At 60.4% G+C, this 56,573-nt stretch carries 52 protein-coding genes (1 of these 52 running past the window's edge); 31 read left to right on the top strand and 21 right to left on the bottom strand.

The window, feature by feature from the left end:
• From V1T76_RS11825 to V1T76_RS11815, 3 genes are all read left to right on the top strand, one after another.
• Positions 1 to 292 carry the 3' end of a dihydrodipicolinate synthase family protein gene (locus V1T76_RS11825; protein WP_330560869.1) on the top strand. 872 nt of this gene lie to the left of the window's left edge, so the window shows 292 of its 1,164 coding nt (coding positions 873-1,164); its start codon lies beyond the left edge, outside the window; it ends in the stop codon at positions 290 to 292.
• A 7-nt stretch (positions 293 to 299) separates the two neighbouring features.
• Positions 300 to 1,313, top strand: a complete 1,014-nt coding sequence (locus V1T76_RS11820) for a LacI family DNA-binding transcriptional regulator (RefSeq protein ID WP_330560868.1) — start codon at positions 300 to 302, stop codon at positions 1,311 to 1,313.
• Between the two features lie 117 nt (positions 1,314 to 1,430).
• The gene (locus V1T76_RS11815; protein ID WP_330560867.1) at positions 1,431 to 2,021 is read left to right on the top strand and encodes an HAD family hydrolase; all 591 of its coding nucleotides are present in this window, start codon (positions 1,431 to 1,433) and stop codon (positions 2,019 to 2,021) included.
• A gap of 239 nt (positions 2,022 to 2,260) precedes the next feature.
• Here V1T76_RS11815 and infC read toward each other — a convergent pair whose 3' ends face one another.
• The gene (infC, locus tag V1T76_RS11810; protein WP_330561434.1) at positions 2,261 to 2,800 is read right to left on the bottom strand and encodes a translation initiation factor IF-3; all 540 of its coding nucleotides are present in this window, start codon (positions 2,798 to 2,800) and stop codon (positions 2,261 to 2,263) included.
• Between the two features lie 331 nt (positions 2,801 to 3,131).
• Between infC and V1T76_RS11805 the strand changes: the two genes are divergently transcribed.
• Positions 3,132 to 3,572, top strand: a complete 441-nt coding sequence (locus V1T76_RS11805; RefSeq protein WP_330560866.1) for a translation initiation factor IF-3 — start codon at positions 3,132 to 3,134, stop codon at positions 3,570 to 3,572.
• Positions 3,573 to 3,613: 41 nt separating this feature from the next.
• Here V1T76_RS11805 and V1T76_RS11800 read toward each other — a convergent pair whose 3' ends face one another.
• The 4 genes from V1T76_RS11800 to V1T76_RS11785 form a co-directional block, all read right to left on the bottom strand.
• Positions 3,614 to 3,988 (bottom strand): YkvA family protein, encoded by a 375-nt coding sequence (locus V1T76_RS11800; protein ID WP_006940364.1) that lies wholly within the window; start codon positions 3,986 to 3,988, stop codon positions 3,614 to 3,616.
• Between the two features lie 111 nt (positions 3,989 to 4,099).
• Positions 4,100 to 4,348: a hypothetical protein gene (locus V1T76_RS11795; RefSeq protein WP_006940362.1), complete on the bottom strand. Its 249-nt coding sequence runs from the start codon at positions 4,346 to 4,348 to the stop codon at positions 4,100 to 4,102.
• A gap of 133 nt (positions 4,349 to 4,481) precedes the next feature.
• On the bottom strand, positions 4,482 to 4,643 hold the full coding sequence (locus tag V1T76_RS11790; protein WP_330560865.1) for a hypothetical protein: 162 nt from the start codon (positions 4,641 to 4,643) through the stop codon (positions 4,482 to 4,484).
• A 256-nt stretch (positions 4,644 to 4,899) separates the two neighbouring features.
• A complete protein-coding gene (locus V1T76_RS11785) occupies positions 4,900 to 5,064 on the bottom strand; it encodes a hypothetical protein (RefSeq protein ID WP_330560864.1) in 165 nt (54 codons plus the stop codon).
• Between the two features lie 168 nt (positions 5,065 to 5,232).
• On the opposite strand from V1T76_RS11785, the gene V1T76_RS11780 reads away from it, so the two are divergent.
• Positions 5,233 to 6,264 (top strand): sodium:calcium antiporter, encoded by a 1,032-nt coding sequence (locus V1T76_RS11780; protein ID WP_330560863.1) that lies wholly within the window; start codon positions 5,233 to 5,235, stop codon positions 6,262 to 6,264.
• Positions 6,265 to 6,285: 21 nt separating this feature from the next.
• Here the strand turns inward: V1T76_RS11780 and V1T76_RS11775 are convergent, their stop codons facing one another.
• Entirely contained in the window at positions 6,286 to 6,876 is a 591-nt protein-coding gene (locus tag V1T76_RS11775) for an exopolysaccharide biosynthesis protein (protein ID WP_330560862.1), read from the bottom strand.
• 172 nt (positions 6,877 to 7,048) lie between these two features.
• Positions 7,049 to 7,501 (bottom strand): host attachment family protein, encoded by a 453-nt coding sequence (locus V1T76_RS11770; RefSeq protein WP_330560861.1) that lies wholly within the window; start codon positions 7,499 to 7,501, stop codon positions 7,049 to 7,051.
• Between the two features lie 207 nt (positions 7,502 to 7,708).
• On the opposite strand from V1T76_RS11770, the gene V1T76_RS11765 reads away from it, so the two are divergent.
• Entirely contained in the window at positions 7,709 to 8,137 is a 429-nt protein-coding gene (locus V1T76_RS11765; protein ID WP_330560860.1) for a DUF4399 domain-containing protein, read from the top strand.
• An 89-nt stretch (positions 8,138 to 8,226) separates the two neighbouring features.
• A complete protein-coding gene (locus tag V1T76_RS11760) occupies positions 8,227 to 8,805 on the top strand; it encodes an MgtC/SapB family protein (RefSeq protein WP_330560859.1) in 579 nt (192 codons plus the stop codon).
• Positions 8,806 to 8,808: 3 nt separating this feature from the next.
• Here V1T76_RS11760 and V1T76_RS11755 read toward each other — a convergent pair whose 3' ends face one another.
• A complete protein-coding gene (locus V1T76_RS11755; RefSeq protein ID WP_330560858.1) occupies positions 8,809 to 10,497 on the bottom strand; it encodes an acyl-CoA dehydrogenase family protein in 1,689 nt (562 codons plus the stop codon).
• 163 nt (positions 10,498 to 10,660) lie between these two features.
• On the opposite strand from V1T76_RS11755, the gene V1T76_RS11750 reads away from it, so the two are divergent.
• Entirely contained in the window at positions 10,661 to 11,554 is an 894-nt protein-coding gene (locus V1T76_RS11750; protein ID WP_330560857.1) for a YihY/virulence factor BrkB family protein, read from the top strand.
• A 37-nt stretch (positions 11,555 to 11,591) separates the two neighbouring features.
• On the opposite strand, the gene V1T76_RS11745 is transcribed toward V1T76_RS11750, so the two are convergent.
• On the bottom strand, positions 11,592 to 12,467 hold the full coding sequence (locus tag V1T76_RS11745; RefSeq protein WP_330560856.1) for a DMT family transporter: 876 nt from the start codon (positions 12,465 to 12,467) through the stop codon (positions 11,592 to 11,594).
• Between the two features lie 241 nt (positions 12,468 to 12,708).
• On the opposite strand from V1T76_RS11745, the gene V1T76_RS11740 reads away from it, so the two are divergent.
• Together V1T76_RS11740 and V1T76_RS11735 are read left to right on the top strand one after the other, a co-directional pair.
• Complete coding sequence (locus V1T76_RS11740; RefSeq protein ID WP_330560855.1) at positions 12,709 to 14,715, top strand: methyl-accepting chemotaxis protein; 2,007 nt, start codon at positions 12,709 to 12,711, stop codon at positions 14,713 to 14,715.
• A 170-nt stretch (positions 14,716 to 14,885) separates the two neighbouring features.
• Entirely contained in the window at positions 14,886 to 16,070 is a 1,185-nt protein-coding gene (locus V1T76_RS11735) for an NAD(P)/FAD-dependent oxidoreductase (RefSeq protein WP_330560854.1), read from the top strand.
• A 79-nt stretch (positions 16,071 to 16,149) separates the two neighbouring features.
• Here the strand turns inward: V1T76_RS11735 and V1T76_RS11730 are convergent, their stop codons facing one another.
• From V1T76_RS11730 to secA, 7 genes are all read right to left on the bottom strand, one after another.
• Entirely contained in the window at positions 16,150 to 17,112 is a 963-nt protein-coding gene (locus tag V1T76_RS11730; RefSeq protein WP_330560853.1) for a hypothetical protein, read from the bottom strand.
• A 129-nt stretch (positions 17,113 to 17,241) separates the two neighbouring features.
• A complete protein-coding gene (locus V1T76_RS11725; protein ID WP_330560852.1) occupies positions 17,242 to 18,036 on the bottom strand; it encodes an alpha/beta fold hydrolase in 795 nt (264 codons plus the stop codon).
• 52 nt (positions 18,037 to 18,088) lie between these two features.
• Entirely contained in the window at positions 18,089 to 19,279 is a 1,191-nt protein-coding gene (locus V1T76_RS11720; RefSeq protein ID WP_330560851.1) for an adenylate/guanylate cyclase domain-containing protein, read from the bottom strand.
• 69 nt (positions 19,280 to 19,348) lie between these two features.
• The gene (locus V1T76_RS11715; protein WP_330560850.1) at positions 19,349 to 20,866 is read right to left on the bottom strand and encodes a glycosyltransferase family 39 protein; all 1,518 of its coding nucleotides are present in this window, start codon (positions 20,864 to 20,866) and stop codon (positions 19,349 to 19,351) included.
• Positions 20,867 to 20,872: 6 nt separating this feature from the next.
• Complete coding sequence (locus V1T76_RS11710) at positions 20,873 to 21,304, bottom strand: GtrA family protein (protein WP_330560849.1); 432 nt, start codon at positions 21,302 to 21,304, stop codon at positions 20,873 to 20,875.
• Entirely contained in the window at positions 21,294 to 22,343 is a 1,050-nt protein-coding gene (locus V1T76_RS11705; RefSeq protein ID WP_330560848.1) for a glycosyltransferase family 2 protein, read from the bottom strand. The genes V1T76_RS11710 and V1T76_RS11705 overlap by 11 nt, the downstream gene beginning before the upstream one ends.
• A gap of 109 nt (positions 22,344 to 22,452) precedes the next feature.
• A complete protein-coding gene (secA, locus tag V1T76_RS11700; RefSeq protein ID WP_330560847.1) occupies positions 22,453 to 25,224 on the bottom strand; it encodes a preprotein translocase subunit SecA in 2,772 nt (923 codons plus the stop codon).
• A 269-nt stretch (positions 25,225 to 25,493) separates the two neighbouring features.
• Between secA and V1T76_RS11695 the strand changes: the two genes are divergently transcribed.
• The 4 genes from V1T76_RS11695 (at position 25,494) to V1T76_RS11680 (ending at position 28,642) form a co-directional block, all read left to right on the top strand.
• Positions 25,494 to 26,399 carry a peptidylprolyl isomerase gene (locus V1T76_RS11695; RefSeq protein ID WP_330560846.1) on the top strand — a complete coding sequence of 302 codons (906 nt, stop codon included), beginning with the start codon at positions 25,494 to 25,496 and terminating at the stop codon, positions 26,397 to 26,399.
• Positions 26,400 to 26,657: 258 nt separating this feature from the next.
• The gene (gene argJ, locus V1T76_RS11690; protein WP_330560845.1) at positions 26,658 to 27,899 is read left to right on the top strand and encodes a bifunctional glutamate N-acetyltransferase/amino-acid acetyltransferase ArgJ; all 1,242 of its coding nucleotides are present in this window, start codon (positions 26,658 to 26,660) and stop codon (positions 27,897 to 27,899) included.
• Positions 27,900 to 27,983: 84 nt separating this feature from the next.
• Positions 27,984 to 28,385 carry an 8-oxo-dGTP diphosphatase MutT gene (mutT, locus tag V1T76_RS11685; protein WP_006932418.1) on the top strand — a complete coding sequence of 134 codons (402 nt, stop codon included), beginning with the start codon at positions 27,984 to 27,986 and terminating at the stop codon, positions 28,383 to 28,385.
• Positions 28,386 to 28,414: 29 nt separating this feature from the next.
• Positions 28,415 to 28,642: a Flp family type IVb pilin gene (locus tag V1T76_RS11680; RefSeq protein WP_330560844.1), complete on the top strand. Its 228-nt coding sequence runs from the start codon at positions 28,415 to 28,417 to the stop codon at positions 28,640 to 28,642.
• Between the two features lie 23 nt (positions 28,643 to 28,665).
• On the opposite strand, the gene V1T76_RS11675 is transcribed toward V1T76_RS11680, so the two are convergent.
• A complete protein-coding gene (locus V1T76_RS11675; RefSeq protein WP_442970120.1) occupies positions 28,666 to 29,565 on the bottom strand; it encodes a methyltransferase domain-containing protein in 900 nt (299 codons plus the stop codon).
• Between the two features lie 224 nt (positions 29,566 to 29,789).
• On the opposite strand from V1T76_RS11675, the gene V1T76_RS11670 reads away from it, so the two are divergent.
• The 8 genes from V1T76_RS11670 to V1T76_RS11635 all read left to right on the top strand — a co-directional run bounded on the left by V1T76_RS11670 (position 29,790) and on the right by V1T76_RS11635 (position 36,978).
• Positions 29,790 to 30,551, top strand: coding sequence for a ComF family protein (locus V1T76_RS11670; protein WP_330560842.1), 762 nt, complete (start codon positions 29,790 to 29,792; stop codon positions 30,549 to 30,551).
• 111 nt (positions 30,552 to 30,662) lie between these two features.
• Entirely contained in the window at positions 30,663 to 30,920 is a 258-nt protein-coding gene (grxC, locus tag V1T76_RS11665; RefSeq protein WP_006932400.1) for a glutaredoxin 3, read from the top strand.
• A gap of 47 nt (positions 30,921 to 30,967) precedes the next feature.
• Positions 30,968 to 31,822, top strand: a complete 855-nt coding sequence (locus tag V1T76_RS11660) for a carbon-nitrogen hydrolase family protein (protein ID WP_330560841.1) — start codon at positions 30,968 to 30,970, stop codon at positions 31,820 to 31,822.
• Positions 31,819 to 32,340: a DUF1178 family protein gene (locus tag V1T76_RS11655; RefSeq protein ID WP_330560840.1), complete on the top strand. Its 522-nt coding sequence runs from the start codon at positions 31,819 to 31,821 to the stop codon at positions 32,338 to 32,340. The genes V1T76_RS11660 and V1T76_RS11655 overlap by 4 nt, the downstream gene beginning before the upstream one ends.
• Before the next feature lie 121 nt (positions 32,341 to 32,461).
• On the top strand, positions 32,462 to 33,217 hold the full coding sequence (locus V1T76_RS11650; RefSeq protein WP_330560839.1) for a Crp/Fnr family transcriptional regulator: 756 nt from the start codon (positions 32,462 to 32,464) through the stop codon (positions 33,215 to 33,217).
• Positions 33,218 to 33,461: 244 nt separating this feature from the next.
• Positions 33,462 to 33,851, top strand: coding sequence for a response regulator (locus tag V1T76_RS11645; RefSeq protein WP_330560838.1), 390 nt, complete (start codon positions 33,462 to 33,464; stop codon positions 33,849 to 33,851).
• A gap of 24 nt (positions 33,852 to 33,875) precedes the next feature.
• Positions 33,876 to 34,445, top strand: coding sequence for a biliverdin-producing heme oxygenase (locus tag V1T76_RS11640; protein ID WP_330560837.1), 570 nt, complete (start codon positions 33,876 to 33,878; stop codon positions 34,443 to 34,445).
• Positions 34,432 to 36,978 carry an HWE histidine kinase domain-containing protein gene (locus V1T76_RS11635; RefSeq protein ID WP_330560836.1) on the top strand — a complete coding sequence of 849 codons (2,547 nt, stop codon included), beginning with the start codon at positions 34,432 to 34,434 and terminating at the stop codon, positions 36,976 to 36,978. The genes V1T76_RS11640 and V1T76_RS11635 overlap by 14 nt, the downstream gene beginning before the upstream one ends.
• Before the next feature lie 161 nt (positions 36,979 to 37,139).
• On the opposite strand, the gene V1T76_RS11630 is transcribed toward V1T76_RS11635, so the two are convergent.
• From V1T76_RS11630 to ubiG, 3 genes are all read right to left on the bottom strand, one after another.
• Positions 37,140 to 37,688, bottom strand: coding sequence for a hypothetical protein (locus V1T76_RS11630; RefSeq protein WP_330560835.1), 549 nt, complete (start codon positions 37,686 to 37,688; stop codon positions 37,140 to 37,142).
• A gap of 230 nt (positions 37,689 to 37,918) precedes the next feature.
• The gene (locus tag V1T76_RS11625; protein WP_330560834.1) at positions 37,919 to 38,614 is read right to left on the bottom strand and encodes an alpha/beta fold hydrolase; all 696 of its coding nucleotides are present in this window, start codon (positions 38,612 to 38,614) and stop codon (positions 37,919 to 37,921) included.
• Positions 38,614 to 39,375, bottom strand: coding sequence for a bifunctional 2-polyprenyl-6-hydroxyphenol methylase/3-demethylubiquinol 3-O-methyltransferase UbiG (gene ubiG, locus V1T76_RS11620; protein WP_330560833.1), 762 nt, complete (start codon positions 39,373 to 39,375; stop codon positions 38,614 to 38,616). The genes V1T76_RS11625 and ubiG overlap by 1 nt, the downstream gene beginning before the upstream one ends.
• A gap of 194 nt (positions 39,376 to 39,569) precedes the next feature.
• On the opposite strand from ubiG, the gene V1T76_RS11615 reads away from it, so the two are divergent.
• From V1T76_RS11615 to V1T76_RS11575, 9 genes are all read left to right on the top strand, one after another.
• Complete coding sequence (locus V1T76_RS11615) at positions 39,570 to 40,820, top strand: aspartate kinase (protein ID WP_330560832.1); 1,251 nt, start codon at positions 39,570 to 39,572, stop codon at positions 40,818 to 40,820.
• Positions 40,821 to 40,884: 64 nt separating this feature from the next.
• The gene (gene ptsP, locus V1T76_RS11610; RefSeq protein ID WP_330560831.1) at positions 40,885 to 43,152 is read left to right on the top strand and encodes a phosphoenolpyruvate--protein phosphotransferase; all 2,268 of its coding nucleotides are present in this window, start codon (positions 40,885 to 40,887) and stop codon (positions 43,150 to 43,152) included.
• 54 nt (positions 43,153 to 43,206) lie between these two features.
• Positions 43,207 to 44,280 (top strand): peptide chain release factor 1, encoded by a 1,074-nt coding sequence (prfA, locus tag V1T76_RS11605; protein WP_006932382.1) that lies wholly within the window; start codon positions 43,207 to 43,209, stop codon positions 44,278 to 44,280.
• Between the two features lie 2 nt (positions 44,281 to 44,282).
• The gene (gene prmC / locus V1T76_RS11600) at positions 44,283 to 45,131 is read left to right on the top strand and encodes a peptide chain release factor N(5)-glutamine methyltransferase (RefSeq protein WP_330560830.1); all 849 of its coding nucleotides are present in this window, start codon (positions 44,283 to 44,285) and stop codon (positions 45,129 to 45,131) included.
• Between the two features lie 310 nt (positions 45,132 to 45,441).
• Positions 45,442 to 46,218, top strand: a complete 777-nt coding sequence (locus V1T76_RS11595) for a DUF4167 domain-containing protein (protein WP_330560829.1) — start codon at positions 45,442 to 45,444, stop codon at positions 46,216 to 46,218.
• Positions 46,219 to 46,471: 253 nt separating this feature from the next.
• Entirely contained in the window at positions 46,472 to 49,069 is a 2,598-nt protein-coding gene (clpB, locus tag V1T76_RS11590; RefSeq protein ID WP_330560828.1) for an ATP-dependent chaperone ClpB, read from the top strand.
• A gap of 206 nt (positions 49,070 to 49,275) precedes the next feature.
• Positions 49,276 to 49,479 carry a YgaP family membrane protein gene (locus V1T76_RS11585; protein WP_330560827.1) on the top strand — a complete coding sequence of 68 codons (204 nt, stop codon included), beginning with the start codon at positions 49,276 to 49,278 and terminating at the stop codon, positions 49,477 to 49,479.
• A gap of 13 nt (positions 49,480 to 49,492) precedes the next feature.
• A complete protein-coding gene (locus tag V1T76_RS11580; RefSeq protein WP_330560826.1) occupies positions 49,493 to 50,506 on the top strand; it encodes an efflux RND transporter periplasmic adaptor subunit in 1,014 nt (337 codons plus the stop codon).
• Positions 50,503 to 53,736 carry an efflux RND transporter permease subunit gene (locus tag V1T76_RS11575; RefSeq protein ID WP_330560825.1) on the top strand — a complete coding sequence of 1,078 codons (3,234 nt, stop codon included), beginning with the start codon at positions 50,503 to 50,505 and terminating at the stop codon, positions 53,734 to 53,736. Before V1T76_RS11580 ends, V1T76_RS11575 begins: the two co-directional genes overlap by 4 nt.
• A gap of 227 nt (positions 53,737 to 53,963) precedes the next feature.
• Here the strand turns inward: V1T76_RS11575 and V1T76_RS11570 are convergent, their stop codons facing one another.
• On the bottom strand, positions 53,964 to 55,937 hold the full coding sequence (locus tag V1T76_RS11570; protein ID WP_330560824.1) for a M23 family metallopeptidase: 1,974 nt from the start codon (positions 55,935 to 55,937) through the stop codon (positions 53,964 to 53,966).
• Between the last annotated feature and the right edge of the window lie 636 nt (positions 55,938 to 56,573).

Below are 56,573 nucleotides of genomic sequence, written 5' to 3'. Positions count from 1 at the left end.
CCTGGCGGAAGGCGATCTTGAAACCTATCACGCCCTTTTCGCGCCAACCGTCCCGCTGAGCCGGGAAATCTTCAAGGCGCCGACCCGCTTCTACAAGGCCGGAATCGCCTTCCTTGCCTGGCTGAACGATGCCCAGAGCCACTTCATCATGCCGGCCGGGTTCCAGTCTTCGCGAGAAATTGCGCATTATGCCGAAGTCTTCCGACTTGCAGATCAGGCTCGATTGTTGTCAAAGCCGGAGATCGCCGAGGAGCGCATGGGGCTGCTCCTGAAACTGCACGGGATCGGATAGACCTTTCATGAAGAAGCGGCCGACAATTCTGGATGTTGCGAGACAAGCGGGGGTTTCGAAATCCACTGTTTCGCTGGTGCTCCAGAATTCGTCGCTGGTGAAACAGTCGACACGGGACGAGGTGACCAAGGCCATCAATGAGCTTGGGTACGTCTATAACCGCTCGGCGGCTGGCCTTCGGGGGGCCGCATCCGGTCTCATCGGCCTGATCATCAACGATCTGCGCAACCCCTTCTTCACCGAATTTGCCGCCAGTGCGCAGATGACTTTCGCCAGTAAGGGCTACTCCACCGTCATCGCCAACACGGACGAGGATCCGGAAATCCAGGCGCAGGTGATCGACAGCATGATCGAGCATGGTGTGTCGGCCTTCGTCATCTCGCCGACCTATGGCGGCGACGAAAGCCCGTTCGACCGGATCGAGCGGGCCGGTATTCCGACGATGCAGGTGCTGCGCCAACTGGACAAGCGCACGGACCTGTTCCCCTTCGCCTCCCACGACTATGCCTTTGGCGGCGAAGCGGCCGCGCAGCACCTCATCGATACGGGATGTCACAGGATTGCGTTCGCCGGAGGTCTCGCCGACAGGCCGATCACGCTGGAACGCATGTCCGGCTATCGATACGTCATGCAGGCCAACGGACTTGCGCCGACCATCTTTCACGGGCGGCCCTCGAGACAGTTCGGCCGCGAGATCGCACTGAAGATCCTGCAAGAGCATGAAGACCTGGAAGCGGCAATCTGCTTCAGTGATCTGGTTGCGCTCGGCATGCTCAGCGGCTTCGCCGAGCTTGGCATCAAGGTCGGCCAGGAATTCAAGATCATCGGCTTCGACGATATCGAGGAATGTTCGCTGGCCTATCCCCGGCTGAGCTCGGTCCGGTGCGACACGGCGTTGTTCGGCCGCAACGCCGCCGAAGCGATGCTTTCCTGGATCGTCGACGGCGTCAGGCCGCCGGACACGAAACATTATCCGGTCGAGCTGATGAAACGGCAGTCGACACTGGGGTTCGGTGGATGACAGGATATTCCGAAGAGGTTCCGTCATGGCGCTTGGTCAAGGCGAGCGTGGCTTCAACTCGTCCGCCATGCTTGGCAAGAACCGCTTGCATGCAAACCCCACCGAAAGCCAACTGATATGAACGAGCTGGAGACGCTTCTTCAACGGGCTCAGGCCCTGATCTTCGATTGCGACGGAACGCTGGTGCAAACGCCGGCCCTTTACGCCGGTGCCTGGCAGGATGCGTTCAAGGCCGCCGGTCACCATATGGAGCCGGACTGGTATCACGCCCGCGCGGGCATGTCGGAACACGTTCTGCTGGACGACTTCGAGAGCGAACACGGCGTAACGGTGGATCGCGGTCTGACGGTCCGGGAGATGCGGTCGGCGGTTCTGGAGCGGATCGGGGAAGTCAGCGAGATCGAGATAATAAGCTCCATCGCACGCAGGTTTCACGGCAAATTGCCGATGGCGGTCGCCTCCGGCGGGCCGAGGGAAGTGGTGCTGGCGTCCTTGAAGGAGACCGGGCTTCTGCCACTGTTCGACACGGTGGTCACCATCGATGACGTGGCCCACGCCAAGCCTGCGCCTGATCTCTTCCTGGAAGCTGCATCCCGGCTTGCCGTCACGGCCGCGCAGTGCCTTGTGTTCGAGGACAGCCAGCAGGGGCTTGAGGCGGCGCATAACGCCCGGATGCCGGTTGTTGATGTGAACCATCTGATCGGATAACGCCGCCTTTGCCGGAAAGGTCAGTAAGGCGGTCTTGTGAAGCCGGGTCATTCCGGTTTGCCGGCGTGCCATCGGTTCAGCTTTTGGGACCTGTGCTTCGGCAGAAGCGAAGCGACGACAGTCGGCGCGGGCGACGTGATAAAACAAGACGTTTGAACACAGGATCTGTTGTTCTGCTGCCCCAAAACGAGAAAACCCCGCCGGAGCGGGGTTTTCGGACATTAAAAACGCGATGAAGCTTACTTGATTGGAGCCAGAACCATCACCATCTGGCGGCCTTCCAGCTTCGGCGCGGATTCGACCTTGGCGATTTCGTTGGTTTCCTCACGGACCTTGTTGAGCAGGTTCATGCCCAGATCCTGGTGGGCCATTTCGCGGCCCCGGAAACGGAGTGTGACCTTCACCTTGTCGCCTTCGCCAAAGAACCGCAACATGCTCTTCATCTTCACTTCGTAGTCGTGCGTGTCGATGTTCGGACGCATCTTGATCTCTTTGATCTCGACGGTCTTCTGTTTCTTGCGGGCTTCTGCTGCTTTCTTCTGAGCCTGGTACTTGTACCGGCCATAGTCCAGGATCTTGCAGACAGGCGGATTTGCATTCGGCTGGATTTCAACAAGATCCAACCCGGCATCCATGGCGATGCCCATGGCCTCTTCTGTCGGGACGACGCCACGGTTGGCGCCTTCATGATCAATCAACTGGACTTCGCGAACGCGAATTTCATGGTTTGTGCGCGGGCCTTCCTTCGTAGGAGGCGGGGCGCGGAACGGACGGCGAATGGTCGCAAACTCCTCTTTCGTTTCAACGTGGCGTTAGGACTTGGCTATGGTCCATACACAAAAAACCTCGGAACGCTGGTACCAAGGTGCTGATATGGTTATGGCCTAACACCATCCCTCAAGGTCCTGCGAAACCGGCAAAAAGTCAAGCGAAAACACCGTTTTCGACCTGCCTGGTGACATTTTCAGGACCTGAAGCTCCGGCCAGCCGGTACGGGCCAGCCAAGTGCCTGCCGGTTTGGAAAGGTTGCAATCCCACCGGCAGATGGTCAAGTAAGCAGTCAGCTTGCCCATATCAAGGAAGGATACCGGTTTGGACGGCGGGAAATTCATGTTGCAGCTTCTCAGAATCGCGTTCGGTTTCATCTTCGCGGTTCTGGCATGCGGCCTGTTCCTTGCCTGGGGCTTTTTCCGGGCCGGGCATCCTGAAACCGATCCGGTCGCTTTTGCAACCATGGTCGGCAGCGGTCTTGTCGGCGCAAGTGTTGTCGGTGCAACGGCGCTTGCTCCGGCTGCCGCCGCAATCGTTCTGGCGGAGGCGGCACGGCTGCGCAGTTTCCTGTTCCACGTCGGTGCCGCCGGGGTGATCGCTTTCGCCGTCTGGACATTGGGCACCGAGGCAGCGGACACAGCCTTCCGGCCCGGCAGCGCCGTAGCGCTTGCTGCCGGGTTTATTGCCGGTGCAATTTACTGGCTGATTGCCGGAAGGACATCCGGTTGCTGGCTTGGCGAGAAAGCGGTGGGGCAGCGGGACGGTAAAAACGGAGCCTGAGCGCGCACAGGGAGGCTAGAGCAAGCGCCCATGGACAAACGTCAGATTTCTCCGTCTTTCAAAGCTTCCTGTGCCGCCTGATAGTGATCCGGACGGATGTGACTGCGAATCATCGCATAGGCAGCAAGAAGCACGGTGGCATCATCACCAAAGCCGATGCCGATCAGAAAATCGGGCACAGCGTCCAATGGCAGCACGAAATAGGCGAGGGCCGCCAGCAGCGTCGCGCGCACCTTGCTCGGTGTCGCAGGATCAAGCGCGCAGAAGTAGCCGGCCACCACATCTTCCATGAAGGGCACCTGCCGTGCAGCCTTGCGGGCTGTTGACATCAGCTTTTGCCGGATCGTCTTCTTCTGCTCTTCTTCCGGACCGAGGATCTCGGGGTCAAAGCCAAGGTCTTCAAAGGTGGTGTTCATGTTGCCGCCTGTGCCTGTTGTCCTTTGCCCTAGAGATAGGTTCGGTGCGCGCGCTCTTCAACTTCGTGCACGCCTGCTTCTGAAATGCAGGCATGCTCAAAGCTGCAGTTCCTAGAGGGTTGCGGCGCTGTTTTCTTCCGCCTCGGCCACGTCGCTATAGCCAAGGCGCTCCAGTGCACGGTCGATATCCCGCAGGCCGGAGGTGTCAGGGGTGTCGCCGCCCATCGGGCTTTCCGTTGCAGCCCGTTGAAGGGCGCGTGCATCATCCCGCATTTTCAGAAGCTCTTTGACCCGCTCATCCTTGCTGCGCGAGTCGTCCTTCAGAATTCGGGCAATCTCGTCCCTGGTGCTGTCGGTCATGTTCGGTACTCCTGCTGTAAGAGGCAATCGGGGCATCGGCGTGTCGGATTGCCACCACCCGAGACGGGCGGCTTGCGATTGTCCTTTTTTGATCGTCCCACTTCCTGAGACACGAGGTTCGGCAAGTGATCGCTTACAGGAGAATATATCCGACAATCGCCAGAGCGATCACGGCGCCGGCCGTCCCGATTGCCAGGACATAGCGCATCTCGCGCAGCTCAAGACCCTGCTTGGCTTCCTTTTCCTTCAAAACGACCTTGTCGTCCTGTACTCCGGCACGTTGGTTATAAGTCATATCTTCCTCACTTGGTTGAAGTGGCTGGCAACCGCCGAACGCGGCTCTGGCTCGGTGCATTTCTGGCCCACCTCTGCGGTGCATCTGAAGTTTGAAAGTTCCTCGCGCCACGTTTGGCATGTCGCGGGCGTTTCCTTTGCTGTTGACCAGTTCGGGTTCTGCAGGTCGATGCTGCACAGCCGCTCCGTGAAAACAGCAAGATCGAAACGCATCAAACGTTCTGATGGGTCAGCCGGTAGTGCTCCGCTCCATCCGGTCAGTAAGACAGAAGGAAAATCAGAGCGAGCAGCGAGAAGATGACGCCGGTGAACCCGAAGCCAAGTGCCAGTTGTTTCCAGCTCGAAGCTTCCCTGTCCCTGATCCGGTCGCGCAAGATGGCAAGGTGCCTGTCTGCATCGTCATTAAAGCCGTGATAGATCATCGTAACTACCTCGCGATTGCCACTGGGCAGCCTCGATTACTGGCTGCATTCGATTGTAAACGCTCCAGGTGCCAATTTGTTCCCAAAGGGAACTTCACGCCTGTGCAACCGTTTGCCTGAGGAGACCCGCCCCGATATCAAAAAGAGCCCCAAGGAGACACCGTCCATATGAGTTTTGACAGCCTGCCGCTCTGGCTCTTGCTTGCAATCTTCGCGGCAGCGGGAGGCGTCATTCTGGTATGCGGCATCCGTCTCACCGGTCAGGCTGACCGCATCGCCGACCGAACCGGACTGGGCGAAGCGCTCGTCGGCGGGGTTCTGCTGGGGGCGGCAACTTCTCTTTCCGGCACCGTCGTCTCCGTTACGGCTGCGCTGGACGGTCGTGCGTCTCTGGCTTTTTCAAACGGTGTCGGCGGCATTGCGGCCCAGACAGCCTTTCTGGCTATTGCCGATATCGTTTACCGGCGCGCCAACCTCGAGCATGTCGCTGCGGATGTTTCCAGCTTGTTTCAATGCGCTCTGCTGGTGCTGTTGCTGTCGATACCCATGGTTGCCTACACCACGCCGGAGGTCACGCTGCTCGGCATTCACCCGGCTTCCTATGCTTTGGTCATTGTCTATTTCGGCGGCGTGATAGCTCAACGGCGTGTGCACGAACAGCCCATGTGGCAGGCCGTGCATACGTCCGAGACGCATGAGGACAGCCCGGATGAGGCGCAGCAGGATATGCGCGGCAACGTGAGGCTGATCGCGGCCTTTGCTGGCCTGATGCTTGTGCTTGCTTCCATGGGCTGGGTGCTGGCCGAAGTCGCAGGCGAGCTGACGGATCGTTTCGATCTCAATGCGTCGCTTGTCGGTGCCCTGATGACGGCTGTGGTCACGTCGTTGCCCGAGCTGGTAACGACGCTGGCCGCTGTGCATCGTGGTGCCCTGCAGCTCGCCATCGGCGGTATCGTTGGCGGCAACACGTTCGATACGCTGTTTCTCACCCTCTCGGACATCGCATATCGCGACGGCTCGCTGTATCACGCCGTCTCCTCACAGGATTACTTCTGGCTGACGATCGGGCTGGTGATGACGGCAATCCTTCTTCTGGGCTTGCTTGTGCGCCAGAAGTCCGGACCGGGAGGGATCGGCTTTGAAAGTGTCAGTCTGCTAGGCGTCTATGGCGGTGCAATCGCTTTTCAGGCGATTGTCTGATCCGCCGGCGGACCGCGTCCCTCACAGCAAGGCGGTCAATGCCCAGGCGACGGCCGCGACGGGCAGCAGCGCAACCAGTGCATACAGTCCATCCCGGGTCAGAAGCGAGACTGCGATCAGGCAGACCGCCGCGCCAAGAAGGGATGATGAAAACGGCACCAGCTCCAGAAGCGGCATCAGGGCGCCGAACATCAGGCAGGCGAGCGGTAACAGGGCCCGCAGCGGTTGGCGGAAAAGAAACCGGGCCCGTTTTCTGGAATGGTCGTCCAACCACCGGGCGGCAGGCCGCAGCTTGGCCATCGCCCGCCGCACCTTGTCGCCCTCAAGGCTCTGCCGGCCCAACCAGGCCGGTAGCCAGACCTGATCGCGTTTCAGCAGCCACTGCGCTGCGATCAGAAAAATGGTCAATCCGCACAGGCTTGAGAACAGGGGGATGCCGCTGAGCGGGGTCACGACGGCCGCCGCGGGCACGAGCATCATGGCTGCAAATCCGGCTTGCTCGAACGCGCTGACGACGCGATCAAGCGAGACAGGTCCTTCTTTCGTGATTTCTGCGACCCGGTCGATAATCGATGTCAGGGGCCGGTCCGTGTCCGGATCAGCGGTCATCATCTTTCCAGTTCGGGTGGCTGTGACCGGCAGGCTCACCTGCCGAAAGTGAAGACATGCAAGGCGCTTGTCGGTCAGGGGTACTCATGTCAACTGCAATGTGGCGATAACGGGGACCCTGGCGCCCGGCGTATGTTTTTCGGGGGGGAGGGTCCCTTCAGCCGGATATACGAGGTTACTCGCCAAAAACGAGTTTTTCGATGCGGTCGACAGGATGATTGGTCAGGTCCTTATCGATTTCCGCAATGATGCGGTCGCTGACTTCCTTGTGAAGGTGCTTGCGAACCTGGCCGAGAACCGACGGTGCGGCGACCAGCACGATCTCGTCGAATTTGCCCTTGTGCGCACGTTTGTAGAGCATGTCGGCGAGGTCGGCGGCAAAATCGTCTTCCGCAAGCGCGTGCCAGTCGGCTTCCTGTACGGCGCTGCGATGGCCCTGGGGGCCGTCGCTCAGTCGGCCGGGGCGGTCGGACGTCTGCTCGCGATTGGGAGGGTTGTCCTGTGTTTCCTTCCGGAAGACAGTGAGGTTGGGATGTTGCTTCGTGCCAGCATTGACCAGGAACAGCGCCTTGGTGCCGTCAGCAACGACCACCCAGCCGTCATGTTTCAGTCGGATTGAATCCTTCATGTCGCACTCCTGCAGTTTTGGGTCCGTTATTTTAAAACGCCGCACAGCCCGATGCGTTCCTGTAAATACCTGTGACAAATTGGGTGCTTCGCAAGACTACCTGAGCGGGAAATTTGGACCGGGTCTTACTGTGAGAACGGTTATGTCCTATGTCAAAAAGGTCGTGCGCAACAACCAAAGCAATCCGTTCTTGAAAGGACTAAAACCATGAAGAAATTTGCAATCGGGCTCGGAGCTGCCGTGCTTGCCCTTGCCAGTGTTGCTGCACAGGCTGGCGAAACACCGGCTCCGGACGGCGTGAAGCTCTATTTCGTCAATCTGAAGGATGGCGATACCGTGAAAAATCCGGTGACCATCCAGTTCGGCCTTGCCGGCATGGGCGTTGCCCCGGCAGGCACGGAAAAGGAAAACACCGGGCACCATCACCTGATCATCGATGAAACCATCGAGGGTGAGGAACTGAATGAAGCCATTCCGGCCGATGACAACCACAAGCATTTCGGCGGCGGCCAGACGGAAACCACCATCGAACTGCCGGCCGGCAAGCACACCCTGCAGCTGGTTCTTGGCGACTGGTCGCACATTCCGCACAACCCGCCGGTGATGTCCGAAAAGATCACGGTGACCGTGGAATAGGCGGCACCCAGGACCGGTAACCGTCCGGAACGAAAAAGTTGTTGCGGCGTTGCTCAGTTATGCTGACCGACCCGCAACAAGGAACGACCATGCTAGACCGGCTTGCCGCAGAGATGGACCTCAGCTTTGGCCCCGTGCCACTGGAGGTTCTGGTTCTGCGGATGACGGCGGCCATTGTTCTGGGCGGTATTATCGGGTTCGAGCGGGAGAAGCGCGGCAAGGACGCGGGCCTCAGGACCCACATGCTGATTGCATTTGCCTCTTGCCTGTTTCTCCTGATCAGTCAGGCTCTTGCCGATCTTCCTTTCTCCGGAGCCAGCAACGTCAATGTCGATCCGCTCCGTCTGGTCGAAGCCGTGACGGCAGGTGTGGCTTTTCTCTCCGCAGGGCTGATCTTTTCCCGCAACGGTTCGGTGCAGAATGTCACCACGGGTGCATCCATGTGGCTTGCAGGCGCGATCGGGACGGCCTGTGGCGTCGGTCAGATCGGACTGGCAGGCCTGGCAACCCTCATGGTGGTGGTCGTGCTTGCCGTGATCGGCCGCCTGCAAAAACGACTCAGCCCTCAAGTCCGGGACGCCGCCCCGGACAAGGGGTTTCAAAGGGTTCGCCGCGCGCAGGACAAAGATCAGTCAGTTGATCCGGCAGGTGAACGTGCGCTGCGTTAAAGATCAGGCGTTGCCGCGTGTCTCGAGCAGGCGGCGAGCTATCACCTGCGCCTGAATTTCCGCCGCACCTTCAAAAATGTTCAGGATGCGGGCATCGCACAGGACGCGGGAGATTGCATATTCCAGCGCAAACCCGTTGCCGCCGTGGATCTGCAGCGCATTGTCTGCCGCCGCCCAGGCGACACGGGCACCGAGCAGCTTTGCCATGCCGGCTTCCAGATCGCAGCGCTTGCCGGAATCTTTCTGCCAGGACGAGAAATAGGTGAGCTGGCGTGCAATCATCAGTTCGGCGGTCATCATGGCCAGCTTGTCGGAAACACGCGGGAAGTTGACCAGTTCCTTGCCGAACTGAACGCGTTCTTCCGCATATTTCAGCCCAAGATCCAGCGCGCACTGGGCGACGCCCAAAGCCCGGGCGGCTGTCTGGATGCGGGCGCCTTCGAAGGTCTGCATCAACTGCTTGAAACCTTCGCCCTCGACCTGGCCGAGAAGATTTTCGCCCTTCACCTCGAAGCCGTCGAAGGCGATTTCGTATTCCTTCATGCCCCGGTAGCCGAGAACCTCGATCTCACCGCCGCTCATGCCTTCGGCCGGAAAGGGCTCGTCGTCGGTGCCGCGCGGCTTTTCGGCGATGAACATCGACAAGCCCTTGTAGCCGGGCTCCTCCGGGTTGGTGCGGGCCAGCAAGGTCATGATATCGGCGCGGACCGGATGGGTGATCCAGGTCTTGTTGCCGGACACCTTCCAGACGTCCCCGTCCTTCACGGCGCGGGTTTTCAAAGAGGCAAGGTCCGAACCGGTGTTGGGTTCGGTGAAAACAGCCGTCGGCAGGATCTCGCCGGAGGCGATCTTGGGCAGCCAATGCTGCTTCTGCTCTTCGGTGCCTCCGCACAGGATGAGTTCCGCCGCGATTTCCGACCGTGTGCCCAGCGATCCGACACCGATGTAGGCGCGGGAAAGTTCTTCGGAGACGACGCACATCGCCTCCTTGCCAAGTCCGAGGCCACCGTATTCTTCCGGAATGGTGAGGCCGAAGACGCCGAGTTCGGACATCTGCTCGATGATCTCAAGCGGGATGTAGTCGTTCTTCAGGTGCCACTCGTGGGCATTCGGCACGACGTTGTCTTCCGCAAAGCGCCGCATTTCGTTGCGGATCTGCTCCATGGTCTCGTCGAGGCCCGGGTCACCGAAGGTGGAATGACCGGCCTGGTCACGGATCAGACGCGTGATCTCGGCGCGGATCTCCGGCCGGTTGCCGCTTTCGATCAGGGACAGGATTTCCGCTGTCTGGAATTCCAGTGCCTCTTCCGCCGAAACACCCAGATCCGGCAGGCGAACGATTTCACCCTGGTTCATCGGAATGCCGCCGAAGATCTGCGCCAGGTATTCCGCAAATCCGAGCTGGACAATTTGGTCCTCAAGGACGCCGTAGCGGCCCTCGGAGCTTAGCCGTTTCGAATAGGCATCCAGTTGGCGCAGGGATTCCACATAGGTTGCGAACCACGCCAGCCCGTGCGTTGCCCGTTGTTCCTCTTCCATCCGCCGGGAGGAGATGCGTCCGTCCTCGCTGACGCGGTCGCGCACCCGCTGCGCTGCAAGATTAAGCAGATGGTCAAGCGTAGCGACAGCGGCTTCCGTGCGCTCGCTCAGGCTCGCGGGTGTTTCTGCGGCCGGCAGGGCTGCGGTTGGCATGGCGATCTCCGTTTTCATTTGTTGCGCAGCAGCGCTTCTTGTTGAAGCTATGTTGCGTTGCACACCGTCATTTGTCGAGCGTGAATTTATAGACCTTTTGGCGGATGCGGTTTTCACCACCCAGGCTTGACGAATTGCGCCGACACAGGCCACATCTTCAACCATGAGCGCCAGACAGACAGTTCTCGTGATCTACGCCGTCCTGAAAGACGCCATCGGTCACTTCGCCCGGGATGACGGCTTTGCAATGGCCAGTCATGTGGCGCTTTCGGGGTTGCTGGCCATCTTCCCGCTGCTGATTTTCATCGCCGCTCTGGCGGCCTTTCTGGGTATGACCGGTGCCGCCGACACGGTGTCGGAACTGATGTTCGACGCCTGGCCGAGCAGTGTCGCCTCTCCGGTGGTGCGGGAAATCCAGAATGTCCTGACCATTCGCCGCGGCGATCTCGTGACCTTTGGCGCTGTGGCGGCCCTGTGGTTTTCCTCCAATGGGGTGGAAGCGCTGCGCACCGCGCTCAACCGGGCCTACCGGCAGCATGAAAACCGCTCCATCGTGCTGTTGCGGCTGCAATCGATCGGGCTTGTGCTGCTCGGCGCTGGCATCTTGCTCGCCTACACGTTTCTGGTGGTTCTTGCGCCGCTTGCCATCGAGAGCCTGAAGATTGTCGTGCCTCAGATCGAGACCTTCCTGGTTTCGATCAACGTCGCCCGGTATACGCTGGCCGGATCGCTGCTGATCATCGGCCTGTTCATCACCCACTGGCTGCTGCCGGCGGGCCATCGCACCTTCCGCGACCTGTGGCCTGGGGTGTTCGCCACGCTGTTCATGTGGATCATCGCAGGCAGCGCCTTCGGGGCCTATCTTGCCAGCTTCGCCAATTATGTGTCCACCTATGGCGGTCTGGCGGGGATCATGACCGCGCTGATCTTTCTTTATATCTGCTCACTGGTGTTCATTCTGGGGGGAGAACTGAATGCCGCGATTTCCCGCCAGCGACGCTACTGGCGCCGCCGCAAGGAGCAGCTCGCGCTGGCGCTCGAGCCGGACGAGGCCTGACCGGAGGAGCCCCGGAGGCAGCTCAGGCAGGCAAGCCCTAGCGCTTTGCAGGCTTCTTGCGGATGGTCAGAACCGCGCTGATGACCAGAACCATCCCGCCGATCTGAACCGGTGTCAGCGATTCACCGAAGAGGAAATAGCTTTCCACCGCTGTTGCCACGGGCACCAGATAGAACAGGCTGGCGACCTGGGATACGGCCCCTTCGCGGATCAGCAGCATCAGCAGAAGGATCGCGCCGACCGACAGGACCAGCACAAGCCAGGCCATTGCGAAGATGAGCTCGCCCGACCAGGTGATCTGCCAGCTTTCGGTCAGGCTGAGGGGAATCGTGACGAAGAGCGCGCCGACGTATTGCCAGACGGTCGCCGCCATAAGGTCGGTCTGCTGCACGAACCGTTTCTGGTAGACGGTTCCCAGGCTGATGGCCGCGACGGCAATGAGCACGACAAAAATCGTCACGGGTGTGATGCCCGATCCGGCCAGATCGAGTTTCGGACCGAGGACGAATGCCAGGCCGATGGCGCCGATCGCCATTGCAAGCCAGTGCCTGCGGGAAATGCTCTCGCCGAGTAATGCGACCGCGATCACTGCGGTCAACACGGGTTGAAGTCCGACAATGATAGAAGACGCTCCTGCCGGCATGCCCTGCTTGATCGCCCAGAACACGCCGCCGAGATAGATCCCGTGAACCAGCATGCCGGTGACGATGCAATGAAGGATCGCCCTGAAATCCTTCGGCCAGGACTTCGACAAGACGAGTGCCAGCACAATCAGCACCGGCAGAACCGCAACGAAGCGCACCGTCAGAAACACCATGGGGTCGATGTACGGCGCGCCAAGTTTCGAACCGACAAAGCCCGTAGACCATAGAAGAACAAAAATGACCGGCGCGGTTCTAGCGAGGAGATTCAATTTCAGCCTCAGTGACAAAGTCGAAGATGACGATAGGTTAACTTAGAAAGTGGCGGGGTATACGGGCATATTAACCGTAAATTGGCATTTATAATCAAAGCTACGGCGCAAACATAAGTGTCCTTCCGCCTTGCGATGCAAGAAGTGCAGACAAGATGCTTGGACACTTTCAGATCGATCAACAAGTGGATGTGGACATCGATGGCGATGGTTCGTCCGTTGATCCAGGGGACATACGCTGGTGGCCGTCAGATCTCAATCACCTTTTCGCATTTTCTCGAACCTGTCGGTCAAAGCCAGAATCCTGGCCCTGAGCCTTTTCACCATCGTCGGGCTGTTGACCATCGGTGGCGTCTTCTTCTGGAGCCAGGGGGAGTTGAATTCCGCCTTTGCCCGCATGAGCAGCAGTTCGGAACTGGCCGAGCAGGTCGGCACGCTGGCGGAGAGCGCCGCGGCGCTGCGTGCGATTGAAGAGCGTTACCTCAGCAAACCGTCCGTCGAGACATTGCAGAGCTTCAACGTCAAGCTCGACGAAGCCGGCGCGGTTCTGGAAACGATCTCGACCAATCCCGCAGCTGCCGCCTATGCCGCAGAGATTGCCGATGTCAGGGATACGCTGGAAGGCACCCGGGGGGCTTTCGAAATGCTCGACGCGGCACAGCAGAAGATCGGATATGACACGACGCAGGGCTATCTGGCGGCGCTCAACGATTACGCCGGGGCGTTCAAGCATCGCCTGTCGGAAGAGATGAAGTTCGGCGGTGGGCCGGATTTCGAGAAGCTGGCCCGCGCTATTCTGGCCGTACAACTGGCCGAAAGGGAGTTCACGCTCGCGAACACAGAGGCCGCGCAGGAGGCGTTTCAAAGCGAGTACACCGCCTTCGAAGAGTTCTTGCAGAAAGTGTACATGTCCAACGCCGTCAAGGCGGAACTGGCCGAAAACATGGCCAAATACAAGACGGCTTTTGACGACTACACCGCCACCAAGAAGGAGCGGAGCGAACATTCGAAGCTTCTGGAAAACCTGTTTGAACTTGTTCCGCCGCATGTTGAGGCCCTGAGCGCTGCCGCAAAGAGGATTCAGGCAGAAGCCGCCAAGCAGCTTGAGACAGCCCGGGCTATCGCAACCTACGCAATCGGCGGGACTATCCTGGTCCTGCTTGTGCTGCTTCCGGCCATCGCTCTTGTGATCGGTCAATCGGTGGCGCGTCCGCTGGCGCGGCTGCAGTCGGCCATGGAAGCGCTTGCCAGCGGCCAGACTGACCTTGACCTTCCGGACGATAGTGGCAGCACCGAGCTGGCCTCCATGAGCCGGACTGTTCAGGTCTTCCGCGACAATGCCGTGGAGCGGGCAGAACTTACAGCGGCCCAGGATCAGGATAACCGCAGGCGCGAGGAGCGCGTTGCCCGTCTGGATGCGTTGATCAGCCGGTTTGAAGGCACGGTGTCTACCGCGCTCAACAGCCTCGACCGGGCCAACGACGAGCTGCGCCAGACTTCCCAATCGATGGAACAGTCGGCCGACGATGTTGCCACCCAGTCCGGTGAAGCGGCGGAAGCCGTGCGCACGGCGGCGGATAACGTCACCTCCGCGGCCCATTCCGCAGAAGAGCTCGCCGCGTCAATCGCCGAGATTGCCGGCCAGGCGAACAAATCCACCGAAGTGGCGCAGCAGGCGGTGCGCAGCGCATCTTCCACCGTTGCCACCATGCAGGAACTTTCCAGCGCCGCCGACCGGATCGGCGAGGTCATGGGGCTGATCCGCGACATCGCGAACCAGACCAACCTGCTGGCACTGAACGCGACCATCGAGGCTGCGCGTGCGGGTGAGGCCGGCAAGGGCTTTGCGGTCGTTGCGGCAGAAGTGAAACAGCTTGCCGAGCAGACCTCGAAAGCCACCGAGGATATCGCGACGCAGATCGAGGCCATTCAGGGATCTTCCGATCAGGCGGTCCACGCGATCGAGGACGTCAACCGGATCATTTCCGACATGGAAGGCCTGGCCTCGGCCGTTGCGTCTGCCGTCCAGCAGCAGGATGAAGCCGTTCAGGCGATCTCGCAGAATGTTTCCAGCGCCTCGGCCCGTTCCGAACAAGGCGTGTCGAGCATGGAAGCCGTCGGTTCGGCGGCCGAACTTGCGCGCTCCAACGGTTCCGAGGTGGAGCATCTTGCAGAATCGCTGGGAGAGCAGGGGGCCTTGATCCGGCAGGAAGTTGCCGAATTCCTGCAGGGCGTGCGCAGCGCCTGACCTCGAACGGCATCGCCTCAAACGCAGAAAACCGAAAAAACGCCGTGTCGGAGCCGACGCGGCGTTTCGCCATTCTGGCGGCCCGCGTTTCTTCGTGCTAGCCATGCACACAAACAATCGGCCGGCATGCACTCCGCCAGACCGGCCAAGCGCAAAGAGGGCGAAGCGGAATGCAGGAAGACATCGTCATCATCGGAGCAGGACAAGCCGGAGCCCAGGTCGCCCAATCCCTGCGGCAAGGGGGATTTGAAGGCCCGCTGCGGCTGATCGGCGACGAACCGCATCCTCCGTACCAGCGCCCGCCCCTTTCCAAGAAATATCTGGCGGGCGAGATCGGCGCTGAAGGTCTGTGGTTGCGCCCGCCGGCTTTCTTCACGACCAACAACATCGACCATATTCCCAACACGAGAGTCGTTGCCATTGACCGGGGTGCCAAGCGGCTGACCCTGGCCAACGGCGACACGCTGCCCTATGGCAAACTGGTTCTGACAACGGGCACAAATGCCCGGCTGCTGAAGCTGGGTGGCGCTGACAAGAAGGGCGTGGTCACTCTGCGTTCGATTGCCGATGTCAACACGATCCGGGAGGTTCTTGAGACGACCGGCCAGGTAGCCATCATCGGTGCAGGCTATATCGGCCTGGAAGTTGCCGCCGTCGCCAAGACGCTCGGCAAGTCGGTCACGGTCATCGAGGCTCAGGACCGTCCGATGAAGCGCGTGGTCAGTCAGCCCGTCTCCGATTACTTCTGCAGCCTGCACAAGGCTCGGGGTATCGATCTGCGTCTCAACACGGGCATCGAGGCAATCGAGGGCGGTGACAGCGTCACCGGCGTCAGGCTGTCGACGGGTGAGACGGTTCCGGCCGGGCTGGTGCTGGTTGCCGTCGGTGCCGAGCCCAACGACCACCTTGCCGCCGAGGCGGGCTTGGAGGTCGATAACGGGATCCTGGTGGACGGCTGCGGCCAGACGAGCGACCCGGACATCTACGCCGCAGGCGACTGCACGCGCTTTTATTCCAATCGCTACCAGCGCTCCGTTCGCATGGAAAGCGTTCACAATGCGATTGATCAGGCCAAGGCGGTTGCACAGGCTCTTCTGGGGCAGGAGGTCGACTACGATCCGCTGCCGTGGTTCTGGTCCGATCAGTATGACATCAAGCTGCAGATCGCCGGTCTGTCGGAAGGCTATGACGATGTCCGCGTTGTCGGCTCGACCGAGGACAACAAGTTCTATGTCGCCTATCTGCAGGACGGCGGGCTGATTGCCGTCGACAGCATCAATTCGCCGCGCTCGCACATGATGGCCCGCCGGGTGATCGGCGAACCCTGGCGCGACGATCTGCTGCCGGAAGCCTGAGCCGAAGGTTCTCTTGAAGGGATGAAGCCGGCGGGCATTCGGGCAAAGCGCTTCGAATGCCCGGCGGCGGCGCCCGCGTTTATTCGACCTTGCCAAATTTCTCCAGGAAATAGGCGGTCATGTCCTTGTTGCGGTCGTACTGATGGACAATCGCATAGGGCTGCTTGTCGAAGGTTTTGACCAGCCCGTCCTCGAACACCGGTGCGGTTTCCCTCGGCATGCAGAACCCCGGCGCGTCCGGGCCGACATTCGCACTGACCGCGTGCAGCAGCCAGGGAACCTGCCAGTTCACCTTTTCGGCCTTTTCCTTCCAGCCGCAAAAGGTCAGGAGCTGGTTGAAGGCAGCCTGGTCGCCACTGCGTTTCGTCTGGTCAAAATAATAGACCGCCAGCATGAAATCCATCATGGCCTCATAGCGGCCCGCGAAATAGCCGGCGCAGCATACGGGAACCCTGGCCACGCGATCATAGGCGTGACGGCCATAGGTTTTCAGAACGTTCCGGCGGTTCCAGGGGTCTTCATGGGTGATGCTTTCCTCGCCGATCAGCAGATCCTTGCCCGGAGCAAGATTGTCTTCCATCCAGGCGAACGGATCTGACTGGAACACAACGTCCCGGGCATCTGAAAAGGCGACGAAGCGGACTGGCTCGCCAAGTGCGTCGAGACGCTGCTTCACCAGGTGGCTGGCATGGAAGAAGCGCCGGTCGTAGATCTTGTCCTTGAAACGCAGGATGCGCTTGTTCCAGGTCCAACGTCGGTCGGTGTAGAGCTTGCCGCCATCGGAATGGTCGGCGATTTCTTCCTGAAGCTGCGAATAGGAATAGCGCTTCCTGGCGGGATCATGATTGAAGGTGATGACGAGCGAGCCCATGTGCTTCATGTAGTCCACGAGGGCTTCACTGACGTCATAGGCCACGGCGACCGTGCGGCCGCGATATCCGGTTGCCTTCAGGGAGTTGTACCATGCAGCCATGTGTTTCGGCTCATAGCCCGACACCGCCGTGACGATGACATCGTTGGCTGAGGACAATTCGGCTGACATGCGCGCTCCGGCTCGGTTCAAACTGGCCCCGGCGACAGGCTGACCGGGCTTCGGCCTGCTACCTATCCCAAACCGCGGCCGGGGGCCATATCATGGCGAAAATTTCTGGAAGCTGGACGATGGCCCGGCTCAGCACCCTGCGTTCTGGAGGATGAGCCGGGTCACTTCCTTGGGCAGTTCCAGATGCAACATGTGGCCGGTTCGCTCGAAGATGTGCGTGGCAACGACGCCCGGCAGCTTGTGGGCCTGGCGCGTTGGCAGGACGCGGTCCTGTGTGCCCCAGAGAACCTTGATCGGCATGGGCAGGGCTGCCAGCTCGTCGCGCGGCAGGGTCTTTTGCACGCTGCCGTCGATGATCTCGTCCGCGATTGCCTCCAGTGTTGCCGCCGCTCCAGGGCGTGCACGGCTTTCGGCTGCCGTTCTGGCAAGGAACTTCGGCAATTTGAACTCCCAGCCGAAGAATTGTTCCAGCAGGGTTTCCATTGTTTCAGCATCCGTCGCGGCCGCATAGCGGCGCAGCAGGCGATGGTTGATCTCAGACCCGAACCCGCCCGGCGCGAGCAGGGTAAGGCTGGCGACCAGATCCGGATTGCGCAGGGCAATCAGCGCGGCGACCGCACCGCCCATGGAATGACCGACGAGGTGAACCTTCGTCAGCCCAAGCGCCTCCAGAGACTGGCCGACCGCTTTTGCGGAAACGCCCGCGTTGCCGACCCGCGGCCAGTCGAGGGCCTCGCCGTGCCCCGGCAGATCGAACGCAATGGAGCGTTTCCTGGAGGCCAGCGCGGTCTGGATGTTGAGCCAGGTCTGCCTGTCGCCGCCGAAACCATGAAGCAGCACGACCGGCGCCCCGTCGTCTGGGCCGGTGGCGGCCTGGTCTCTGAAGGGCAGATGGGAAGGGGCGTCGGGACGTAAATCGGTCATGTCGGTCTTTGCTTGTCGAGGGAATGGGAAAATATCCGCAGGAGAGGGCGTCTCAGGAAAGCGGGTCCAGGGTAAACAGGGGTTGGGGATCGGTGAAGCCGTTGAGGTCGAACGAGCCGGCCGGTTTCGATCTTTCGCTGGCGAAGCGGGCGACGTCTTCGGTCATCAACACGTCGGCTCCGACGGTCTTGGTGAGGCTTTCGATCCGGGCGGCAGCGTGCACCGTCTGGCCGATCACCGAGAAGGTGAGCCGGTGTGGGACACCGATGTTGCCGAACATGACAGACCCGACGGACAGGGCTATGCCCGCCTTCAGAACATGCGGCAGCCCTGGATCTGCGTTGATCTTCTTCAGACGGATCCGGCTTTCATCGGCAGCCGATAGCGCCTGCGCGACGGCCTTGTCCAGACTTTGCGGTCCGATGGGAAAAACGCCTAGAACGGCATCGCCGATAAAGTCGAGCACTTCGCCGCCCTTTGCCAGGATCGCGCCAGCTGTTGCGTCGAAATAGGTGTTCAGGAACGACAGGTAGGCATCCGGGCCCAGTAGTTCGGCAATGGCGGTCGAGTTGCGCATGTCGCTGAAATAGATCACCGCATCGACGGTCTGCCCGTCGCCATGACGGATCTGACCGCTCAGCACCTTGTTGCCGGCGATCTTGCCGAGATAGGTTTCGGCGATTGTCTGGTTGATCTGACCCTGGATGGTGGCGCGGGCAGCCAGGGCAAAGCGTTTTTGAATGTAGCGGATCGCGGTCAGGGCCTCGTCCGAAAAGCCCTCCGTTTCCCGCGTTGCCCAGCTGATCACGATGCCGGAAGCGGAGATAGGGTCCTTGATGGTCGGCAGGTCGAATTCCGTGGTGATCACGATGTAGTCGGTGTACCCGCTTTCCTTCAGACGAACGAGTAGCGGGAACTCGAGCGCAGAATTTGCATTCGCGAGCCGGCGCCGCAGGACCGGCTCCTGATTGACCAGCACAGCGCGGACAGGGCTTTGCAGCCACTCGTCGGATTCCTCGGCGTTGTGGGCAATCTGTTCGCGGTAGATTTCGGAGCCGTTTTCCCAGATCGCAGTCTCTGCCTCGATCAATGGGTGCAGGGTCGACCAGCCGATCATCGCGCGGTCCACCGGCACCTCGCAGGCGCGCAGGCGCTCGCACATCTGGCCGAACATGGACCCCAGATCGGGCGAACCAAGAGACTGGTCGATCAACCAGTCTTCGACGCCGTCAATTTCCGCCATACTGATCATGGCGCCAAGTTAGTGGTGTTTTCGTCCGGTTTCCAGACGGCTTGTGACGGCGTTGCGCGATTAATGCGCCGGTTCGAAATTCACCTTGCCGGGCGGAACGATGAGCCAGTTGACCGTCACATCGGGTATGCTGCCGGAGGTCTGGTATGCGAATGTCTGCGATCCCTCACGAACGGCGTCCGGATAGTAGCGCCGGATTTCCTCAAGCGGCGTTTCCCGGTCGCCGCGCCAGACAATCATCAAGCCCTTGTCCTGAACGTCCTTCGGGTCGATCCACGGGCTGAGGGTCAGGTCATGAAGATAGAACATCGAGGGGCGGACAGGCGCTTGCGTGGTGACATTTGCCGCCGACCACATGTCGCCGGCCACATAGGCAAGATCAGTGCCCATGCGATCTTTCCAGACATGCGTCATGTCCTGTGCGATGGCCTTGCCGGGATAGTGGATCCGGGTCTGCTTGTGTTTCCAGTAGGGCTCCAGCACTGCTTGTCCGAAGAGGACGCCGAGGAAAATCGCCTGGATCGCGATGGCTGCTGCGAGGGCACGGGCTGGAAAGGGCCAGACGACCGGCAGTGCCACAAACCGCACCGCGACGATGCCGGACAGAACGAACATGGGCGTGCCCCACATGTGCTCGAATTCGTTGCCGGTAACGGCCGAGGCCAGCAGCACGACGGCAAGCGGCAGGAAGGCAAACCAGAGCAGAAAGCGGTCCGAGGGAACGGGCAGGGGCTTGACCGTTTCATGCCTGCACTGTCGCACCTTTTTCAAGCCACGCCAGCCAAGTCCGGCCAGAATGACCAGGAACAGCCCGGCGTGGTTGCCGATTTGCGCGGCCAGGAAGTTCAGCGGATTGAACAGGTGGTCGGTGAAGCCGGTCGACGGGTTGCTGCGGCTGGCGGCATAGCGCAGCGTCAGAAAATCCGTTTCCAGAAGCCATGCGGCGTGCGGCAGCATGAGGACGAGACAGACGACAATCGCCACCCAGGGACCAGGGCGCAGGATATGCCGACGGGCATCGGCGAAGACCAGGGCGTAAAGTCCGATCGCACCGATCAGGAGAAGCACGAAATATTTCGTGTAGAGACCGAAGGCGGCCAGAGCACCAAGCAGGACCCAGTCGAGCATCCGGCCTTTGTCCAATGCCCGGTGAAACAGCAGCATCATGCCGGCCCAGATCGGGATCTGCAGGATGTTCGGGTTGAATTCGGGCAGGGGCAGCGTGAAGTAGAAGGTGACGCTGGTCAGAACGAGAGACCAGAACGCCTGCTGGCCGGAAAGACCGAGGCGGCGAGCGAGCCGCCAGATGAACAGATAGCCGAGGGCGACCGATACCGCACTCAGCCAATAGCCACCGCTCGTGCCCCCGGTGAGGCAATAGGTCAGCTCCAGAAGCCAGGCCTGCATCGGCGGATGCTTGGTGTAGCCGAGCTGAAGTTCCCGGCCCCAGGCAAAGCCTTCCACCACATCAAGTGGCGGATTGGGAAAGGTCAGGGCCGGCACCAGGGCATAGAGCAGGCAGAGACCTGCAGCGTAATAGACGGCGGCCCGTGCAGGCGTGGTATCGATCAGGCGCATCAAAGGTCAGGTTCCGGCTGGATGGTGCGAGAAGGCCCAGAGCCGTGCTCCGGCAAAGGAAAGGGCAGGCACGATCGCGATGGAAAACAGGAGACCGATGAGATCGGGCCAGGGGGTCAGCGTCAGCCACAGAGCCAGAACGGTGGTGTTCAGCAGAAAGCCGGAAACGGCGATCACCAGGAAGCGGAGCATGCTTCTGATCGCGGTTCCCTTGCGGCGCAAATGCGAAAAGCTCCAGAAATAGTGACCGGTGAAGGAGACGCAGAAGGCGACCAGAAAACCGCAGATGTTGGCTGGATAGGCCGATAGCAATCCCGATTGCAGCAGGCTGCCGGCCACGGCGGCATGGGTAAGGGTCGCCAGCACGCCGATGACCGCAAACTTGCCGGCAGCGGCGGTCTCCGTCTTCAGCTTGCCGTGACGGGCCTCAGGCACCATTGGCGGCGTCGTTTGGTTGACTGGCGGGTTGTTTGACGGGTTGGGGCGCGGGGCTGCCTTCGATCACATCCTGAACGATGAACACCGGACGCTGTTTCGCTTCGTTGAAGAGCCTTGCGACATATTCCCCGATCATGCCGATCGACAGCAGTTGCACGCCTGAAAAGAACAGGATCGCGACCATGAGCGAGGCATAACCCGGAAGGTCGATGCCTTCGATGAGAACACGCAAGGTCAGGTAGAGCGCATAGGCGAAGGCACCAACAGAGATCAACGCACCGCCATAGAACCAGACCCGCAGCGGCAGCGTGGTGAAGCCTGTCAGGCCGTCCAGCGCAAAGTTCCAGAGCTTCCAGTAATTGAACTTGCCCGTCCCGGCGAGGCGTGCCGGACGTTCATAGGGAAGCGCCATGGCTGGAAAGCCGACCCAGGCAAACAGCCCCTTCATGAACCGGTTGCGTTCGGGAAGGCGGAGCAGGGCATCGATGACGCATCGGTCGATCAGGCGGAAGTCGCCGGCATTGGCCGGCATGTCGATATTGGCCAGCCGGTTGAACAGGCGATAGAACATGCCCGCCGTGGACCGCTTCATGAGCGTGTCGGAAGAGCGGTCGACCCTGAGCCCGTAGACGACGTCATAGCCCGCGCGCCATCCGTCCAGCATCTGCAGGATGAGCTCCGGCGGATCCTGCAGGTCGGCGTCGATGATGATGCCGATGTCTCCCTTTGCCGCCTCCAGCCCGGCCGAAAGGGCTGCTTCCTTGCCGAAATTGCGGGAGAGGCCCAGAAGCCGTCCAGGCAAGCCGTTCGCAAGCTGTTCGGAAAGGATATCGGCCGTCCTGTCGCGGCTGCCGTCGTCGATGAAGACATATTCGTAGCGAAGACCGGTCCGCTCGAGCACCGGCCGGGTTGCCTGCAGGAAGTGGAGAATGACCTCTTCTTCGTTGTAGACCGGTACGATGACACTCAGCAGCGGTGCCTGCGGGCGGGCGCTTTCCCGACGGGTGACGTAGACAGTGTTGGCTGCTGTGGTGTGCATGAACATTCGTTAGCCGGTTGAAGTCGGCGGCAACCTGCCGGAATTTCACGAAAAAGGCCAGCCCTTTGAACAGGCTGGCCTTCGTCATGGTCAATTGGATCGATTGCCGTCAGGCAAGCACGCCGTGGCAATGCTTGAACTTCTTGCCGGAGCCGCAAGGGCAGGCCTCGTTGCGGCCAACCTTGCCCCAGGTCGACGGGTCGTTCGGATCGCGCTGTGTCGGGGGCACCGGCATCTGAGCGTCGGCCAGGGCCATCTCGTCTTCCCCGGTGGTGGGGTCGATGTGATGCGGGTGCATTTCGGGCTCGGCCGGCATCTGCGGTGGCTGCTCCGTCACCAGTTCAACCCGCATCAACTGAGCGGTGGTTATCTGGCGAAGCTGGGTGAGCATGGACTCAAACAGCGTGAAGGCCTCGGTCTTGTATTCCTGCAGCGGGTCGCGCTGGGCGTAGCCGCGGAAACCGACGACCGACCGCAGGTGATCGAGATTGGCAAGATGCTCGCGCCACAGATTGTCGAGCGTCTGCAGCAGGACGGCCTTTTCAACCTGGCGCATGATGTCCGGGCTGTATTTGGCAACTTTCTGGGCCATTGCGGCATCTGCCGCCTTACGCAGACGGTCCTTGACCTCTTCGTCGGCAATACCTTCCTCGGCCGCCCAATCCTTGATCGGCAGATCCAGGTTGAGATATTTGCGCGCCTCTTCCTGCAGACCTTCCGTATCCCACTGTTCGGGATAGGCCCGTTCGGGGATGTGGCCGGAAACGAGATCGTCGATCACATCGTGGCGCATTTCGGCAACCGCGTCCTGGATCGCCTCGCTGTCCATCAGTTCGATACGTTGATCGAAGACCACCTTGCGCTGGTCGTTCATCACGTCATCGAACTTCAGCAGATTCTTACGAATGTCGAAGTTACGCGCCTCGACCTTCTGCTGTGCCTTTTCAAGCGCCTTGTTGATCCACGGGTGGATGATGGCTTCGCCTTCTTCCAGGCCGAGCTTCTGCAGCATGGAATCCATGCGCTCGGAGCCGAAGATGCGCATCAGGTCGTCCTGCAGGGACAGGAAGAACTTGGAATGGCCCGGGTCGCCCTGACGGCCGGAACGGCCGCGCAACTGGTTGTCGATGCGGCGGCTTTCGTGACGTTCCGTGCCGATGACGTAAAGACCGCCGGCGGCCAGCGCCTTCTGCTTCATGTCTTCGACTTCGGCGCGGATCTGCTTTTCGCGCGCTGTGCGTTCCTCGCCTTCCGGCATGTCGCCCAGTTCCATGGCGATCTGCATGTCGGCGTTGCCGCCGAGCTGAATGTCGGTACCGCGGCCTGCCATGTTGGTGGCGATGGTCACGGCGCCCGGCAGACCGGCCTGTGCAACGATAAAGGCTTCCTGCTCGTGGTAGCGCGCATTCAGAACCGCGAAGACCTTGGTCGTGCCGCCTTCGCTCTTCTGAGCGGCGGCAAAGGCTGCCGGATCGCTGAGATCGATCTGCTTGTAGCCGTGCTTCTTGAGCATCTCGGCGAGATACTCGGATTTCTCGATGGACGTGGTGCCGACCAGGATCGGCTGCGCACGCTGCTTGCAGTCATCGATCAGCTTGACGATGGCCTGGAATTTTTCCTGAACGGTCCTGTAGACCTCGTCATCGTCATCGATACGCTTGACGGCGACGTTGGTCGGGATCTCGACAACTTCCAGCTTGTAGATGTCGGCGAATTCGTCGGCTTCCGTCGACGCGGTGCCGGTCATGCCGGCCAGCTTGCCGTACATGCGGAAGTAGTTCTGGAACGTGATGGACGCCAGCGTCTGGTTTTCCGGCTGGATGCGCACTTTCTCGCGGGCTTCCAGCGCCTGGTGCAGGCCTTCCGAGAAACGGCGGCCCGGCATCATGCGGCCGGTGAACTCGTCGATGATGACCACTTCGCCGTTGCGGACGATGTAGTCCTTGTCGCGCTGGAACAGCTTGTGCGCCTTCAGCGCCTGCTGCAGGTGGTGCACGACGGCGACGTTCTCGACGTCGTAAAGAGACTCGCCTTTCAGCAGGCCGGCTTCGCCGAGCAGCTTTTCCAGCTTTTCGTTACCGGCTTCGGTGAAGGAGGTCGACCGCTGCTTTTCATCGAGTTCGTAGTCTTCTTCGGTCAGATGCGGAATGAAGGCATCGACGGAATTGTAGAACTCGGAGCGATCTTCCAGCGGCCCGGAAATGATCAGAGGCGTACGCGCTTCATCGATCAGGATCGAATCCACTTCGTCGACGATGGCATAGGCATGTCCGCGCTGAACCATGGACTGGCGGTCATGCTTCATGTTGTCGCGGAGATAATCGAAGCCGAATTCGTTGTTGGTGCCGTAGGTGACGTCGGCGGCATAGGCTGCCCGGCGTTCCTCGTCGCTCAGGCCGTGGGTGATACAGCCGACGCTGAGGCCCAGAAATCTGTAGACCTGACCCATCCAGTCGCTGTCGCGCTGTGCCAGGTAGTCGTTGACGGTGACGACGTGGACGCCGTTTCCGGTCAAGGCGTTCAGATAAACCGGTGCGGTGGCGACAAGGGTCTTGCCCTCACCGGTGCGCATTTCGGCGATCTGGCCGGAATTGAGCACCATGCCGCCGATCAACTGCACGTCATAGTGACGCTGGCCGAGCGCCCTGCGGGCCGCTTCGCGCACGGTGGCAAAAGCGGGAACCAGAAGGTCATCGACGCTTGCGCCGTTTTTCAGCTGGTTTCGGAACTCGTCGGTCCTGGCTCTGAGAGCGTCGTCCGAGAGAGCCTGGATTTCAGACTCCAGGGCATTGATCTGTTCGACCTTTGCCCGAAATGTCTTCACCTTCCGGTCGTTCGCCGAACCGAAAATCTTACGTGCTAAAGCGCCAAGGCCAGCCATGTGGCGGTCCTTCCCTACAAGGCGGCGCCAACTGGCAAAGAGGCGCCTGCCCATGAAATCGTCTCAATTGCTGTCCACGTTGCCGCCTGGCGCAGAGCGCTGGCCGGCAAACGCGGCCGAAAAGATGCCTTCCCGGCGCTACGGCCAGGACGCCCGACAGATAAGAGGGGGCTGAATGCTTGTCAACGCCGCAGGAATGCGCAATGTACCCACGCCCCTGCAATACAGGGGTAAGAAAGATTACTGTTCCGATAGGTAAAGGACTACTCATGTTCCGAATTTCGATGCGCAGGCCGGCTCAGGCGCTTGCCGTTTCTCTCCTGGCGCTGTCGCTCGGATCCACCGTCCTGTCCGCCGCAGAGCCGGACGATGTGGTCGCGAAAGTTGGCGACACGGAAATCACCGAAGCCGATCTCGCCTTTGCTGCGCAGGACCTGGGCAAGGAATTGCAGCGGTTTCCGCCGGCACAATGGCGCAAGCTTCTTCTGGACGTCATGGTCGACATGGAACTGATGGCGCATGCCGCTCGTGAGGAAGGCCTGGACAAGGATCCGGACTTCCAGCGTCAGCTCGACTTCCTGAAGCTGCGCGCCCTTCGTAACGCTTACCTCGCCCAGAAAATCGACGGCGAAGTGACCGACGAAGAAGTGCAGGCAGCCTACGACAAGGAATTCGCCGATTTTGAAGGTGCGGAAGAAATCAACGCCCGTCACATCCTGGTGAAGGAGAAGGCTGAAGCCGAAGCCATCATCGCCGAACTGGACGGTGGTGCGGATTTTGCCGAACTGGCCCGCGAAAAATCTACCGGGCCGTCCGGTCCGAACGGCGGCAGCCTCGGGTACTTCGTCAAGGGTCAGATGGTTCCGCCGTTCGAAGCTGCTGCCTTCGCACTGGAGCCGGGCACCTATACCAAGGAGCCGGTGGAAACCCAGTTCGGCTGGCATGTCATCAAGCTTGAAGACAAGCGCCGTCAGGAAAAGCCGGCGTTTGAGGAAGTGGCCAACGGTCTGCGTCAGCAGTTGATGCGCGAGCGTTATGACGCCCGCATGGCCGAGCTGAAGGATCAGGTTGCCGTCGAGATTGTCGACGAGAGCCTTGCCAAAGCCGAAGAAGCCGGCGCTGCTGCTGAAGAGGAAGGCGCTGCAACCGAAGACGGTACGGCAAAAACCGAATAAGGCACGCTTTGCCTGAAATGAATGATGAGCCCGGCAGCCTGGCTGCCGGGCTTTTTTGCAGCGCTTGTGCACCACGCCCGAAATGGCTTGAAAAGGCTTGCGTTTGCCACATGCTTACGGCAAGAGCATCGTGTGTTCAGGCGAGCGCGGACAAGTTGCTCGCAGCCATTTGAACGGATCAATTTGCGGGCGGTCAAACGATCTCGACCGGGCGCCGGTTGTTCCTGAGCTTTGTATCATCTGACCGGGACCGCCACGATGTCGACCACCGTATCTCCCCTTGCGCCCAAGTCCTATCCCGAGATGCCGGAGATCGAAGGCGTCCAGTTTGCGACCGCTTCCGCCGGGATCAAGTACAAGGGCCGGACCGACGTTCTGCTGGCGACGGTCTCGGAAGGAACGGCGGTGGCCGGGGTCTTCACCCGCTCCAAATGCTCGTCCGCGCCGGTTGACTGGTGCAAGGCACGCGTCGGCGGCGGCAAGGCCCGGGCGCTCTTGGTCAATTCCGGCAACGCAAACGCATTCACCGGCAAGAAGGGCAAGGCGGCGGTCGAGCTGTCCGCGGAAATCGTTTCCAAGGCGCTTGGCTGCAGCGAAGGCGAGATCTTCCTGGCATCGACCGGCGTGATCGGCGAGCCGCTGCCAGCGGACAGGTTTTCCGGCGTCATCGACGAGCTGAAGGCCAATCAGGGCAGCGCAAGCTGGCTGGACGCCGCGAAGGCCATCATGACCACGGATACCTACCCCAAGGTCTCCACGGCAAGCGTCGAACTGGATGGCGTCACCGTGACCATCAACGGCATCGCCAAGGGTGCCGGCATGATTGCTCCGGACATGGCGACCATGCTGTCCTTCATTTATACCGACGCGCCGATCGCACCGGACGTTCTGCAGGCGCTGGTCAGCGGCGAGGTTGATGGCAGCTTCAATGCGGTCACCGTCGACAGTGACACGTCCACCTCCGATACGGTTCTTCTGTTTGCGACAGGTGGGGCCGCGAAAAAGGGCGTGGAGAGCGTTGCCTCTCTTGAAGACCCGCGTGTCGATGTCCTGCGGGCTGCCCTCGGTGATGTCATGCTGGACCTTTCCCATCAGATCGTCCGCGACGGCGAAGGCGCACGCAAATTCGTTGAAGTGCGGGTGGAAGGTGCTGAAAGCGACGCGTCCGCCAAGCGGATTGCGCTGTCGATTGCCAATTCACCGCTGGTCAAGACGGCAATCGCCGGCGAAGACGCCAACTGGGGTCGCGTCGTCATGGCTGTCGGCAAGGCTGGCGAGCCGGCTGATCGCGACAAGCTGGCCATCTGGTTCGGCGATGTGCGGGTGGCGGTCGAAGGCGAGCGCGATCCCGACTACAGCGAAGCGGCCGCCTCTGCAGTTATGGAACAGGAAGACATTGTCATCCGCGTGGACCTGGGGCTGGCAAGCGGCCAGGCTTCGGTGTGGACCTGCGACCTCACCAAGGAATATGTCGCCATCAATGGCGACTACCGGAGCTGACCATCCTTCGCAGTTCTGACAGTGCTGCCCGCCAACGTGCTTAACCGCGCCTTAAACCAGCGTTTCAGGATTGGACACCTGCCAATGACCAAGATCGTGCTCGTTGCCGCCTGCGCCCTTGTGGATGTGGACGGCCGCATCCTTCTGGCGCAGCGGCCCGAAGGAAAATCCATGGCCGGATTGTGGGAATTCCCCGGCGGAAAGGTTGAGGAAGGCGAGCGTCCGGAGGAAACGCTGATCCGGGAACTGAACGAAGAGCTCGGCATAGAGGTTAACGAAGCGTGTCTGGCGCCCTTGACCTTCGCCAGCCACTCTTACCAGGATTTTCACCTACTCATGCCATTGTTCATTTGCCGCAGGTGGAATGGAACGCCACACGGCAAGGAAAACCAGGCGTTGAAATGGGTGCGCGCCGCCAGGCTGAGGGACTATCCGATGCCTGCCGCCGACGAACCTCTGATACCGCATCTGCAGGACGCTGTTTAAGGCCGTTTGCTCAGTTCTTCGGGGATCGCATGCCGTTTCGATTTCAAACCATTGCAGACCGCATTTCATCGGCCTTTTCCCGGCGGCACGAGTTCGTGCGCGACGAGCGCGGCGCTACCATGATCGAATATGGTCTGATCGTCGCTCTCATCAGCATCATAATCCTGATCACGATGACCGCTATCGGCACCACCATGCGCGACGATATCTTCGGTAAGATTACAACCACCCTGCAAGGTGTGCTCGGCTCCACCTGAGCCGCGCTTTATGGGCGGGCACTCTAATCTTCGATTTTGCGTTCCCTGACGCCGAGGGCGTCGGCCAGGCGTGTCTTGGCGGAGCCAGGCCGCAGCGGCTTTTGCTGGCTTTCATGGGGCGCCCATCCCGACAATGTCACCAGCGAGAATGTCGCCCGGATCCGACCGTCCGCATCGGCATGGTTTTCGGCATAGAGCTGGGCCGCCCGCAAGAGAACCTGACGGGAAAGCGGCAGCCTGCTGCGGTCTTTCAGGACGGACGGTGCGCCCATGGACCTGAGATCCTCCAGGAGCGCGAACATACTGTCGTAGCGCACAGTCAGGTTGTCCAGATCGGTGACCGGCAGGGCAAAGCCCGCTCTCTGAAGCAGGCTTCCCAGGTCACGCGTGTCGGCAAAAGGCAGAACGCGCGCAGCGGCACCGCCTTTGATTTCCAGTTCCGCCCGCGTGAGGCTGTCGCGCAGTTCGCTCAAGGTGCCAGCGCCCGGCAGGGTGGCCAGAAACAGGCCGTCCGGCTTGAGAGCGCGGCGGATCTGCACGAGCGTGCCGGGCAGATCGTTCACGAATTGCAGGTTGAGCGCGGAAACGATCAGGTCCACCGTCTGGTCGCCGAAGGGGATCAGGGCGTCATCGAAGAGAAGGTCTGGCGCGGGAAGGCCGGGGTCGGCGGCAAAGAGATCCGCCCGCAGCACAAGATCAGCCTTGCCGGACTGCCGGATTGCCTCCGCCACGTGCGCCCGGTGGCCGCCGAGATCGACGGCAACCGGGAACCGCCGGTTGACCATCATCAGGCGGTCCTGCAGATCTTCGCTGACGGCTTTCAGCAGAAAATCCGCACCCGGTTTGGCAGCCTTCAGCGCCCGTAGGCGGCAGGCGCGGAAAAAGGGGCGGTCGAAGAGATCTGGTTGTGCGGTCACGGCAATCCCGGCTGTCGTCTGATTATCGCGGTCACATATGGTATCCGCCCGCCAAGGTCAAAGGTGCTAGGCCGCATCAGCTGCTTGTGCAGCAGTCTTCCGGCACGATCAGGGCAGGTGTTGTCTGTTTGGGCTGGTATCGATCGGGGTTTCGGTGCCAAGGTGGCCGCTGGAGTGAAGGTGCATTTTTCTGCAGGCGTTTTTCGGGAGCGGTTTTGCGAAGTCTTGCGATGAACATAGCCGGTTTTCCGGAAGTCGCGGCACGGTTTGCGCTCGATTTCGTGCTGCCGCAACGCTGCTTCAGCTGCGATGCCCGGGTGTCCGAACAGGCCGGGCTGTGCGCGGAATGCTGGTCGCAGGTGCCGTTCCTGGAGCGGCCCTGGTGTGAGCGGCTGGGCATTCCGTTCGCCTATGATGTCGGCGAGGGCGCCTGGAGCCCGCAGGCTATAGCTGCGCCGCCGGTGTTCAACAGGTTGCGTGCGGTTGCCTTTTATGAGGGTCCGGCCCGGCAGATGGTGCACGCGCTGAAATTTTCCGGTCGGCGCGAGCTGGCCCGTCCGATGGCGCGCTGGATGGTTCGCTCGGGCAGCGACCTTCTCAGCAAGGACAGCCTGCTGGTGCCGGTGCCGCTTCACTGGTTGCGGTTGCTGTCCCGCCGGTTCAACCAGGCGGCTGATCTGGCAAGGGAAGTTGCCCGCGAATGTGGTGGCCAATTCGAACCGCAGGTGCTCATACGCCAGAAACGCACCCGCCGGCAGGTTGGTCTGTCGGCCAAGGATCGGCACAGGAATGTCCGGTCCGCCTTCAAGGTCGACAGCGCTCGGGTCGATCTGGTTCAGGGGCGTCACGTTGTGTTGATCGACGATGTGCTGACGACTGGCTCCACGGTGTCCGCCTGCTGCAAATGTCTGCTTTCTTCAGGTGCAGCTTCCGTCGACGTGCTCACATTTGCGCAAGTCGACCCTGCCTTGCGGGCAGGCACCAGGACCTGATCCCGATACGCGTCCTCTTGAGTTTTTTCTGCGCACCCGCATATAACGCCCGGATTTGGTGTGCGGCGGTGCGGAAAAGCGTGCGGCTGCCAAAAATAAGGAAAAGATCTGATGGCTGAAGTGGTGATCTATACGCGCCAACTCTGCGGCTTCTGTACGGCGGCCAAGCGGCTGCTGGACAAAAAAGGCGTTGCCTACACGGAACACGATGCCACGTTCGATCCGGGCCTGCGCAAGGAAATGGTGCAGAAAGCCAACGGACATTCCACGTTTCCGCAGGTCTTCGTCGGTAAGACCCACGTGGGCGGTTGCGACGATCTTCACGATCTGGAACGTGCGGGCAAACTGGACGCCCTGCTTGCGTCCTGATTTACTGACCGCATAAGCTTACCTACCAGGACGGAGACAGGGGTGGGATGACTTCATTCACGGCAGCATGCATTCAGCTGCGCAGCGGCAAGACAATTTCGGACAACGCGGATGCTGCGGAAAGCCTGATCCGGGCCGCGGCAAAGGACGGCGCGCAATTTGTGCAAACACCCGAAATGTCGAACGTTCTGGTGCGCAGTCGGCAGGAATTGCAGGAGCGGATCTCCGATGCTGAAGATGACCCGTTCCTGAAAAGAGCACGCGCGCTTGCCGCCGACCTGGGGATCTATCTGCATCTCGGATCGCTGGCCGTGCTTGCCGGCAACGGCAAGATCGCCAACCGTGCCTTTCTGATCGAGCCGGATGGCAAAATTCTCGCGACCTACGACAAGATCCACATGTTCGATGTCGATCTGCCCAATGGCGAAAGCTGGCGCGAATCGGCGACCTATGAGCCGGGAACACAGACGGTTATCGCCGATTTGCCGTTTGCCAAGGTCGGCATGGCCGTGTGCTACGATATTCGTTTCCCGACGATTTTCCGCACCCAGGCTCGTGAGGGGGCTCAGGTTCTGACCGGGCCGGCTGCTTTCACCCGGCAGACGGGCGAAGCGCACTGGCACGTGCTTCAACGTGCCCGGGCAATCGAAAACGGCGCGTTCGTGGTTTCCGCTGCCCAGGGCGGTACTCATGAAGATGGCAGGGAGACTTATGGCCACAGCCTGATCGTCGATCCGTGGGGAAAGGTGATCGCGGAACTCGATCACGACGAGCCGGGCTACGTGCTCGCGGACATCGATACGGAAGCTGCTGCCAAGGCCCGCCAACGCATTCCGGCGATTGCGAACGAACGCGGGTTTTCCTGCACGCTGAGAGAAGCCGCCGGGGAGATGCCCGCGTGATCAAATATACGCTCGTCTGTGAGGCAGCGCATAGCTTCGAAGGCTGGTTCCGCAATTCAGAAGATTTCGAGGGCCAGTGCGCTCGCAGGCTCGTAACCTGTCCGGCCTGCGGCAGCGCCGAGGTTCGCAAGGCATTGATGGCACCGGCGGTTGCGACGTCCAGAAAGAAGGACAACCGGCCACCTGAACCTCTGCCTGCGACAGAGGTGCTGTCGACTTCCGTATCTGCGCCGGGTCAACCGCCCGTGCCTGATGTTGGTGCCCAATCCGCCGCGCTCATTCCCAACGACTTGCGCCAGAAGGAAGTCGTGGAGGCGTTGCGCCTGATCCGGAGTCACATTCTGGAGACGTCTGAAAACGTCGGTTCCGGATTTGCGGACGAAGCGCGCAAGATCCATTATGGTGAAGCGGAAAAGCGCAGTATCTACGGACAAACGACACCGGCGGACGCTCAGGAATTGATGGAAGAAGGTATCGCGGTCGTGCCGTTGCCAAGTCTTCCGGAAGACAAGAACTGAGCCGGTAGACACCGGCTCGTTTAACCTCCGGACGTGCCGAACAGGGCGCAGGCCGGCAACAGAAGACATTTCTGTCCCTGAGCCGGTTTCACCGTTCAGGAGACCGATCGGGGGCACTCATATGGAAATGCAAATTGCTGCGAAGAGCGGAAAGATAGCCTGCAGCAACTGTCCTTTGCGATCGAACAGCCACTTCCGCGAATTTACCGCTGAAGAATTGTCATTCATCAGCAGTTTCAAGACGGGCGAACTGACCGTCAACCAGGGTGCGACCCTGTTGATGGAGGGCGCCAGATCAACACATCTCTACACGATCCTGTCCGGATGGGCTTTCCGGTCCAAGGTTTTGGAAGACGGACGGCGCCAGATCCTGAACTACGCCTTGCCGGGAGACCTGCTGGGTCTGCAGGGGTCGCTGCTTGGTGAGATGCAGCACACCGTTGAAGCGCTGACACCGTTGACGGTCTGTGTCTTCGACAGGAAGCGGCTCGGGGAAATCTGGGAGCGGTTCGGCTCGCTGGCGTTCGACATCACCTGGATGTCGGCGCGGGAGGAGCGCATCCTTGACGAACATCTTCTGAGCATCGGGCGGCGCTCTGCCTCGGAACGTGCCGCCTATCTTCTGGCCTATCTGCAGCAGCGTCTCGACAGGCTTCAGAACCTCACCAAGGCAGACACGGCGCTTCCGCTCACGCAGACCCACGTGGCCGACACGCTCGGCCTGTCGCTGGTTCACACGAACAAGACTCTGCGGAAGCTGGCCCAAGGCGGGCTGATCCGCTGGATGGATAGCCGCTGTGAAGTGCTGGACATCGAAGGTCTTTGCAAAGTTGCCGGATGGAGCAACGTTACGCCGGTCAGCCGACCATTTTTGTGACGCATGTGATATCGGAAGAATTCGATATGCAATGGTCTGATTACTTCAGATTAACGTAGCAATAACTGCTGATCAGCTAGATATGATCTGCCTTTTATTAATCCATTAGGTAATGTTAACGTTCGTTAAAGTGTTGCTTTTTATGAAAATCTTTTGCTTATAAGGGAACTCAGATAGACTTCAGGCGTTGACATTCCGAAGAGCAAACTAGAAAATCAGAACCAATCTGTGCCGAGGCCCCAGTATGTCGTTGTCCTTGCTGAATAATTCCGAGAATATAAAGGTTATAGTGGCCGAGGACGAGCCTCTTATCGCCTGGATGCTGGAAGATGCCCTTTCGGGAATGGGGCTTGAGGTTGTCGGTCCGTTTGCGACCGTCGCCGAAGCAAGGACTTGTGCCCTCAGCGAAGAGCCGCAGCTGGCCGTTCTGGATGTCGACCTTGCAGACGGCGTGGTCTACCCGCTTGCCGATGCGCTTCATGAGAAGAACGTGCCGCTTATCTTTCACACGGCAAATACCGATCGTGTGGATCTGAAGGGGCGTTATGACGGATCACGTGTGGTTCTGAAACCCTCCAACGTGACCCTGCTTCAGAGCATTGTTGAAGATGCCTGTAGTCGCCTCAGAGCGTAGTTTTCTGCTCTCCGGTCAAGTTTCATGCAACTCCTCCAAGCTTTACGGGAGGCCACAGGGCCTCTCCACCGCCGTCTCGATGATGCGGTTTCAGAGCAACCGATCGAAAGTCCTTCGGGCTACTCTAGATTTCTGTCGATGCACGCAGAGATTCTGCCGGCTGTCGAGGGGTGGTTGCTGCGTTCGAGCGAGTTCGCGAGCTTGCCCGACTCCCGTGCGCGATTGCGAACAGATGCGCTGAGGCGCGATCTGAAGACCCTGAACCTGCCCATCCCAGCGACGCGAGATGTGTCTTTTTTAAATGACGAGTCCTCCGTGGCGGGTATTTGTTACGTGCTTGAGGGCTCCCGGCTGGGTGCCGCCTACCTGTGCGCTTTGCTTGGCAAGTCGGACGCGTCCTTGCCGACGGCGTTTCTGCGTCACGGCGCGGGTCGCAGCCACTGGAAGACCTTTCTGGGATGGTTAACAGAGCAGGAGTGTTCGGGTTCCGCGGTTGAGCGGGCCGTCTTTTCTGCGCGACAGGTGTTCGACAGCTACCTGAAGGCGCTGCTCGAACAGGACAACAACAGGATGCGAGTGTTTGGAACAAGTTGATCTCACAAACTGCGACCGTGAGCCGATTCATCTGCTTGGAAAGGTCCAGTCCTTCGGTTTTCTGATCGCGACGACGCCGGACTGGATTATTTCACACGTTTCCAGAAATGTTTCTCAGTATTTGTCCGTTACGGCTGAGGAGATGCTCGGCAAACGAGCGCTCGACTTCATTCCAGCCGAAAGTATTCATGCGATCCGCAATCGCCTGCAGTTCGTTCATCCGCGCCGCGGCGTGGAGGTTGTCTACGAGCTGAAACTGGAGGGAACCGATCGGTCTTTCGACGTTTCGATTCATTCCCTCGAAACCAACATCGTCATGGAGTTCGAACCTGCCGGCGTGCGCGAAGGCGAGACCAACGATACTGCCAATGTCCGCAACGCCATCGACAGAATGGCCGATCTTCCCCAGGTCGAGGCCATCTATTCGCAGGCGGTGCGCTTCATCAAGATGGTGACCGGCTTCGACCGCGTGATGCTTTACAAGTTCGCGACGGATGGCAGCGGCGAAGTCGTTGCTGAGGCGAAGAAATACGGGATGGCGCCGTTTCTCAACCTTCGCTACCCGGCAACGGATATACCGCGGCAGGCACGTGCCCTTTACCTGGAAAATCCGATCCGGCTGATTGCGGACGTTGCGGACGACGGGGTTGCGGTGGTCGAGCACCGGAAATCGGAAGCTGGTGTGCCGATCGATCTCTCCGGCAGCCGGTTGCGCTCGGTGTCCCCGATCCATCTGGAATATCTGCGCAACATGGGTGTGGGCGCGTCGATGTCGATCTCGGTGATCGTCAACGGTGAGCTGTGGGGACTGATCGCCTGCCATCACAATGAAGCGCTCGTGCCGAGCATGCGCTACCGGAACTGCGCGCTCCTCTTCGGCCAGATGTTGTCCCTGGTCTTGCAGACCCGTTTTGCGGCGGAAGAAAAGTCAAAGGACGTTCGCGTCGCCGAACTGACCACGGAAGTCTCCCGAGCCCTGTCTACCGAGGTTTCTTCGCCGGAACTGCTGAGGTCCTCGGCAGAATCTTTCAGCGAAATCCTGCAGGCGGACGGGTTTTGCGTCATTCAGGAAGACATCCTGCTGCATTCCGGGCTGACGCCCGAAGACGAAGCTGTGCGCACGCTGTGCGACGTCCTGAATGCTTTACCGGGAAACGAGGTGTTTGCGACCAACAGCATCGCTTCGATCATCGAAGGCTGGGATGGCGGCGGTGCGTCTTCAGCCGGTGTGCTGGCAATCCCGATTTCTCGTTCGCCGCGCGACTACATCCTGTTTTTCCGTGAGGAACTCGTCCGGAAGGTCAATTGGGCGGGCAATCCGGAAAAGCCTGTGACGCTCGGCCCGAACGGTGCGCGCCTGACGCCGCGCAAAAGCTTCGAGACCTGGCAGCAGACGGTTCATGGGCAGAGCGAAGACTGGAACTCGTCCGATCTGAGGGTGGCATCGCAGCTGCGGATCATGCTGCTTGAGGTCGTGCTTCGGATGACCGATGAGGCCGGGCGCCAGCGCAAGGCCGCCAACGAAAAGCAGGAACTGCTTATCGCGGAACTCAATCACCGGGTTCGCAATATTCTCGGTCTCGTGCGGGGTCTGATTTCACAGACGAACTCGGGCACCGATTCGACCGCGGATTTCGTCAAGAAACTCGACAGCCGGGTTCAGTCGCTGGCGCGTGCGCATGACCAGATCACGAGGCACAACTGGTCGCCGGCGTCCTTCCGGGAGCTGATCGAAACGGAATCGGAAAGCTATCTGCTCGACAAGAAGGACCGGGTGATCGTGAGCGGCCCGCAAGTCCTGCTGACGCCACCCGCCTTTTCCGCAATGGCGCTCGTCATGCACGAGATGATCACCAATTCCGCGAAATACGGAGCAATATCGGATCAGCGCGGCAGCGTGGAAATCGAGCTGGAAATCGATGGGGACGGAGCCTTGCTGATATCGTGGAAAGATATAGGCGGGCCGCCGGTGAAAACGCCGGAGCGCCGGGGGTTCGGCTCTACCATCATTGAGCGGACGGTTCCCTTCGAACTGAAGGGCGAGGCTGAAATCGACTATCCCGTTGAAGGCGTGACAGCGTTTTTCAAGATTCCGGCGAACCATGTGGTCCCGGGTCGATCGGGCGTGGTCCCGTCCGCCAAGAAAAGCTCGAAGGGCAAGGAGCCGATCAACGTTCCGCAATCGATCCTCATTGTTGAGGACAATCTGATCATCGCCATGGACGCGGAGGATATCTTCCAGTCTCTCGGCGCCGATGAGGTTTGCGTTGTGGCAAGCATCGACGCCGCCCTTTCCGAAATCGAAGACCGAACGTCTCCGTTCGAGTTTGCGCTTCTGGATATCAATCTTGGGTCGGACACGAGCTATGAAGTTGCCAGCCGTCTCTTGGAGATGGGCGTGCCGTTCGTCTTCGCTTCCGGCTATGGCGAAGACGTCGATGCGCCGGAGGAACTCGCCGGCGCCTTGAGGATCAGCAAACCTTACGACAAGGATGTGTTGTCGACGCTGTTTTCTCAGGCGCGCGAAGGCTGACGAACAAAGGTCTCTTTTCCGGTGCCGTTGCCTGCCCGTAAAAGCGGTGCAAAGGCGTTCGGTGAGGCCGGGATCGTTCTGCCAGCCGACAGCGATGGAAGCCCGCCCGCCGGACTGATACCGGGGCGGGCTTCATGCTGCGGGAGAGCGCGCAGTCCGCTTCAGGACTTCACTTTGGTCGCTGTCCTGGGGGCCGTTTTCGGCTTTGAGGCTACGGCCTTTACCTCGTTGAGGCTTTCTTCCGCCGCGCGGCTCATTTCGTTGACACTTTCCATCGCGGTCTCGTTGAGTTCCTCAACAGCGGCTGCGTTTTCGGAAAAGCTGTCGCGGAAGAGCGCGGCCTGCTTTTCGAAATGGGTTTGGTATTCGCTTGCCATCCTGGAATAGAATTCCTGCAGCGTGGCCATCGTTTCTTCCGGTGCGGCACACTGGCTCAGGGATTTGGCGCATTCGAAATCTTCGTGCAGCCGGTGACTGACGAAATTCATGTGATCGTCAAATGCCTTTTCGGCATGGGACCACATGGTCTGTCCCATTTTCTGGAAACTTGCGATTGCCTTGGCTTCGATCCGGTCTTCCCGTTCGGCAAACGCCCAATTTGAAAAGCTGGGCATTGGCCACTCGGTTGGAGCCGGCCATTCGGGTAATTTCGGCCATTCGGCCATCATGGCGCTGAGATCGAAGGCACCCGTATTGCTTTTCGTCGGCATGAAAGATCCTCCGGTTGTTCGTGTGACATGCTACGGCTGGCCACGACGGTTTCCGCCGGCTTGCCGTACCCTGACCTGCAAACGGTTTCGCAACTCGTGCAGGGCCCCGCTCCAAAGGTGACGTTACTGTACCCTTGCCTCAAGGCCAAGCTTTGACACGGATCAAATCGGCTGACGATTCTTCTGCTGAGGAGGAGGGGGCGTCAGGCTCATCCCGGCGCGGCAATTCTTCAGGAGCGATTGAGAAAGTCGCGCAGCACCGCCGTCACCTTCTCGGGAGCTTCCAGCGTGGACAGGTGGCCACAGCCTTCGATCACGGCCAATTCGCTTTGGCGAATGTGGCTGTGGATCTCCTGAGAGATCTCAAGCGGTGTCAGACGGTCGCCTTCACCGACCAGAACCAGTGTCGGGCAGGTGATGTCACCCAGCCGGGGCCGGGCGTCGATGCGATTGATCAGGGCGGTCTGTTGGCGGATGAACGCTTCCGGGCCGGTGTCCTGTGCCATTTCGACGACGATTGCCTTCAGCTCCTCGTCGTCCTCACGTTTTTCATGAACGAAGCCGGGGTAAAGAAGATGCGGAACCTTGGAAAAGCCCTTCTTGCGGGTCAGGTCGATCAGGAATTGCCGGCGTTCGGACTGTTCTGGCGTGTCCGCCCGGGCGTTGGTGTCCAGAAGAGCGAGCTTGCCGACGCGTTCAGGCGCTTCGCGCATGATTTCCATGGCGATGTAACCCCCCATCGACAGAGTGATCAGGGAAAAACGCTCGGGCGCGTTCTCCAGGATGCTCGCGGCAATGGCGGTGATGCTGTCGTGTTCGCGGTGGTTCGCCACCATGATCGGCCGGTCGGCGAAGGCGACGATCTGTGGAGCATAAAGGGCTTCTGTGCACAGAAGCCCCGGAATGAACAGGATCGGGTCGCTCATCAGTCCTCTTTCGCCCGTTCCGCCAGCATCATGTAGTTGACGTCCATATCCCGTGATCTGGCCCAGGTATCGGTCAGCGGGTTGTAGGTGACGCCGCAGCGGTCGATCATGGCCAGCCCGGCGGCCTGGAGTGGGCCTTCGATTTCAGAGGGGCGGACCAGCTTTTCATAGGAATGCGTGCCCTTCGGCAGCCAGCGCAGAACATACTCGGCGCCGACGATGGCAAGCGCATAGGCTTTGAGTGTGCGGTTGATGGTTGCAACGAACATCAGACCGCCCGGGCGGACCATTTGCGCGGTGGCTTCCAGAAACAGCGGCACGTCGGCCACATGCTCGATCACTTCCATGCTGAAGACGACGTCGAAGGTCTCGCCTGCCGCTGCAAGAGCTTCCGCCGTCTCGGCCCGGTAGTCGATCTCAAGGCCGGAGGTCTTCATGTGAAGGCGGGCGATCTTGATGTTGGTTTCAGAAGGATCCGCCCCGACGACGTCGGCGCCCAGCCTTGCCATGGGTTCGCTGAGGAGGCCGCCGCCGCAGCCGATGTCGACGAAGCGCAGCCCCTTGAAGGCATCGGACGCCTTCGGATCGCGGCCGAAATGCCGGCTGACATGATCCTTGATGTATTCCAGCCGTACCGGGCTGAACTTGTGCAAGGGTTTGAATTTGCCCGTCGGGTCCCACCACTCTTCTGCCATGGCGGAAAAGCGCGCGACTTCCTCGCTGTCGATCGTGCTTTTGGTTTCCTGAGCCCTGCCAGTCATCGGACGGTCCTTTCAAGAGCGTGAAGCGGTGTCGCGCTTCGCCTGATCATTCTATGGTTCGAAGTCGTTCCAAGGTCTGGGACTATTTGTCAAGAGACCCAGTTGCAGCAAAGGAACGCAGCCTGTATGCATGTGCGCCGATCCCAGAGGCGCATCAGGCGCTTTCAGACACGACTATAAAGAATACGAGTGGTATGGCCCGACTGGTTTTAAAATTTGGCGGGACTTCGGTTGCCGATCTTGATCGCATCCGGAACGTCGCCCGCCATGTCAAACGGGAAGTGGACGCCGGCCATCAGGTCGCGGTGGTAGTTTCGGCCATGGCCGGGCAGACCAACAAGCTGGTGGAGTTTTGCCGTGAGGCATCGCCGCTCCACGATGCCCGCGAATATGATGCCGTTGTCGCTTCCGGCGAACAGGTGACGTCCGGCCTTCTGGCCATCGTGCTGCAGGACATGGGCGTCAACGCCCGGTCGTGGCAGGGGTGGCAGGTGCCGATCAAGACCGACGAGAACCATGGCGCGGCCCGTATCCGCGACATCGACGGCAGCTTCCTGAGCGAAAGGCTCGAGCAGGGCCAGGTGGCCGTGCTTGCCGGTTTCCAGGGCGTGGCGCCGGACAACCGGATCGCGACCTTGGGCCGCGGCGGGTCCGACACCAGTGCCGTCGCCATTGCCGCTGCCATCAAGGCCGACCGCTGTGATATCTATACTGATGTCGATGGCGTCTACACCACCGACCCGCGCATCGTGCCCAAGGCGCAGCGGCTTGACCGGGTGTCTTTCGAGGAAATGCTCGAAATGGCTTCGCTCGGCGCCAAGGTGCTTCAGGTGCGCTCGGTGGAAATGGCCATGGTCCATGGCGTCAGAACTTTCGTGCGCTCCAGCTTTGACGATCCGGACGCGCCCCAGGTCGGCGAGAACGGCCTTCCGATTGGAACTCTTATTTGCGACGAGGAAGAACTCGTGGAACAGCAGGTTGTCACCGGCATTGCCTATGCCAAGGACGAAGCCCAGATCTCTCTCCGTGACGTTGCCGACAAGCCGGGTGTCGCCGAATCCGTGTTCGGCCCGCTGGCGGATGCCAACATCAACGTCGACATGATCGTCCAGAACATTTCGCCCGACGGCAAAACCACCGACATCACCTTTACCGTTCCCGAAGGCGACTTCGAACGGGCCAACAAGGTGCTGGAAGACAACCGCGGCGTCATCGGTTTCCAGAACCTTGAAGGTGCGCGGGACGTGGTGAAAGTCTCCGTCATCGGCATCGGCATGCGCTCGCATGCTGGCATCGCGGCCCAGTGTTTCCGGGGTCTTGCCTCCAAGGGCATCAACATCCGCGCCATCACCACATCCGAGATCAAGATTTCCGTGCTAATTGATTCAGCATATGCGGAACTTGCGGTGCGGACTCTGCATTCGCTATACGGGTTGGACGGATAGTTCATCCGAAAGGCAGGCCCCTTACAGCAAGGGGCCTGTTAAAAGCGGGATCAACGGGGGCGCAATGCGCAGCAACCTAGCCGGACCGCGCCTTCTGCTCCGCAGACTTCGCGAAGTCATGGCGGAGCCGATCACGGCGCAGGAGCGACTCGACAAGATCGTGGTGTTGATCGCCTCGAACGTGGTCGCCGAAGTCTGTTCCGTTTATATCCTGCGCGCCGACGGCGTTCTTGAGCTTTATGCGACCGAGGGTCTGAAGAGCGAAGCGGTGCACAATGCCTCGCTGCGCGTCGGCCAGGGTCTTGTCGGCCTGATCGCGGCCGAAGCCCGGCCGCTCAATCTGCCCAATGCCAGCGCTCACCCGGGCTTTGCCTATCTGCCGGAAACAGGGGAAGAGGCCTATAACTCCTTCCTCGGTGTGCCGATCCTGAGGGCGGGCCGCACGCTCGGCGTTCTTGTCGTGCAGAACAAGTCTCACCGGACCTACCTGGAAGACGAAGTCGAAGCGCTGCAGACGACCGCCATGGTGATCGCCGAAATGGTGGCCGCCGGTGAGCTGGAAGCCATTTCCCAGAAGGCAACCGGCCTGGACCTTTCCCGGCCGATCACCTCAACCGGGGTCGGCCTTGCCGAAGGCGTCGGTCTTGGCCATGTGGTTCTGCACGAACCGCGTGTCGTCGTCACCAACCTGATCGCGGAAGACACGGATCGGGAAAAAAGCCGACTGGATGCAGCCATCAACCGGTTGCGGCTTTCCATCGACGATCTGCTGGCGAGCGGCGAAATCGCGGCGATCGGCGAACATCGAGAGGTGCTGGAAGCCTACCGCATGTTCGCTTACGACCGCGGCTGGATCCGGAAGATCGAAGAAGCGATCCGCAACGGCCTGACCGCCGAAGCGGCTGTCGAGAAGGTGCAGAGCGACACGCGCGCCCGCATGCTTCGCCAGACCGATCCCTATCTGCGCGAGCGCCTGCACGACCTCGACGACCTTGCCCACAGGCTGATCCGCGAACTCATGGGCCGCGAGCACGGCCCGGGGCTCGATGAATTGCCCCAGGATGCGATTGTCGTCGGCCGCAACATGGGGGCGGCGGAACTGCTGGACTACGGCCGGGACCGCATACGCGGCCTGGTTCTGGAAGAAGGCGGGCCGACCAGCCACGTGACCATCGTTGCCCGCGCGCTCGGCATTCCGACGGTCGGCCTCGTTGAGGATATCGTCAGCCTGGCCGATGGCGGCGACGCAATCATTGTCGACGGCGATACCGGCGAAGTGCATCTTCGCCCTGCCGTCGATCTGGAAAACGCCTATGCGGAAAAGGTCCGCTTTCGGGCGCGGCGGCAGGCCCAGTACCGGCGCTTGCGCAACAAACCTTCCGTCACGCGCGATGGCATCGATATCTCGCTGCAGATGAACGCCGGCCTTCTGGTCGACCTGCCGCATCTCGATGAAGCCGGCGCGGCCGGGGTTGGTCTGTTCCGAACCGAACTGCAGTTCATGGTGGCGTCCTCGTTCCCGCGCATGCGAGAACAGCAGTCGCAATACAGCCAGGTGCTGGATGCGGCCGCTGGGCGTCCGGTCACCTTCCGCTCGCTGGATATCGGCGGCGACAAGGTGCTGCCGTATCTGCGTTCGATCCAGGAGGAAAACCCGGCCATGGGTTGGCGCGCGCTGCGCCTTGGTCTTGACCGGCCGGGCCTGCTCAGAACCCAGATCCGGGCGCTTCTGCATGCGGCTGCCGGGCGGGACCTGAAGCTGATGTTTCCGATGGTGGCGGTGGTCGACGAGTTCCTGCAGGCAAAGTCCCTGGTGGACAAGGAGGTCAAGCACCTGCGCCGCCATGGTCATGCCACGCCGGAAAACATCCGTCTGGGCGTGATGGTGGAAGTGCCCTCGCTGCTGTTCCAGCTAGAGGAACTGATGGCCCAGGTCGACTTCGTCTCGGTCGGTTCCAACGACCTGTTCCAGTTTTTCTGTGCGGTCGACCGGGGAAATACGCGTGTCGCCGACCGGTTCGACACATTGGGGGTCGGCTTCCTGCGGGCCTTGAAATCCATCGTCGATGCCGCAAATAAGGCTCATGTCCCCGTGACCTTGTGCGGGGAACTGGCCGGCCGGCCGCTGGAAGGCATGGCGCTGATCGGTCTCGGCTTCCGGGACCTGTCCATGTCGCCCGCATCTCTGGGGCCGGTAAAGGCCATGCTGCGGACCCTCGACGCCGGCCGCCTGTCGGCCAGGCTGCTGCCACGGCTGGAGCCGGGTCACGATGACAGCAACATTCGGGACGTGTTGAAGCGGTTCGCTGCTGAAACCGATGTTGCCCTTTAGCGCTAACGGGCGTAACTCACCGTAAAAGCGATTATTTCTGGAGAATCAGCGCTTATGCTGGCGCGTCACAAACTCGATACCCTGCTGGACCGGTTCGCGGAACTCGAACATATGATGTCCGCCAATCCGGATCCGGGCGCTTACGTCAAGCTGTCGCGGGAATACGCCGGACTGGAGCCGCTGGTCGGCAAGATCCGTGCCTTGATCAAGGCGGAACAGGATCTGGCCGGTGCGAAAGCACTGCTGCAGGATCCGTCTTCCGATGCGGAAATGCGCGAGCTTGCCGAAATGGAGCGCGACGAACTTGAAGAGCGCGTCGAGGAGCTGGCCCAGGATGTACGCATCGGGCTGCTGCCGAAGGATGAGGCGGATTCCAACGATGCCATTCTGGAAGTGCGGGCCGGCACCGGGGGCGACGAGGCAGCGCTCTTTGCCGGCGATCTCTTCCGCATGTATCAGCGTTATGCCGAGTTGCAGGGCTGGAAGGTTGAAATCCTGTCCGCCAGCGAAGGCGAAGTGGGCGGCTACAAGGAAGTGATCGCATCCGTTTCGGGCGAGAACGTCTTTGCGAAATTGAAATTCGAGTCCGGAGTGCACCGGGTGCAGCGTGTGCCCGCAACCGAATCCGGTGGCCGTATCCATACGTCCGCCGCCACTGTCGCCGTGCTGCCGCAGGCGGAGGATGTCGATATCGACGTTCAGGAAAGCGACCTGAGGATCGACACCTATCGGGCGTCCGGCGCGGGTGGGCAGCACGTCAACACGACCGATTCCGCGGTGCGCATCACGCACCTGCCGACAGGTATCGTCGTTGCGGTCCAGGACGAGCGCTCACAGCACAAGAACAAGGCGCGGGCCATGCAGCTCCTGCGCGCTCGCATCTACGACGAGGAGCGTGAGCGGGCGGCGAGCGAACGGACCGAAGCACGCCGGTTGCAGGTCGGTTCCGGCGACAGGTCGGAGCGTATCCGCACCTACAACTACCCGCAGGGCCGCGTGACCGACCACCGTATCGGCCTGACGCTCTACAAGCTGGAACAGATCCTGTCCGGCGAAGCGCTCGGTGAGGTCATCGAACCGTTGATCCTGGATCACCAGGCCAGCCTTCTGGCAACCGAAGAGGCCTGAGGGTGACCATCAGCCAGCTTTACCGGTCCGTGCGTGACCGGTTCCGGTTGGCCGGATTGCCGACGCCGGACCTGGATGCGAGGCTGCTGGTCAGCGCGGCACTGGGCCTGCCCCTGTCAGATCTTGTCTTTCGCGAACACGAAGACACCACGCCCGAAGCGGCCGGGCTTGCCGAAGCCTATGCGCAGAAACGCCTGGAAGGCATGCCTGTCGGCCGGATACTCGGGGAGCGGGAATTCTACGGCCGCCGGTTTCTGTTGAACCCGGCCACGCTGGAACCCCGGCCAGACACCGAAACCCTGATTGATGCCGTGCTGGAAAGATGCGCTGCCGATGAGGCGCCGGTCATGTGCGATATCGGCACGGGCACGGGCGCCATCGCCGTCACCCTGCTGGCCGAACTTCCCCGAAGCCGGATGATCGCGGTGGATCTTTCGGAACAGGCGCTGGAATGCGCTGCGGGCAACGCGTCTCTTCATGGCGTTGGGGACCGGCTTCTGACAGTGCGCGCCGATTATACGTCCGCTCTCAGGCCCCAGGGCGGTTTCGACTGGGTGGTCAGCAACCCGCCCTATATCCGCACGTCCGTGCTTGCGGAGCTGTCACGCGAAGTGATTCAGCACGACCCGAAGCTCGCGCTTGATGGCGGCGAAGACGGTCTGACGGCTTATGTCCGTATTCTCACGGATGCGGAAAAACTGCTTCGTCCAGGGGGATGGATCGCGCTTGAAATCGGCTTCGATCAAGGGGCTGATCTGAAAAAACAGCTGCGTCATCATAGCTTTGTAGAGATTGAAATCATTAGGGATCTTTCCGGCAACGACCGCGTCGTAGTGGCCCGCATGTCTTAATTTTGCGGATTTGATCAAAAGTGGAAAAAGCACTTGGAAATCGTAACGGAAACGGGTACGTTCCTTTTGCCGAGACCGGAGATGTTATCAGCGTTTAGCGGGGCATGCGCATCCGGCAGCAGGGAACCGGCGCCACTTCAGCGTTTTGGAAACCGTTGTATATCGGACTATCCGGTGTTTCGGACTGTCGAAGAAAAAGACAATCGCGTAGGCCAGCGGCCATTAGCGCGCTGCGTATGTTTTCAATGACAGCCGCTAACCAGCATTGTTGGTTTCGGCAGGTATTTCGTGTCGGTTTTAGGCAATTCCGATGTTGGGTCAGCGTGAAGCTGACCGCCGTTCCGCAAGAGAAAACGGCAGGATGAGACCAGGAAATCAAAGCAATAAGCGTATGCGCGGACGGGGCCGCAAGGGCCCTAATCCGTTAACCCGGACTTACGAATCCAACGGTCCTGATGTGAAAATCCGCGGTACTGCGATGCATATTGCAGAGAAGTACCAGCAGCTTGCACGCGATGCCCAGGCATCTGGCGACCGGGTTATGTCCGAGAACTATAACCAGCATGCGGAGCATTATCTGCGCATTGTGGCTGCTGCGCAGCCGCAACAGCAGCCGATGGCCCATGCCTCTACCCGCAACGAAGCCGAAGACGGTTTCGAAGCCGCGGCATCCAACGGCTCTGGCCATTCCAATGGCGCAGAACGGCCTTCGCAGGACGTGTCCTCTTCGGACGGCGACCTGATGGATGCCGACAGCCCGCAGCCCTTCATCGACGACATGCCCGTCATCGATCAGGAAGGCAAGGTCAACGGCGCCTCCAAGAAGGTGGAGAAGGCCGAAGCCGGTGACGACGAAGCGGATGAGAAGCCGCGCCGCCGGGCCCGGACACCTCGTGCCCGCACGCCGCGCCGGGCTTCCGGTGATCAGCCGGAGGCCGGTCAGGCCGCTGGCGAAGCCACGGAAAGTGCAGAAGCCGCCGGTGGTTCCGACGAAGAGGAACAGCCGAAGCCACGCCGTCGGGTTGCACGCCCGCGCCGCGCCAAGGCGGCTGAAGAAGCTCCTGTCGAGGCACCTGCCGGAGAATGATCCGGTAAAGCGTCAGCCTCGAATAAGCTGAAACAGATAAAACGGCGTCCACGATGGGCGCCGTTTTTGTTTGGCTTGTTGCGATCTGTACCTACAGTGCAGAATAAGATGCCGCAGGGGCTTTTGTGGTGAATATGCAACACTATATAAGAGGAGCAGCCGGGAAACAGGCTGCGCGGATGCCCGTATCAGGGGTCCGTATTCCAGATCGTTCCCCACGCTTCGGGTGGTGCGGACGGGTAGGAGGTATCTTATGAACTTTGAAAAATACACTGAGCGTGCGCGCGGTTTTGTCCAGTCCGCTCAGACCTTTGCCTTGGGGCGGGGCCATCAGCAATTCGCACCTGAACACATCCTGAAAGTGCTTCTGGATGACCAGGAGGGCATGGCCAGCGGCCTGATCGACCGTGCCGGCGGCAACGCCAAGGCGCTGAAGGGCGATCTTGAAGGCCTTCTGGACAAGATGCCGAAAGTCTCCGGCGGGTCCGGACAGCTCTACATGGGCCAGGCAACCGCCCGGCTGTTCGAGCAGGCTGAGAAGATTGCCGACAAGGCGGGAGACAGTTTCGTCACTGTCGAACGGCTTCTGCTTGCGCTTGCCATGGACACCGACAGTGAAACCGGCAAGCTGATGAAGCGGCACGGCATCACCCCCAATGCACTGAACGAGGCCATCAACCAGCTTCGTCAGGGCCGGACGGCTGATACCGCGACTGCAGAAAATCAGTATGACGCCCTGAAGAAATTTGCACGGGATCTGACCCAGGTCGCCCGGGAAGGCAAGCTCGACCCGGTGATCGGCCGTGACGAGGAAATCCGCCGGACCATTCAGGTGCTGTCACGCCGTACCAAGAACAATCCGGTTCTGATCGGTGAACCCGGCGTCGGTAAAACCGCGATTGCCGAAGGTCTCGCTTTGCGAATCGTCAACGGCGACGTGCCGGAATCGCTGAAGGACAAGCAGCTTCTGGCGCTTGATATGGGCTCGTTGATTGCCGGTGCGAAATACCGGGGTGAGTTCGAGGAGCGCCTCAAGGGTGTTCTGTCCGAGGTCCAGGCGGCCGCGGGCAAGGTAATCCTGTTCATCGACGAAATGCACACGCTGGTGGGAGCCGGCAAGGCGGACGGGGCCATGGATGCCTCCAACCTGCTGAAGCCTGCCCTGGCCCGCGGCGAGCTGCACTGTGTCGGCGCAACCACGCTCGACGAGTACCGCAAGCACGTCGAAAAGGATGCCGCTCTTGCCCGCCGGTTCCAGCCGGTGTTCGTGAGCGAGCCGACGGTCGAGGATACGGTGTCGATCCTGCGGGGCATCAAGGAGAAATACGAGCTCCATCACGGGGTCCGTATCACCGACAGTGCCATTGTCTCGGCAGCGTCTCTCTCGAACCGGTACATCACCGACCGGTTCTTGCCGGACAAGGCCATCGACCTTGTGGACGAAGCCGCCAGCCGACTGCGGATGCAGGTCGACAGCAAGCCGGAAGAACTGGACGAACTGGATCGACGGATCATCCAGCTAAAGATCGAGCGCGAGGCCCTGAAGGCCGAAAGCGACGACGCGTCCAAGGACCGTCTGTCCAGGCTCGAGAAAGAGCTGACGGATCTGGAAGAGAAGTCGCAGGCACTCAGCAACCGCTGGCAGGGCGAGAAGGAAAAGCTGCACCTTGAACAGAAGATCAAGGAACAGCTGGAACAGGCTCGCATCGACCTGGAAATCGCGCAGCGGCGCGGCGATCTGGCCAAGGCCGGTGAGCTTGCCTATGGCGTGGTTCCGGAGCTGGAGCGCAAACTCGCGGAAGCGGAAGCTTCCGAGGACGCCGATGCCATGGTCGATGAAGCCGTTACGCCGGCTCACATTGCCCAGGTCGTTTCGAAGTGGACCGGTATTCCGGTCGACAAGATGCTGGAAGGCGAGCGCGAAAAGCTGCTTCAGATGGAAGACATGCTGGCGAACCGGGTCATCGGCCAGGCAGAAGCCATTCATGCGGTTTCCACTGCGGTGCGCCGGGCGCGTGCCGGTCTGCAGGATCCGAACAGGCCGATTGGCTCGTTCATGTTCCTCGGACCGACGGGTGTCGGCAAGACCGAGCTGACCAAGGCACTTGCGTCGTTCCTCTTCGACGACGACAGCGCAATGGTGCGGATCGACATGTCGGAATACATGGAGAAGCACTCCGTTTCCCGGCTGATCGGTGCACCTCCGGGCTATGTCGGATATGAGGAAGGCGGGGCGTTGACGGAAGCCGTCCGGCGGCGGCCGTATCAGGTTGTGCTTTTCGACGAGATCGAAAAAGCGCATAGCGATGTGTTCAACGTGCTGTTGCAGGTTCTGGACGATGGCCGCCTGACCGATGGTCAGGGCCGGACTGTCGACTTCCGCAACACCCTGATCATCATGACCTCGAACCTGGGGGCCGAATATCTGGTCAATCAGGCGGAAGGTCAGGATACGGACGCGGTTCGCGACGAGGTCATGAGTGCGGTCAGGGGCCATTTCCGGCCCGAGTTCCTGAACCGTCTCGATGAGATCGTGCTGTTCCACCGCCTGCAGCGGTCCCAGATGGCCGATATCGTCAAGATCCAGCTGGAGCGCCTGCGGGCTCTCCTCAGCGATCGCAAGATCACGCTGAAGCTGGACGATGGTGCTCTTGGCTGGCTGGCCCAGAAGGGCTACGACCCTGCCTACGGGGCCCGGCCGCTGAAGCGGGTGATCCAGAAGGACGTTCAGGATCCGCTTGCCGAGAAACTGCTTGCCGGCGAAATCCTCGACGGCCAGACAGTCGAAGTCTCCGCCGGTTCCGATCGCCTGATGTTCCAGGTGGTTGGATCGGAAAGCGTCGCCGCCTAATCAGCGCCGATTACACCGATTGAACAAAAGACCCGCGGAAGGAAACTTCCGCGGGTTTTTCTTTTTGTGCTTCGACTGCCGGCCTCATTTGCGTTTTGTCAAACTGGCCGGCGAAAAGGTGTGATATTCATACATTCATAAATATGAAACTAATACTGCGCCTCGGTGTAATCGCGAGGGTGGCCAATTCGGTTTAGGAGGCTCAAATGACAGTCGACCGTGCGGTAATGATGTTCGCGGGTGCCATGGTACTCTTGTCCGTGGCGCTGGGATTTTACGTTTCGCCCTACTGGTACCTTCTCAACGCCTTTGTCGGCCTGAACCTGATGCAGGCATCCGTCACTGGCTTTTGTCCGGCGGCGATCATCTTCAAGAAGCTTGGAGTGAAGGCGGGAGTGGCCTTCTCGTAAGGTGGAGGACGGAATGAGACGCGGTATCTCGCTTTTCTTGCTGCTGACGCTGGCGGCAGCATCCGGTGCCGCGTCGGTGGCTCGTGCCGGCGAATTTCTGGCCGAGCTGGTCTCCGTGTCGGAAACCAAGGCGGTGTTTGCCCAGGTCAAAAGCCGGACGGTCGTGCCTGCCCGCGCCCGGATTGGCGGAACCATCAAGACCATTTCTGTGCGTGAAGGCGACATGGTGATGGCAGATCAGGTCGTCGCTGTGGTCGTCGACGAAAAGATCGCGCTTGAACTGGAGGCCGCCGAGGCTCGGATCGAGGTTCTGCGTTCCCAGCTTCAAAACGCCCGCACCGAGCTTGAACGCGTCGAGCAACTGGTTGCACGCGGCAGCGCGGCGCAAAGCCGGCTTGATCAGGTGCGCACGCAGTTCGATGTGGTCACCAACCAGACCGTGGCGGCAGAAGCCGAGATGGCCGTCGTTCGCCAGCGGGCAAGCGAAGGGAACATCCTGGCGCCGAATGCCGGACGCGTTCTGACGGTGCCGGTTACGGAAGGGTCGGTCATTCTGCCGGGAGAGCAAGTTGCCACAATAGCGAGTGGCCGTTACTTCCTGCGCCTGTCCATCCCCGAGCGCCATGCCGCCCAAATCACCTCAGGTGCGAAAGTTCTGCTGGGCGGGCGCGGCCTGGAGCCAACGCAGAAGGCTGCCGGGAACCAGCAAACCTTTGGAACCATCGTCAAGGTCTATCCTGAAATAGCAGAAGGCCGTGTGACGGCAGATGTCGAGGTCGAAGGGTTGGGAGATTATTTCGTCAACGAACGCACGCTGGTTCATGTTCCTGTTGGCGAGCGGGAGGTCATAGCCGTACCAGAGGCGGCTCTCTCAATTCGGCACGGTGTCGATTATGTGCAGGTTGCCGGAGACGGCGGTTCGCAGGATGTCGCCGTGGTTCCGGGAGCCCAAGTTCTTCACGGTGAGACACTTCTGGTCGAGATCCTGACCGGGCTGCGCGCAGGTGACCGGGTGGTGGTTCCATGAAGCTCGGACTTGCAGGCTGGCTGACCCGTTCTTTCATCGGCTCTCCACTCACCCCGCTGTTTCTGATGGCCTCCCTTGCGTTGGGTCTGATTGCTCTCGTTGCTCTGCCGCGCGAAGAAGAGCCGCAAATCTCCGTGCCTATGGTCGACATTCACGTGGAGGCCAACGGGCTGAATGCGGAAGATGCTGTCAAACTGGTGACGGAACCGCTCGAGACCATCGTCAAGGCGATTGACGGTGTCGAGCATATCTATTCCCAGACCCAGGACGACCGTGTGCTGGTGACAGCCCGGTTTCTCGTCGGGACCGATGCGGATGCCGCCATCTTGCGCGTGCACGAAAAGATCCGCGCCAACATGGACCGGATTCCCGTCGGTATCCCCGAGCCGCTGATTGTCGGCCGGGGTATTGATGATGTCGCCATTGTCGTCGTCACTCTGACACCCGCTCCGGAAGCGGCGGAGCGATGGACCGCGAACGGTTTGACCCGGATTGCGCGGGAACTTCAGACAGAAATCGCCAAGCTGCCGGACATCGGCCTGACCTTCATCGTCGGCGAGCAGCCGGAAGCCATCCAGGTGGAGCCGGATCCCGAAAAGCTGTCTCTCTATGGCATCACGCTTCAGCAACTGGCCGCCAAGATCGAAGGCGCGAACAAGTCCTTCCGGACGGGCTATGTGCGCGAAGCCGGCGAGCAGCGGGTGCTGGTGGCTGGCGAGACGCTGCAATCGGCCGAAGAGATCGGCAACCTGTTCCTGACTGCCCGCGATGCCCGGCCGGTTTATGTGCGCGATGTCGCCCGCATAGATCTCGCCACTCACGCGGCGGAGCACCGGGTTGCCAACATCCGGAAATTGGAGGGAAAGCTGACCCTGGCCCCGGCTGTGTCGCTGGCCATCGCCAAACGCCCGGGTACAAATGCAGTGGTGATTTCCGATGAAATCGTCTCACGGCTGGAAGCGATCCGCGGAGATCTGTTTCCAGAAGATGTGGACATGGAAATCACCCGGAACTACGGCGAGACAGCCAACGAAAAGGCCAACGAACTGCTGTTCCACCTTGGTCTTGCAACGGTTTCCATCGTTATCCTGATCGCGCTAGCTATCGGCTGGCGCGAAGCGCTGGTGACGCTGGTGGTGATACCGACCACCATCCTGCTTACGCTTTTTGCAGCCTATCTGATGGGCTACACCATCAACCGGGTCAGCCTGTTCGCCCTGATCTTTTCCATCGGCATCCTGGTGGACGACGCCATTGTGGTGATCGAGAACATCGCCCGGCACTGGGGCATGGCCGACGGCCGCAGCCGCACGCAAGCGGCGGTGGAGGCTGTGGCGGAAGTCGGCAATCCGACCATCATCGCAACGTTGACGGTGATCGTCGCGCTTCTGCCGATGCTGTTCGTCTCAGGCCTGATGGGGCCCTATATGGCGCCGATCCCGGCCAACGCGTCGGCAGCGATGCTGTTTTCCTTCTTTGTCGCGGTGATGCTGACGCCCTGGCTGATGATGAAATTCGCAGGGCGCGGCGGCGGGCATTCCCACGTTCCAGCAGCGCATGGCGGGGCTCTCGGCCGACTTTACGTTCTGGCAGCCAGACCGCTGATCGGATCGCGCTTGCGGTCCTGGGTCTTCCTGCTGCTCGTTGGGGTCTGCACCTTAGGTTCGCTGGCGCTGTTCTACACCACCGACGTCACCGTGAAGCTGCTTCCGTTCGACAACAAGGCAGAGCTGCAGGTGCTTGCCGATCTGCCCGAAGGAGCTTCGGTCGAAGACACCGACAGGGTTCTGCAGGATATCGTTGCCCGCCTGGAAGACGTTCCGGAAATCCTGTCGTTCCAGACCTATGCCGGAACCGCATCGCCTTTCAATTTCAACGGGCTGGTGCGCCATTACTATCTGCGGGCCTTGCCCGAGCAGGGTGACGTTCAGATCAATCTCAGCGAAAAGGGCGAGCGGGACCGGACCAGCCACGAGATCGCGCTGGATATTCGTTCAATTCTTGAAGGCCTCGATCTTCCTGACGGTACCGTCCTGAAAGTGGTTGAGCCACCGCCCGGACCGCCGGTTCTGGCGACGTTGCTTGCGGAAATCTACGGTCCGGATGCCGATAGCAGACGGGATGTGGCGCGCAAGGTTCGCCAGGCCTTCGAGGATGTTCCGTTCATCGTCGATGTCGACGATAGCTTCGGTGCCCAGGCTGACCGGGTGCGCATCGCCATCGATCAGGACAGGCTGGAATATCACCGGGTCGAACAGGGTGATGTGTTTGATACGATCCGGCGGCTATATGGCGGCACCGACGTTGGCTATTCGCACCGGGGACGCGCGCGCTATCCTGTTCCAATCCGGATCCATCTTGCCAAGGGCAACATGGTGATGGGAGAGGCCGTTCTTTCAACACCGGTGCCGGCCAACGCCCTGCCCGGAGGCCGGGGCGTGATCGAACTTGGTGATGTGGTGACGGTTCGCCGGGAAAAGACGTCCTTTCCCGTGTTCCGCCACAACGGGCGCGCGGTTGAAATGGTGACCGGTGAACTGGCCGGTGCGTTCGAAGCCCCCGTCTATGGAATGATGGCGGTTGGCCAGCGGCTCCGCGATATGGACTGGGGCCCGGACGGCGCACCGGTTATCGCCCTTCACGGACAGCCCGAGGATGAAACCCGGCGAACCCTGCTCTGGGATGGCGAATGGGAGGTCACCTGGGTCACCTTCCGCGATATGGGAGGCGCCTTCATGGTGGCGATTCTGGGCATCTACTTCCTCGTGGTGGCCCAGTTCGGTTCCTTCAAGCTGCCACTCGTCATTCTGACGCCTATTCCGCTCACGCTGATCGGCATCATGCTGGGGCACTGGCTGTTTGCAGCGCCGTTCACGGCAACATCCATGATCGGCTTCATCGCGCTGGCCGGCATCATCGTGCGCAATTCCATTCTGCTGGTCGATTTCATCCAGCATTCGCGCACGCCGGAAAAGCCGCTCCTGGACGTTTTGCTTGAAGCTGGTGCAATCCGCTTCAAGCCGATCCTGCTGACGGCGCTTGCCGCCATGATCGGCGCTGCGGTGATCCTGAGCGATCCGATCTTCCAGGGACTGGCGATATCGTTGCTGTTCGGCCTGGCGTCGTCGACAATCCTGACGGTTCTGGTGATCCCCGCCATCTATATGGCCCTGCGCCATGGGCGGGCACCTCGGGCGGCGACTTCCGACGCGGAACACGTGGAAGGCTGATGGCTGTCGCCGTAGTTCGCTGCGACCGGGGTTGATCCGTCAGCTGGCCGCAGGCTCGCCGATTGGGTCTTGTTCTGCTGCCGAGCGCAAATGATGACCTGAGTGGCGGCCCCACGGACAGTTGCGCCGGGTTTCCTCAATGCCTCTATGGGAACTCTTCAGGAGATCAGGCGTAGCAATGTTCGGCCGTGGCGCCAAAGCACCCGGCCGAACGGCTATCCAGAGTGTCAGTTGACGGCTGCGATGCGGGATGGCTTGCGGACCCGGTCCAGCAGGCTGTCGACACGGTATCGTTCAGCTTCGAACGCGGTGCGCATTTCACCATCCAGGGTCCGGCCCTTGGGCAGCTTGATCCGCATCGGATCCATGTAGCGGCCGTTCACCAGCACCTCGTAGTGCAGGTGCGGGCCTGTCGACAGGCCGGTGGAGCCGACGTAGCCGATGATCTGGCCCTGGGAGACCTTGACCCCTTCACGGATGCCGCTGCCGAAGCCGCTCATGTGGTTATAGGTGGTGGTATAGCCGTTGGTGTGCTGCAGCTCGATACGACGTCCATAGCCGGAACTCCAGCCTGCCTTCACGATCGTGCCGTTGCCGGCCGCCATGATCGGCGTTCCACGAGAGGCGGACCAATCCACACCGCGGTGCATCTTGGTGTAGCCGTGAATCGGGTGACGGCGCATGCCGAACCCGGAGCGGAACTTGCCGCCGTTGAGCGGCTTGCGAATAAGAAACTTCTTCGCGCTCTGGCCGGTCTCGTCGTAGAAATCGGTCACGCCGTCGTCAGGCGTGCGGAACCGGTAGAACTCCCGGGTGGTATTGCCGGTGTTGAGCGCGGCATACAGAATTTTCGGCGGCGTGTTGTCATCACCATCGGTGAAGAACAGCTCAAGAGCATCCCCCGGCTGGACGCGCGCGTTGAAATCGACATCGAAGGAGAACATGCGCACCAGATCATTGATGATCTCTTCCGGCATGTCCTGTTCGAGCGCGGTTTGATAAAGGCTGTCATAGATGGCGGGCGTCGGGCCGCCGTAGGAAACGCGGTCGGCTTCTTCGAAGGCATCAGCAAGGAAGGTGCTCGGTTCCTTGGCTTCGATATAGACACCGCTGTCCGAGCGGGCGACCGTGGCCTGGTGTTCGGTGTTCTCGTAAAGGCTCACGCGTTCAGGACGCATCCGCTCCAGATCATCCGGTGACGGGGCGTAGGCGATCCGCAGCCTTTGACCTTCTGTCAGATCGGTTATGCCGAACAGGTTCGAGAAGGCAGCCGAAATGGCAAGGGCTTCTTCCTCGGTCGCATCATAGTCCATCATGACGTCGACCAGATCCTGGTCCTTGGTCACGGGCACGATGCTCTCGTCCATGCCGGCAAAGCGGATGTCTTCGTCCTGCTTGGAAACGAAGGACACGTTTTCCGGAGTGATACGCACAGCGTAGCGTTCCAGGTCCGGCTGAAGCGCGAGATTGAAATCGAAGCGGCCCGGATCGACGAGGGATTTTGCCGCCATTTCGACAGCGTCAATCGAGAGCGTGCGCGCGGTTTCGCGAACGGCAAGCTCGACCTCGGTCTCGGACGGGGTCCGATCCATGTCGATATCGGCGCTGGACGACGGGAAGGGGGCAAGCGAAATGCTGACTTCGCTTTCCAGCTTTGCGCCGTAAATGGAATCTGCCGGAAGCGGTGTGCCGGCTTCCGCAACATTGGTGCCGCCGTCGTCATCGTTATTGTCGGCGAACATGTTCAGCGGATTGAACGGTGGAATGCGTTCGGCCAGCTCCGGATCCTTGCGGGTCGCAAGCGTCGCGCTGACGAAGACATGCGGCTGGACGCGAATATGGTCGCGGTCGCCTTCGCGCGTGACCACATTGACGTCGATGACATGCTTGCTGGAGTACTCCGCCGCGGTGCGCAGGACGCGATCGCCCTTGGTGCCGCCGCTGGACAGGGAAAAACCGTTCAAAAATGCATCGGAAGAAGGCGCAGCTTCGACACTATACTGACCGTCGAGCGCCGCCATGAGGGCGCCGCCCATAAGAACAAGCGACGTGACGCCAGTCAGGACGGTGCCGGCAAACCAGCGCAAAGACACCTGACGCCGGTCGGACATGCCACTACGGCCTTCGTAACCGCGCAGAGGCGGTTCTTCACCCAACTCTATCCTGAGGGTCTGCGCGCTATGGAAGGGCCCAAAATGCATTAATACCTGTCCGGTCCTTTTAAGCTATCGCATGAATCCGAAGTCCGCAGCCCTGCGGCGCGGCCAGTATGTTTCAGCGCTGCTAAACATAACAGATCCTGCTACATGCAGTGTTTGATTTAAATCGTCAATTGTTTCTGCACGGATGCCCACCGGGGGGAACCGCTTCGCGATGGTGGGTTACGAGCAGAATTTGTCAGTTCTGTGGTCGCAAAGAGGCCTGACACCATCTTTATAAGGGGCTCGTGCAGCAGCCCTGGGTCTTTCTCCTGGCTCCTGTGGGAAAACGCACAAAAGAATTCAAAAAAAATCGTGGGGGTGCGTCAAGGCCCGGGGGGTAAGGTGATGATTTACCCTAGCAATTCCGGGCGTTTCAGCCTGTGTGAATCTTTTTTGACAAAGAGTGTTGACTCATCTTCAGGCCCTGCGTATAACGCCCTCCATCGACGGCGGCGCCGCCAACACGGCGCTCCTCGCTGTTGGTTCTACCAAACAACTTTGCCGCATCGACCTGGCAACAGGAGAGTGGTTCGGCGTCTTTGGTTGAAGGCTTTTAAGCCGCATTTGCTGACTGGCGAATGGTTCTTTGACAATTTGATTATTGAAGGAAGGGAAGCGTAGGCGGCGTTGGCCTTG

Origin of the sequence: Roseibium sp. FZY0029, assembly GCF_036350355.1 — a bacterium.
GTDB lineage: Bacteria > Pseudomonadota > Alphaproteobacteria > Rhizobiales > Stappiaceae > Roseibium.
Note: the sequence above shows the minus strand (reverse complement) of the source record. Positions and strands in the feature narration are given on the sequence as shown.

Excerpts from the sequence above, each read along its gene's own strand:
- V1T76_RS11765 (WP_330560860.1), top strand. The coding sequence starts at position 7,709 with ATGAAGAAATTTGCAATCGGGCTCGGAGCTGCCGTGCTTGCCCTTGCC.
- V1T76_RS11670 (WP_330560842.1), top strand. The coding sequence starts at position 29,790 with ATGAACATAGCCGGTTTTCCGGAAGTCGCGGCACGGTTTGCGCTCGAT.
- V1T76_RS11730 (WP_330560853.1), bottom strand. The coding sequence starts at position 17,112 with ATGTCAGCCGAATTGTCCTCAGCCAACGATGTCATCGTCACGGCGGTG.
- V1T76_RS11580 (WP_330560826.1), top strand. The coding sequence starts at position 49,493 with ATGAGACGCGGTATCTCGCTTTTCTTGCTGCTGACGCTGGCGGCAGCA.
- ubiG (WP_330560833.1), bottom strand. The coding sequence starts at position 39,375 with ATGACTGGCAGGGCTCAGGAAACCAAAAGCACGATCGACAGCGAGGAA.
- clpB (WP_330560828.1), top strand. The coding sequence starts at position 46,472 with ATGAACTTTGAAAAATACACTGAGCGTGCGCGCGGTTTTGTCCAGTCC.
- V1T76_RS11775 (WP_330560862.1), bottom strand. The coding sequence starts at position 6,876 with ATGATGACCGCTGATCCGGACACGGACCGGCCCCTGACATCGATTATC.
- secA (WP_330560847.1), bottom strand. The coding sequence starts at position 25,224 with ATGGCTGGCCTTGGCGCTTTAGCACGTAAGATTTTCGGTTCGGCGAAC.
- grxC (WP_006932400.1), top strand. The coding sequence starts at position 30,663 with ATGGCTGAAGTGGTGATCTATACGCGCCAACTCTGCGGCTTCTGTACG.
- V1T76_RS11595 (WP_330560829.1), top strand. The coding sequence starts at position 45,442 with ATGTTGGGTCAGCGTGAAGCTGACCGCCGTTCCGCAAGAGAAAACGGC.
- prfA (WP_006932382.1), top strand. The coding sequence starts at position 43,207 with ATGCTGGCGCGTCACAAACTCGATACCCTGCTGGACCGGTTCGCGGAA.
- V1T76_RS11795 (WP_006940362.1), bottom strand. The coding sequence starts at position 4,348 with ATGACCGACAGCACCAGGGACGAGATTGCCCGAATTCTGAAGGACGAC.
- V1T76_RS11800 (WP_006940364.1), bottom strand. The coding sequence starts at position 3,988 with ATGAACACCACCTTTGAAGACCTTGGCTTTGACCCCGAGATCCTCGGT.
- V1T76_RS11815 (WP_330560867.1), top strand. The coding sequence starts at position 1,431 with ATGAACGAGCTGGAGACGCTTCTTCAACGGGCTCAGGCCCTGATCTTC.
- V1T76_RS11695 (WP_330560846.1), top strand. The coding sequence starts at position 25,494 with ATGTTCCGAATTTCGATGCGCAGGCCGGCTCAGGCGCTTGCCGTTTCT.
- V1T76_RS11585 (WP_330560827.1), top strand. The coding sequence starts at position 49,276 with ATGACAGTCGACCGTGCGGTAATGATGTTCGCGGGTGCCATGGTACTC.
- V1T76_RS11790 (WP_330560865.1), bottom strand. The coding sequence starts at position 4,643 with ATGACTTATAACCAACGTGCCGGAGTACAGGACGACAAGGTCGTTTTG.
- V1T76_RS11680 (WP_330560844.1), top strand. The coding sequence starts at position 28,415 with ATGCCGTTTCGATTTCAAACCATTGCAGACCGCATTTCATCGGCCTTT.
- mutT (WP_006932418.1), top strand. The coding sequence starts at position 27,984 with ATGACCAAGATCGTGCTCGTTGCCGCCTGCGCCCTTGTGGATGTGGAC.
- V1T76_RS11785 (WP_330560864.1), bottom strand. The coding sequence starts at position 5,064 with ATGATCTATCACGGCTTTAATGACGATGCAGACAGGCACCTTGCCATC.
- V1T76_RS11750 (WP_330560857.1), top strand. The coding sequence starts at position 10,661 with ATGAGCGCCAGACAGACAGTTCTCGTGATCTACGCCGTCCTGAAAGAC.
- V1T76_RS11575 (WP_330560825.1), top strand. The coding sequence starts at position 50,503 with ATGAAGCTCGGACTTGCAGGCTGGCTGACCCGTTCTTTCATCGGCTCT.
- V1T76_RS11660 (WP_330560841.1), top strand. The coding sequence starts at position 30,968 with ATGACTTCATTCACGGCAGCATGCATTCAGCTGCGCAGCGGCAAGACA.
- V1T76_RS11705 (WP_330560848.1), bottom strand. The coding sequence starts at position 22,343 with ATGCACACCACAGCAGCCAACACTGTCTACGTCACCCGTCGGGAAAGC.
- V1T76_RS11780 (WP_330560863.1), top strand. The coding sequence starts at position 5,233 with ATGAGTTTTGACAGCCTGCCGCTCTGGCTCTTGCTTGCAATCTTCGCG.
- V1T76_RS11625 (WP_330560834.1), bottom strand. The coding sequence starts at position 38,614 with ATGAGCGACCCGATCCTGTTCATTCCGGGGCTTCTGTGCACAGAAGCC.
- V1T76_RS11630 (WP_330560835.1), bottom strand. The coding sequence starts at position 37,688 with ATGCCGACGAAAAGCAATACGGGTGCCTTCGATCTCAGCGCCATGATG.
- V1T76_RS11720 (WP_330560851.1), bottom strand. The coding sequence starts at position 19,279 with ATGGCGGAAATTGACGGCGTCGAAGACTGGTTGATCGACCAGTCTCTT.
- V1T76_RS11640 (WP_330560837.1), top strand. The coding sequence starts at position 33,876 with ATGCAACTCCTCCAAGCTTTACGGGAGGCCACAGGGCCTCTCCACCGC.
- V1T76_RS11755 (WP_330560858.1), bottom strand. The coding sequence starts at position 10,497 with ATGCCAACCGCAGCCCTGCCGGCCGCAGAAACACCCGCGAGCCTGAGC.
- V1T76_RS11710 (WP_330560849.1), bottom strand. The coding sequence starts at position 21,304 with ATGGTGCCTGAGGCCCGTCACGGCAAGCTGAAGACGGAGACCGCCGCT.
- V1T76_RS11760 (WP_330560859.1), top strand. The coding sequence starts at position 8,227 with ATGCTAGACCGGCTTGCCGCAGAGATGGACCTCAGCTTTGGCCCCGTG.
- V1T76_RS11770 (WP_330560861.1), bottom strand. The coding sequence starts at position 7,501 with ATGAAGGATTCAATCCGACTGAAACATGACGGCTGGGTGGTCGTTGCT.
- V1T76_RS11725 (WP_330560852.1), bottom strand. The coding sequence starts at position 18,036 with ATGACCGATTTACGTCCCGACGCCCCTTCCCATCTGCCCTTCAGAGAC.
- ptsP (WP_330560831.1), top strand. The coding sequence starts at position 40,885 with ATGCGCAGCAACCTAGCCGGACCGCGCCTTCTGCTCCGCAGACTTCGC.
- V1T76_RS11735 (WP_330560854.1), top strand. The coding sequence starts at position 14,886 with ATGCAGGAAGACATCGTCATCATCGGAGCAGGACAAGCCGGAGCCCAG.
- V1T76_RS11820 (WP_330560868.1), top strand. The coding sequence starts at position 300 with ATGAAGAAGCGGCCGACAATTCTGGATGTTGCGAGACAAGCGGGGGTT.
- V1T76_RS11805 (WP_330560866.1), top strand. The coding sequence starts at position 3,132 with ATGTTGCAGCTTCTCAGAATCGCGTTCGGTTTCATCTTCGCGGTTCTG.
- V1T76_RS11615 (WP_330560832.1), top strand. The coding sequence starts at position 39,570 with ATGGCCCGACTGGTTTTAAAATTTGGCGGGACTTCGGTTGCCGATCTT.
- V1T76_RS11650 (WP_330560839.1), top strand. The coding sequence starts at position 32,462 with ATGGAAATGCAAATTGCTGCGAAGAGCGGAAAGATAGCCTGCAGCAAC.
- argJ (WP_330560845.1), top strand. The coding sequence starts at position 26,658 with ATGTCGACCACCGTATCTCCCCTTGCGCCCAAGTCCTATCCCGAGATG.
- V1T76_RS11645 (WP_330560838.1), top strand. The coding sequence starts at position 33,462 with ATGTCGTTGTCCTTGCTGAATAATTCCGAGAATATAAAGGTTATAGTG.
- V1T76_RS11570 (WP_330560824.1), bottom strand. The coding sequence starts at position 55,937 with ATGCATTTTGGGCCCTTCCATAGCGCGCAGACCCTCAGGATAGAGTTG.
- V1T76_RS11715 (WP_330560850.1), bottom strand. The coding sequence starts at position 20,866 with ATGCGCCTGATCGATACCACGCCTGCACGGGCCGCCGTCTATTACGCT.